Source organism: Micromonospora sp. NPDC002717 (assembly GCF_040295705.1).
Classification (GTDB): domain Bacteria; phylum Actinomycetota; class Actinomycetes; order Mycobacteriales; family Micromonosporaceae; genus Micromonospora.
In genome coordinates this window covers 1-57,671 of sequence record NZ_JBEOVW010000035.1, presented here as the reverse complement: position 1 = coordinate 57,671, position 57,671 = coordinate 1, and the positions used below count along the sequence as shown (strand labels likewise).

Sequence of the window (57,671 nt, the reverse complement as noted above, 5' to 3'; positions counted from 1 at the left end):
CAGGTGCTCAGCGCGATGTCCAGCTTGTAGCCGTTCCAGTGGCTGTAGGTGCCGCTGGTGTGCCCGACCTCGGTGCCGGCGGTGATCGTGACGGCGCAGCCGCTGGCGCGTTTGAAGGTGATGATTCCGTCGATGGTGGCCTGCCGGACGCCGTCGAACGAGGTGCAGGTGGAGACGTAGCGGTCGCTGCAGTTGCCGCTGGAGGTCCAGGAGATGCCGGCGGCGCTCAGCTGCGACGTGGCGCTGGAGTGGCTGATGGCGAAGGCCGGACTGGCCAGCCCGAGCGCGGCCCCGATCGTGGCCGCGACAGCGACCAGCAGGGTGAGCAGGCGGCGGCGCAGGGGGGAGCGGGTGGACGACATGGCTCTCTCCGTTCGCGTGGGGAATCTATGCGATGGGAAAGGCCGACCTTGAAAGTTTTCTACCAGACATCGATAGACATGACTAGTAGGAGCTGGTGCCGCCCTGCCGGCGCGCTATCCGGTGGGGGTCGCGGCGAGTTCGGTGCAGCCACGCAGGTCCGCGTACTCCCGGAGGACGCGTGCCGCGTCGTCGCCGCGCGCGAGCTGGGGCTGGCCGGTGCGGCGGGAGATCAGCGCCGGCACCAGCTCCGTCTTCACGATCTCCGCGCCGCGCAGGGTGACCCGCAGGATCCCCGTGTCGTTGCTGTACGCGTCGTCGCGCCACCACAGGAAGTTGCCCAGCCCGTACTGGACGAAGGTCCGGTCGATCCAGCCGTCACCGAGCAGCAGGTGCGCGTGGGTGCCGACGACGAGGGAGGCGCCCGCCTGGGCCATCTCACCCGCGAACGCGCGCGCGTCGGCGGGTGGGCAGCTGTCCCCCTCCGTGCCCCAGTGGACGTACACGACGACCACGTCGGCCTGCTGGCGCGCGGCGCGTACCGCGGCGACCGCCCGGGTCAGGTCCCTCGTCATCGCGATGCCGGCACGGTCGTCGGTGGCCCGCCACTGCGACCACAGTTCGTCGACCTGGCTGAAGGCGAGGAAGGCGATCCGCGTTCCGCCGATCCGGGTCGTCCACGGCGCGTACGCCGCCGCCGCGTCGGCGCCCGCCCCGACGGTCGGCATCCCGGCGGCCCTCGCCGCGTCCACGGTGTCGGACAGTCCGACCCGTCCGTAGTCCAGCGTGTGGTTGTTCGCGATCGACACGACGTCGACCCCGGCCGCCTTCACCGCGTCGTACGCGCCCGCCGGAGCCCGGAAGAGGAACTGCTTCGGCTCCGGGGTGCCGCGCGTGGTGACCGCGGTCTCCAGGTTCACCATCGTCAGGTCCGCGGCGGACAGCGCCGACGAGATCGACCCGAACGCGGTCGCCGGATCGTCCAGCAGAGCCGCCGTACGGCCGGCGAAGTGCACGTCGCCCGCGAAGGCCAACGTGACCTCGGCCGGCCCGGCCCGCGACGGGGACGCCGTCGCCGCCGCGGCGGAGCGGGCCGGCTCACCGGCCGGCGGTGCGGACCCGACCCGGCATGCGGTCAGCGCCACGGTCAGGGTCGTCGCCAGCGCGACGAGGGATCGTGCCCGTCTCACCCAGGCAGCGTACGGCGCAGCGCCTGCCCCGGCGCCGACTTGACGAAGTTGCTCAAGCGCCTTGGCTTGGGGGAGCCGCCAGAGAATCAAGCGGGACGCTCAGGGAAGCTGCAGCTCGGCCAGTGCACGCTCAGCTTCGACCCGTACCGCCACCTGGTGCTCGCTGTCGACGTCAACCGTGGCGGCGAGCACGTGACGCAGCGCCTCCCGGTACGCGATGTCCCACGCGTGTTCCGCATCGCACGACTGGTCCGGCTTCACGCCAGTGCCTTCCCAATTCGTGCCGGTCACGGGATTTATCGAGCGGGCGCACGGCACGCGGACGTCGACATGCGGACTCACCTGGTAGGTGTCCGACGGGTGCGCCCCGCCGCGAGTGGTCTCGCCGATCAGCGTCGCCCGACCCTGCGCCTGCAGGTTGTAGCAGATCTCCTCACCGGCGGAGAACGTCTGCGCGCTGGTCAGCACAAGGACCGGCCGGTCGAGGTAACGCGGAGCGGGAAGGTGAGGCAGCGTCCAGAACTGGCGAGTGCGCCGGGTCGTGCCGTCGTAGATGTCGTTGAGGTGCACCGGCTTGTCAGGCAGGAAGTAACTGCAGAACAGGGCCACCGAATCCGGCGTCCCGCCACTGTTGCGGCGCATATCCAAGATCAGCGCGTGCGTGTGCGCGACGAGCTGCATCGCCGCCGCGTACGCCGACGCGGTCCAGGCCGGATCGCCCACGCCGCGCATCTCGATCAGCCCGACGTTACCCGGGAGGCGCTCGACCCTGTGGATGCCCTCGGCGTTGAGTCGGTACCGCTCCCGTCGCGCTGCCACCTCACCGGCGTCGTCGTCAGCCCGATCCCAGGCGGGCCGGGCCCGCTCGTGCCAGATCAGACGCAGGTGACGGTCGGGGCAAACCGATTGCAGATCGTCGGTGAGCGTGGTGCACAACTGCGGACCCGGGAGCCCGTCGTACCGGCCATCGTCGAGACGCCGCCGCACGACCGTTGCCATCTCGGCGGCTCGTTCGGGGAAGACGTAGTGGGCAGTGATGCGGTCCAAGACCCCGGAAACCGTGTCCGCGTTGCTCATCGGCGGGCAAGCTACCGGCCAGCAGCGGGGAGCTGCAAAGGATTTCTGCAGTCGAGTCACGCGCCAAGAGGGTTCGAGATCCGTGTACCCATCGCCCCCGCGCCGGCTGACAGGATGGACTCATGTGGGGCAAGGGTTGGTTTGCTCAGGCGTCCGTCATCGTCGCGGTGGTCCTGTCCGCAACGGCATGCACGCCTGCCCGGGACGTGGGTCAGCGTGACGGTCCGCGGCCCGCATCGGCGTCTGCCACCTCGGCCAGCACCGGCGCCGGTGCGCCGCCCGCGACGTCCACAGACTCGGGTCAGGTGACGTGTGCGGATTCCATCGCCGTCTCGCCTCAGCCACCCGACGGGTACCGGATCGTCCTGGGGGATGCGGCGGTGCCGACCGGGAGAGTGCTCCAGGTGGCGGAATCGGGGGAGGCAGACCCCGCCGCACGGTGGTTCGCCAAGTGGGGATTGGTGGTGCGGGCAGGCACAGAAGTCGACCTCCTGGTCGCACCCGGCTGGGAGGACCGGGCCCGCATCGCTTGGGGTCCCTCAGCGGCGCCCGCCGCGACCGCGCACGTGAGCGCCTGCGCGCCTGCCGCCGGCAAGGGTCAGTGGCTGACCTTCGCCGGCGGGACCTGGGTCGCGCGGGCGGCCTGCGTTCCGCTGCTCGTCCGTTCAGGTGGGCGACAGGCCGAGGTACGTCTGGCGGTCGGCGCGCCCTGCGACGACGCCGACCGTCCTTAGCGCCACCCCCGACGGCACACGGAGGCCGGGCCGACTCCGCCCGGCCTCGGGTCCTGGTCGCGTACGCCACCGCGAGCAGATCACGGACCGCGAGCGATGTGGACGGCTCCCAGCCCACCGTGCGGTTAGATGTCCCGGTGGGCGGTGACTACGAGCGCGAGCGTGCCCGAAAGATACGGATGGCGAGCGGGAACCTCGGCCGCGCCATGCACCTGATGAGAAGCCGTGACCCGCAGGCGGCGGAGGACGGGTTCGCGCTGGTGCGGGACATGGCGGGCCAACACGTCGACGAACTCATCGACGCGTTCGACCGCGAGACCGACCACGGCGTGCGGTGTTGGCTGTTGGAACTGATCGGGGACGCGCGTTCAACCCGGGCGTTCGACCTGCTGGCTACGGAACTGCTGAGCGACGACGAGTCCATCAGCTCCTGGGCGGAACGGGGCCTGCGACTGCTGGACACCAGAGAGGCTCGACGGTTGCTGTGGCAGCGGAAAAGAGAACGCCGGGATGGTCCGGACCGCTGATGGACAGGAACCGCCGGCTGCCCGAGGGTGTGTCCATGACGACCGACAGAGCCCGGCTGGGCGCCGTGGCTCTCCTGGGGATCTCCGCCGTGGTCGGGGCCACTGCGGCGCTGTCCACCCTCGGGTTCGTGAGCGAGTACGGCACCAGGAGCGGGTCCTGGACCAGGGGAGCGGTGGACGGTCTCGAGTTCGCCGTCGTGCCGCTGCTGCTGACCGGCGCCCTGGCCGCAGCCGCCTTCGGGCTGGCCCGGCGCTCCGCGCTCCTACGGGTTCTGGCGGTGGCCGCGGCTCTCCTAACCGTTGGCGGTGTGCTGGTTGCCGGGGCACGAGGTGCCGTGGCCCGGTACGACCAACTGCCACGGCTGCCATCCTGTGACGGCGCGCAGACCGCCGGCTCGCCGGCGGAGCCGGTGGTCCACGCGGTGCAGGCGGCCTTCGCCGGCATCGCGCATCCCTGGCGCTTCTCGGGCGCCGAGAGCACCGGAATGCACGGGTGCGGCACGACTCTGCTGAACGTGTCGTTCGACGACGCGGCGGCGCACTACCGTGCCGAGCTACCCGCCGTCGGCTGGGTCGTCACTCACGACGACTCCTGGCTGACGGCCCACCGGGACGGGCTGATGTTCGTCCTCGCCGAGTCCCGGTGTGGAAACGTGGCGATCACGATCAAGCCTGCGGAGGCACTCATGTCTCCCGAGGTCTGCTGACCGGTGGAGGTTTCCTCCGCACCAGCATGGCGGAGTGGACGCAATGCGAAACCGACCGACGTGCCGCGCCGCCATGCCACGACGTTGTATGCTCCCTCGCGATGATGACCTCTCTCGGTAGATTGGGGGTCCCGTCCGCGCAAGGTGAGTGCTGATGCACTCCCGGGCCGCGAACGCGGATTCTCGCCTTTCATTCTGGCTGCGCGTGCGCGAGTTCGCCGTGCCGCCCTCCATGATCGATTCTGCGACTGCTCGTCGCCATGTCGGGGACTGGGCCGGGGCGTGCGCCGCCGCCAGCGTCGACGTCGACTTCGGTCTACGTTCCGTTGCTCGTACCCATGGCCGGGAACTCGCGGCCCGGGTCCGGGCCGACCTGCGCCATCTGGCTCCCGACCTGCTGCGCTGGCACCTGCCGCGGATCGCTCCCGACGGGCTGCTGCGTCCTGGCCTGACCGTCGCGCTGGCCCGGTACGACCCGGCGGACCACGACGGCGACCGCACCGTGCACCTCGTGGCCCGGACCGCACCCGCGTGGGCAGATGCCGGTCAGCGGCTCAGCCTGGCGCTGTGGGACGGATCCCGCTCCGGGGACCGATCCTGTCCTCACCCGCACCCCCGACCCGACCGCCGGTTCCGCCTAGACCTGCACCGCCACCTCTGGGACGCGCGCAGAGCCGACGAGCTGCGGGCCCGGTCGGGCGCGGATCGGCTGCCCGGCGACGGGCGTCCTGCGGTGGACCTTGAACCGTTCGGGGCGGCGCTGCGGGGGCGCGGATGCGCGGTGGACCGGTGGGCGGCCGAGGCGGCGCTCCTGCTCCGCGCCGAGGGGCGGACCAGCGGCCGCGTCGCTGTGCGGCTGGGTGCCCGGAACCGGCTGGTCCTCGACGTCACCACAGGCGGGGAAGGCCGGTGGCCCGAGGCGCGGATCGCGCCGTCGGCGACGGGCTCGGATGCCACGCTGCCGGTGCTGCCCGACGCGGCGACATGGGTGCTGCCCGACCTGGACCTGCTTCGCGCCGGGCTGATCGATGCCGATCGGCTGCATCCGCTGGTGGCGTCGGCACTGGTGCCCGACCGTCCGGCGGCGACAGCGCCGACGGCTCCGGACCAGCCGGGACAGCCGCGCATCGTGGAGTGTCGGGGAGCCCGGCACCGGATCGGCCTGGTCGACGGGGTGCTGGTGCCGCTCGACCACGACCCGGCCGAGATCCGCCGGGAGGAACTGCTGGCCGCGCTGACCGGTACCCCGCTCGCCTGCCTGCGCGCGATCGACGAGGCGCACCGCACCCCGGAGTGCCTCGCCGACGTCCGCGCACGCCTGGACCACGGCGACACCGCCGGTGCGCTCGCCGTGGTCGAGGCCCTGCTCGGGCCCGACGCCCTGCTGCGCAGCGGCGACCTGCGCGACGAACTGGAAACGGCCGCCCTGCGGCGGGTCACGTACGGACTGTTCAGGGCAGGACTCGTCGGTTCCGGACCGGGCCCCGCCCGCGCGGACTGTCGCCGTACCCGTGACCACCGCTCGCACCCGCGCCACGCGGCGCGCCGCTGACCACCGGGCCGGTCCCACCCGACGGCCCTCCACGTACCCGCCACCACTCCCACAGGTGATTGAAGATGTCTGCATTGACCTCGTACGTGTCCACCGATGCCCCTATCGAGCCGACCCACGCTCCTCAGCTCGATGTCGCCGCCGAACTGCTCGCGCTGCTCGGCGCCACCACCACCGAACCCCGCCCCGACACCCAGCTGGAGGCCCTGACGCTGGCCGTGGCCGCGGACCTGCCCGTGCTGCTGTGGGGCGAGCCGGGGATCGGCAAGACCGCCGCCCTGACGCAGCTCGCCGCGACGCTGGACCTGCCGCTGACAACCGTTGTCGCCAGCGTCCACGAACCGTCCGACTTCTCGGGACTGCCGATCGTCGGCGACGACCCGGCGGCGCAGGGCGTCCCGATGGCCCCGCCGGACTGGGCCGTGCGCCTGGTGCGGGCCGGCCGGGGGCTGCTGTTCCTGGACGAGCTGTCCACCGCGCCGCCGGCCGTCCAGGCGGCCCTGCTCCGCCTCGTGCTCGAGCGGCGCATCGGCACCCTGCGGCTGCCGCCCGGGGTCCGGATCGTGGCCGCCGCCAATCCGCGTTCCTCGGCGGCCGACGGCTGGGAGCTGAGCGCGCCCCTGGCCAACCGGTTCGTCCACCTCCAGTGGGCCCACGACAACGACGTCGTCGTACGCGGCCTCGGTGGGATCTGGCCCCGAGCGGCGCTGCCCCGGCTCGACCCGGCGCTGTTGTCGGAGGCCGTCACCTTCGCCCGCCGCGCCGTGTGCGGGTTCCTGACCGCCCGCCCGGGGCTGGTGCATCGGCTGCCGAGCAACGAAGGCCGCCGGGGTGGTCCCTGGCCGTCGCCCCGCAGCTGGGACATGACCCTGCGCCTGGTCGCCTTCGCCACCGCGGCGGGCGTCTCGCGGGACGTGCTGTCGTTGCTGGTCAGAGGCACCGTCGGGGACGGCCCGGGGCTGGAGCTACTGGCCAGCATGGATCGGATGGACCTGCCGGCCCCCGAGGCGCTGCTGGCCGACCCGGCGGCCGCCGTCCTGCCCGAGCGGGGAGACCTCCGCCAGGCCGTGCTGGACGGCGTGGTGGAGGCGGTCCGCCGGCGTCCGGAGAAGGCTCGCTGGGACGCGGCGTGGGCGCTGTTGGTGCGGGCGCTGGAAACCGGAGCCCCGGACCTGGTGGTGGTTCCCGCCACCACACTCGCCGCCCTGCGCCAGGAGGATTGGGACGTCCCGGCGTTGGTCGAGCGGCTCGCCGGGGTGGTGTCGGTGTCCCGGCGCGCAGACCAGGCGGCGGCCCGGGTCGTGGCGGCGGCGGGGAGCAGCCGATGACCCCCGAGCGCACGCTGGACCTCGGAAAGCTCTTCGCCGCGCGGCTGCACGCCGCCCGGGTCCGGCCCTATTTGGCGACGGCGTTGTTCGCCCTGCACGTGGTGGAGTCGCGGCGGGTGCCGACGATGGCGGTGGACCCGCACTGGCGGTGCTACGTCTCGCCCGTCTTCGTGGACCGTACCCCGGTGGAGGAACTCGCCGGGGTGTGGGTGCACGAGGTCTCGCACCTGCTGCGTGACCACCACGGGCGTGGTGACCGGGTGGCGCGGGAACGGGGGCTGGTCGGGCCGGGGGAGCGGCTGCGGATGAACATCGCCGCGGATTTCGAGATCAACGACGACGTGTTCGGTGAGGGGTTGGCCCGACCCGAAGGCGCCGTCGAGCCGGGGTTGTTGGGGCTGCCCGAGGGGGAGCTGATGGAGGACTACCTGCGGCAGTTCGGGCTCGGGCCGCGTACGCAGGGGCTGGTCTGGCTGGACTGCGGCAGCGGCGCCGACGGGCTGGATCGGGAGTGGGACCTGGGGCCGGACGGCGCGCACGGCCTCAGCACGCAGGAACGGGACCTGGTGCGGTTCCGGGTGGCGCAGGGCATCATGGGCCGGCCCGGGGACGTCCCGCAGGGCTGGCGGAGGTGGGCGGAGAAGGCGCTGCACCCGCCGCAACCGTGGCGGGAACTGCTGGGGGCGGCGGTCCGCTCGGCCGCCTCCGCCGCCGGTGCCGGCGAGGACTACACCTACGGCCGGCCGTCGCGGCGCTCCGCCGGGGTGCCCGGCGCGATCCTGCCGAGCCTGCGACGCAGGCCCCCTCGGGTGTGCGTGGTCATCGACACGTCCGGGTCGGTGAGCGACGCCGAACTGGGCAGCGCCCTGCTTGAGGTCACCGCGATCTCCCACGCCGTGGGCGGCCGGCGCGACCTGGTCAGCGTGCTTCCGTGCGACGCCGCGGCCCAGGTCGTGCATCCGCTGTGCCGCGCCGAGGACATTCCGCTGCTGGGCGGCGGAGGGACGGATCTGCGTACGGGCTTCGCCCGGGCGCTGCGCGCCCGGCCCCGACCGGACGTCGTCGTGGTCCTGACCGACGGGCAGACGCCCTGGCCGGCGAGGCGACCACCGTGTCGGACGGTGGTGGGACTGTTTCCCCGGCATGGGCCGGCCCGGTCGTGGCACGAGGACGACCCCGACTACGTGCCCGACTCGCCGCCCACTTGGGCGCGAGTGGTCGACATCGGCTCCGGCGCCCGGTGAGTCCACCGGGGTGACGGGGCCGACCTGCCGGCGACCCCGCCCCTGACCTACCGGCCTCTCATGGCACCGGTTGCGGCGGGGGAGGGCCCACGTAGCGCGAGTCCGGCCGGATGATCTTCGAGTCCTCGGCCTGCTCCAGCACGTTCGCGCACCACCCGATGACGCGGCTGGTGGCGAAGGTGGGCGTGAACATCTCCCGGGGCAGCCCGCACAGGTGCATGACGACGCCGGCGTAGTACTCCACGTTGGTGTGCAGTTCCCGGCCGGGCTTCAGCTCCGCCAGCAACGACAGGACCCGCTCCTCGACGGCCACGGCGAAGTCCACCAGCGGCCCGCCGAGGTCCTGGGCGATCCCCTTGAGCATGCGGGACCGCGGGTCCTCCGTGCGGTAGATCGGGTGCCCGAAGCCCATGATCCGCTCGCCACCGAGGATGCGTTCGCGCAGCCACGGGTCGGCTCGGTCGATCGTGCCGATGGCGTCGAGGGTGTCCAGGGCCCGGCTGGGGGCACCGCCGTGCAGGGGGCCGGAGAGCGCGCCGAGGGCGCCGCCGACGCAGGCGTAGAGGTCGGCGCCGGTGGAGGCGATGACGCGGGCGGTGAAGGTCGACGCGTTGAAGCCGTGGTCGACGGTGGCGATCAGGTAGCGCTCGATCGCCCGGGCGTGACGTTCGGACGGCTCCTCGCCGGTGATCATGTACAGGTAGTTCGCCGCGTGGGACAGGTCGTCGCGCGACCCGATCGGCTCCAGACCCGCTCGCAGGCGGTACAACGCCGCCAGCAGCCCGGGCGTCAGCGCGCAGAGTGCCATGGCCTGCGCCCGCCGTTCGGCGGGCGACGTGTCGTACAACGGGCGGGCTCCGGCGGCGAGGCCGGCGACGGCCAGCGCGGCGCGCAGGCCGCCCATCGGGTCCGGCGACGTCGACGCCGCGGCGATGTCGGGCAGCGCGGCGGCGACCGCGGGCGGGATGCGGCGCAACGGCACGATCTCCTCGTGCAGCGCCTTGGTCTCGACGGGCAGGGAGCCGTCGATGAGCAGCGCCCAGACGTCCTCCAGCGTCCGGCGCTCGGCGAGGTCGATGGCGGAGTACTGCCGGTAGTGGTAGAAGCCCTCGGTGCCGCGGACGTGGCCGACGGTGGTGTCGGTGACCACGACGCCGGCGAGCCCGCGGGGAGCGGTGATGGTGTCAGCCATGCGGGCAGCGTCATGCCGGCGGCCGGAGCCAGTCAACATTGATCCAGTCAACGTGAGACCATGGCCACATGGCCGAGGAGCAACTGCTGACGACCGCCGAGGTGGCCCATCGCCTGCGCATCAAGCCGGAGACGATCTACGCGTACGTCAGCCGGGGGCTGCTCGCCAGGGTCAGGGTTCCTGGCGAGCGGACCAGCCGCTTCCGGCTGGCCGACGTCGAGCGGCTGGCCGCCCGCACCCAGGCGACCCGGCCGGAACGCGATGCCGCGCCGGCGATGCGGACCGCCACCACGTTGATCGCGTACGGGCGGCTGCACTACCGGGGACTGGATGCCGCGAAGCTCGCGCCCGTGACGCCGTTCGAGGAGATCGCCCGGTGGCTCTGGACCGGCGAGCGGCGCCGGGAGCCCTTCGCGACGTCCGCCGAGACCGTCGAGACGGCGCGGCGGGCGAGCAGTCACCTGCCGGCCCAGGCCCGGCTCTTCGACCGGCTGCCGGTGATCGTCGCCGTGGCGGCCGCGATGGACCCGCTGCGCTTCGACCTGGCGCCCGCCACCGTGACGGCGCTCGCGCCCGCGCTGCTGTCCAGCATGGTCGACGCGCTGCCCCTCGCGGGCGAGGCGCCCGCCGACGACGCCCTCGCGACCCGCCTGTGGCCGCGGCTGACGGGCACGCCGGCCTCCACCGCGGGGCTCCGGGCGCTGAACGCCGCCCTCGTCCTGCTCGCCGACCACGACCTGGCCGCGTCGACCATCGCCGTACGCGTGGCGGCGTCGACCCGGGCGAACCCCTACGCGGCGGTGCTGGCGGGGCTCGGCGCGCTGGACGGGCCGATGCACGGGGCCGTCGGCAGCAGCGTCCACCGGATGATCGAGGTGGCGCTGCGGGACGGGGCACCGGCCGCGATCGCCGAGTGGCTGCGGACCGGCGCGCTGCCCGGGTTCGGGCACTCGCTGTACCCGGACGGCGACCCGCGCGGAGCCGCCCTGCTCGATCTCGTCGCGGAGCTGCCGACCGGGGGCGAACTGCGGCGGGCCGTCGACGACCTGATCGCCACGGCGGCGCGGCGGGGCGCCCTGCCCAACGTCGACCTCGCCGTCGCCGCGTTGGCGCACGCGACCGGCATGGGCCCGGGCGCGGCGGAGGTGATCTTCGCGGTCGCCCGGACGGCGGGCTGGATCGCGCACGTCGTCGAGGAGTACGCGCAGCCGAGCAACCGGTTCCGGTGGAGTAGCGGCTACACCGGGCCGTCACCGGAGTCGGCGTGAACTCCGACGTGCGGCAGCGTCCTGGCCCCCGCACGTCACGAAAGTCGAGTCCCCTCCGACGCCGACAGGGTGGCCGCCCGGTGGGGTGGCCACCCTGCGCGGGACCGATTCCCGCGGTCTCGGTCGCGGCCCGGGGCGATCCGGATGGTCGCTCAGACGGCCCTGCGAAGACCGGCGAACTGCAGGGCGGTGTAGCCGGCGACCACGACCGCCTGCACGATCACCAGCGCGGTACCCAGGCCGGTCAGCGGGAACCAACCGGCGACGAGCACCATCACGCTCGCCGCCACCCAGGCGACGTTGGCACCCATCACCACACCCACGGCGGCCCTGCTCACCACGGGCCGGGAGGCGAGAAACAACAGGGCGGCCGCGTAGGCCACCAGGAACGCCCCGGCCGGGTAGAGGAAGCCGGCGGGAAGGCCGAACATCTCCCCGAAGATCACGGCGGCGGCGACGTACACGACCCCGTTGCCGCCGGAGCCGATCGCGTCCTGCTTGAGGGCGAAACGGAGCAGCTTGGTGTCGGCGACGGTCTGGGCCGGACTGGTGACGGTGGTCATGTCGGAGTTCCGTTCGTAGTCGTGACGTGCGTGCGAGCACGACGCTACGGAGATCCACCCCGAGCCGAATCAGTCATCGTGACGGTAGGTTCCTGACCGTGCTGCACGGACGAGCCGGGGAACAGGCGGACATCGAACGGCTGCTGGCGGAGGCCAGAACCGGCAGGAGCGGGGTGCTGGTCATCCGCGGCCCGGCGGGAATCGGCAAGTCGGCGCTCCTGGACCATGCCGCCGAACGGGCGGAGGGCATGCGGGTGCTACGCGGCGTCGGTGTCCAGTCCGAGGCCACGTTGCCCTTCGCCGCACTCCACCTGCTCCTGCGTGCCGGGCTCGACCGGATCCCCGCACTGCCTGACGCACAGGCCGCCACGCTCCGCGGTGCCCTCGGGTTGGGTGACCCCGCCCCGGAGAACCGGTTCCTGGTCGGGTTGGCCACGCTGAGCCTCCTCGCCGACCTCGCCGGCGACGGCGCGCTGCTCTGCCTCGTCGACGACGCACAGTGGTTCGACCAGGCCTCCGCCGACGCGCTGCTGTTCGCCGCCCGCCGCCTCGAGGCCGAAGGCGTCGTCATGATCTTCGCCGCGCGCGCGGGATTTCCGGCCGCGGGGCTGCCCGAACTCCGGCTGGGCGGGCTGGACGACGCGGCCGCTGCCGCCCTGCTTCCCCCCGACCTTCCACCGCAGGTGCGGGAGCGCCTCATCGAGGAGTCCGGCGGCAACCCCCTGGCGCTCGTCGAACTGCCCGCCGCGCTCACCGCCGAACAGCGGGCGGGACGACTGCCGCCGGTGGGCGCGATGCCGGTCGTCGACCGGGTCCAGGAAGCCTTCCACGCACGGATAGCCGCGCTCGCCGAGCCTGCCCGGACCGCGCTGCTGATCGCGGCGGCGGACGGCTCGGGTGAGCTCGACACCCTGGTGGGTGCGGGCGCCTCCCTCCACGGCCTCGAGGAGGCCGAGCGGAGCCGGCTGATCGAGATCAGGGGCGCGACCGTGGGATTCCGCCATCCCCTGATCAGGGCCGCCGCCTACCAGAGCGCGCCGGTGACCCGGCGCCTCGCCGTACATCGAGCCCTCGCCGACGCCCTCACCCGCTCGGCCGCCGTCGACGCGGCCGACCGGCGGACGTGGCACCTGGCCGCCGCCACGCTCGGCCCTGACGAGGACGTCGCCCGGGAGCTGGAGAATACGGCGGAACGGGCACGTACGCGGGGCGGCCACGCCGCGATCGCGACCGCCTACGAGCGGGCCGCCGAACTCACCGCCGACCCGGTGCGACGATCCGAACGGCTGGCCGCCGCCGCGCTGGCCGCCAGTGACGCGGGTCTGACGGGTCGCGCTGCCGCGCTCGCCGACCGGGCGACGCCTGAGGTGGACGACCCGGACATGATCGCCGCGCTGGTCCAGGTACGCGCGCATCGGGAGTTCGAGTTGGGCACACCGCTCGCGGCGGGCCGGATCCTCCTGGACAACGTCCCCCGCGTGGCCGCCCGCTCCACCGAGCGGGCCACCTGGTTGCTGGTGGAGGCCATCCGCTGCGCCTGGTTCGCCGGTGACACCCGACTGGCGGAGGAGGCCGCGGCGAGTCTCCGCGCGCTTCCCGAGATCGGGTCACCGCTGGTCGGTGCGGCGCTCGGGCTCAGCCGCCTGTTGGGCGGTGACATCGGTGGCGGGATCACGCTCATGGGCGAGGCCGTCGACGCACACCCGGGTGCGGGGCTGGGGGTGCCGGGACTGACCTTCACCGCCGCTGTCTGCCTTCCGCTGGGCCGCACCGCCGTCTGCGAGGAGATCACCGGCCGCGTCGTGGCGGACTGCCAGCAGAACGGGATGATCGGCTGGCTCGCCTTCGCGCTCAACGACCACGGACTCGCGCAGGGGTGGCTCGGCCGGTACGGCGAGGCCATGACGTCCCTCAACGCGGGCCTGCGGCTGGCGGCGGATCTGGGCCACGAGCCTCGGGTCAGCCACCTCACGTGTTCGCTCGCCTGGGTGCTCGCGCAGCAGGGGAACGTCGACGAGTGCCGCGCGAAGGCCGAGGAGGGCATAGCGGGAGCCGGCGAGCAGGGACTGGTCCTCGCGGCGGACATCGGACGCTGGGCACTCGGCATGCTGGAACTCGGCCTGGGTCGTCCGGCCGCCGCCCTCCGGCAGTTGGCGGCCATCCCCTCGGCAGGGATCGCTCTCCTCAGCGCCGCGGATCAGGTGGAGGCAGCCGTCCGCAGCGGCGAGGCCGAGCGGGCGAAGGAGCCGCTCGCCCGGTGTCTGGCCTGGGCCCGGCACGTCCGCCAGCCGTCGTCGGACGCGATCGCACTGCGGTGCCGGGCCCTCGTCGAGGAGAACGAGGCACACTTCGCGCACGCCGTGCGGCTTCACCAGCAGGACGTTCAGCCGTACCAGCAGGCGAGGACGCAGCTCGCCTACGGCGAGTGGCTGCGGCGGGCACGGCGGCGGGCGGATGCCCGTACGCAACTGCGCGACGCGCTGGACACCTTCGACCGGCTCGGTGCGCGGCTGTGGGCCGAGCGGGCTCGCGCGGAGCTGCGCGCGACGGGGGACGTGCCGGCGGCGCCCCGCAAGGCCGACGATCCGCTCAGCGTGCTGACTCCCCAGGAACGCCAGGTCGTGCGGCTGGCAGCCACCGGCGCTTCCAACCGTGACATCGCCGCCCGGCTCTTCCTCAGCCCGCGGACCGTCGGCTACCACCTCTACAAGGCGTTTCCCAAGCTGGGTATCACCTCGCGGGCCCAACTGGCTTCCATCGCCGGGTCGTCGTCGGCGCGGAGTTGAGGGTCCCGGCAACAGGCTCCCGCCAGGATCGTCCAACGTACGCCGGCAATGACGCAATTCATGCCGATGGTCGGCCGACGGCCGCGAGCGTCGACTGGTCGCCGTACGCCGTCGTCAGCCCATCGGCGACGGTTCGGCGTAGCGACGGGATCCTGTTCTGCGCCGGTGCCGGCCGTCAGACCTGTGGTTCGTCGGCGCCTTCGGCGGCCGGGCCGCCCTGGTCGCCGCAGCCGTCGTCGAGGTGCTGTCCGAAGAAGCGCTGGCTCGCCGCGACGAGTTCCTCGTACTCGGTCTGGCTGTCGGCGTGCGGGAAGTGCCCAGCGGTCAGCACGTGCAGCTCGCGCGGCCCGGCCAGGCCGTTGTGCACGGCGAACTGGCCCGGCGGCGGCACGGCGGGGTCGAAGAGGGCGGGCGCGACCAGGGTCGGGATGCGCAGCCTCGTCGCGGCCGTGGCGGCGTCGAAGTATCGCAGGACCTGCGTCACGTCGGGGTGTTCACGGTGGTAGGCGCGGACGGACTCACCGCTGCCCACACAGGGGAGGGTGAGCCGCAGCGGGTGGTTGCCGAAGGTGGGCACGGTCAAGCGGGCTGCGGCGAAGCGGTCGTCCCAGGGGAGGGCCAGGGCGCCGAGGCCGCCGCCGAAGCTCTCGCCGAGATAGCCGAGGCGCGGGCCAGCGGGCAGGTCGAGGCTCGGCACCAGGTGCAACAGCGCCGACGCGGCGCACCACAGGTCGGCGACGCAGTCCCCGATGACGTACCGGTCACGCGAGTCGATGCCGTGCAGCACGTGCCCGTCGGCGTGGTCGGGTACGCCCGGCAGCAGGCTGCGCGCGCCCATGCCGCGTACGCAGGGAAGGATCGCCGCCGATCGGGGCAACGGCAGCGGCACCGAGGGGCCCGGCTCCTGACGGCCGCCGTACCCGTGGCCGATGACGAACCCGTGCTCGACGCCGCTGGCGGTCGGCCCCGCCGACTCGGCAGGCAGCACGAGCCAACCACCGATGCGGACGCCGCCCACGGAAGAGTAGGTCACTCCGAAGATTCGTACGCCGTCGCGTTCCTCTTCCAGGGGACCGATGGCGGGCTCCGTCGCGACCCGCCGCGCGGCGTCGTATCGGGAGCGCCAGAACTCGTCGAAGTCGGCGGGTGCGGCTGGCGCCGGGATGCGGAGCAACTGGTCGAGGCGGTGACCGTAGCTCGGGTCGAAGGGGAAGTCGTGCGCGAACCGAACGGCGGCACGTTGGCGGGCGTCGGTGTGCCGGACGCCGTCCGGTACGTGCGGTAGCGCCGGGTCGATGTCGATGTTCTGGCGTTCGTGCCGCAACAGGTCTCCGTCCAGATTGCAACCTCTGGTGAATTGGCCCGCCGCGATCCGGCGGGCCAATCCACCACACCGCCTACCGGGTCGCGTCCGGTCGGCGGGCCGGCCTACCTGCCCGGTTCGGACTACTTCTTGGGCAGCGGGAAGCGGGCCAGATCCATGCCGTGCATGCCCCAGGTCGCCTTGCCGTCCGGGGTGAAGTGGAACGAGGGGTTGTTGTACCAGCCGCGCGGCACGTTGTCGTACAGCGTGGTCACCGCGCCGCCCGGGACGGTCGGCAGCTCGCAGATGTCGAGGGTCCAGTGCACCCAGGAGAACACCCGGCCGTCGACCCCGTTGAACTGCCCGTACCCGCCGAGGTCGCCCTCCATCACGATGGTGCGGGTGTGCAGGTCGTAGGCGAACCAGGCGCCGCGCGGTCGCCGGCCCATGGCGTAGAGCAGGTTGCCCACCACGTGCAGGCTCTCGTACGACTGCCAGTCCGGCTTGATCTCCTCGCGCCACAGCAGCGTACGGGTGACGATGTCCACGGCCGCCACCTGCGCGACCTTGCGGATCGGGCCGGTGGCGCCCTCGCCGTAGGTGTCGCCGGCGATGTAGGCGGTGGTGCCCTGCACCACCACGTCCATGACGCTCTGCTCGGGCAGGAACTCGCGGTGCGAGTCGAAGGTGTTGGTGGCCAGGTCGACGAAGGTCAGCGCGCCGGTGTGCTTGGTGGTCTGCGGGCTGGACGCCACGACGAGCTGGTTGCGCGGCCGGTCCACGAAGATGCGCTTGGTGCGCAGCTGTTCGTTGCCGAGCAGGCCCAGCACCTTGATCTGGTAGTTGTCCGGGTCGACCGCCACGATCTGGGTGCTCGGGTACAGGCCCGCGTAGACCACGCCGGCCTGGCCCTCGGCCATCGCCTTGACCTCGCCGTTGATGTCGAACCGGTCGTTGGTGCCGGCCTCGGTGCGGTGCACCGTCATCGCGTAGTGGCCGCCGACCCAGATCGTGCCCCGGGTGTGCCGCATCATCGACTGGATGGTCTCCGGGTAGCCGAAGCCCCGGGTGGCGGTCTGCCACACGCTGGCCGTGCCGCCCGGCGTCGTCTTCCACACGTGCCCCAGCCCGCTGACGCCGAGCAGGGCGCCGCCGGGCAGCGGGGCGAGGAGCGCGTTCTCCACGTCGGCGAGGGGCTGGCCGACCTTCACCAGGCCGTCGGCGGTGACCTCGTACAGGTTGGTGGTGAGCCGGGTCAGCGCGTACACCTTGCCGTCGCTGCCGACGGTGACCTGGTCGACGTAGCGGTCCTCGGCGGGGATGTCCCGCGAGACCCGGTTGGAGCCGTCGCGGTGGAAGGAGATCAGCTGCCGGCCGCTGGCCACGTAGACGACACCGTCGGAGACCGTCATGTCGAGGATGCCGACCGGGGAGGAGCTGAGGTGCGGGGTCAGGTTGGTGGGCGCGCCGCCGGCCTTCGGCCAGGCCAGCAGCGTGCCGGGAGCGGCCGACCCGCCGTAGACGTACTCGTCGTCGACCGCCACGGCCGCCGCGTACTGCGAGGTGGAGATGCGGCCGTACGTCTCGACGGTCGCGTCGGCCAGGCGGATCCGCTTGACGGTGCAGTCCGGGTACGTGCCGATGTAGAGGTGCTCGCCGTGCACGACCATGTCGTAGTACCAGGTGGTGCTTCCTCCGGCGTGCGCCCAGGCCACCAGCTCCTTGGTCTGCGGGTCGAACCGGTAGACGTACGCGCTGCCGGCGGGGCCGATGTAGACGTACCGGCCGTCGGCGGCGAGCTTCTGCCCGCCGTTGCTCGGGATGGTGAGGTCGTCGATGCTGCGCGTCTCGCCGGTGTTGACGTCGAACTCGCCCAGCCGCATCTTCCCCTCGGGCGTGTTGAACCGGGAGGTGATGAAGACGCTGTCGCCGATGACGGCGGCCCCCCGGACGGCAGCGGTCAAAGAGGCAGGACCGAAACTCGTCGGCGTGAGCTCCTGGTCGCCCTGGGCCATGGCCGGGCCGGCCACCGCCCCGTGGCCGACTGCCAGTGCGGCGCCGGTGAGGGCGCTACTCGCGAGGAGCGAACGACGGCTGAGGGGCATGGTGGGCTCCGTTCGTCTATGTCATTACGGCCCGGACCCTAATCACGGTGCTGGGGGCCGTCAAGGATCTGTCCGCGCCGTCGGGCGGCAGGGCGCCGACCGGGGGCGACAACCCGGCACAACCGGCCCGAATCGCTGCGCTACCCGCCGACGCGCGACCGGTCCGCAGGTCGATGACCACGACGGCGCCGGGCGCGACCGAACGGCCGTCGCCGTCCTCGGCCACGGTGGGCGTCACCGCGCCACGGCCAGGATGGGCCGCAGGACCCGCTCGTAGGCATCGCAGTAACGGACCATCCCGAGGTCGCTGGGGTGCGATCCGTCCACCTCGCCCTCTCCGTCGTCGCCAACCAGGTTGTCGCCTTCGAGACGGAACAGATGCTTGACGCCGGAGGTGCGCAGGTTCATGTACGCGGCGTGCAGGGCGGCGCGGCTGCCGGCGTGCCGCTGCCGGGACGACTCGACGAAGGTGGCGTTCGCGTAGGTCCGATCCTCGACGAGCAGGATCGGGGTGTCAGGTCGTGCGTCGCGGAGCAGGCGAACGAGCGGCTCGGTACGCTCTGCAACCATGGCCGGAGTCATGTTGGGAAGACAGTCGATCACATAGACCGACGCGTCGATTTCAGTCATCAGTTCGCCGACTGGCAGATCCATCGTGCCGTTGCCGGAAAAGCCGAGATTGATCGTCGGGCAGTCGAGGCGCCGGCCGAGGATCGCGGTGATCGACATGCCGGGGCGCGACGAAACCCCGCCCTGCATGATGGAGGTTCCGTAGAAGACCACAGGCCGTTCGGTGCGCGGTTGCACTCCTTGGAAGGAGGCACCCGGATCCACGCCGATCTGGAGAAACTCGACGCCGTTGTAGAGCGGAAGGTAGGCAGTGTAGAGCCGGCGACCAGGGTCGACCCCGCTCACGAGACGCTGCTCCACAAGCTGCGTCGCCGGTTTCGTCCCAGCGAGCCAGCGGTCGACACCCGAGCTGGTTCGCCCGTAGACGTCCAAGCCGCTCATCCCGGTCGCGGGCATGTGGAACATGTCCAGTGCTGACGAGTCCAAGCGGTAACGGGCGTGGAAAACAGTCGAGTCGGTCTCGAATCGGGTCAACATCCCGGCGGAGTCACGGCTCAGATCCCACACCGCCGATCGGACCGTTGATCTCGCTCTGGCGGGAAGGCGGTCATAGAAGCGCTCCGTGTCCTGCCAGCCCTTGCCCTCCACGCCCCATTGGGCGACGTCGTACCAGGCGATTCCGTTCTCAATGGTGGGAGTTGCATCAATCGTGGTGAGTGTTGAATGGCTGGCGGCTGTTCGAGTCTGCGTGGCGGATGGTGGGGCAGCTTGACCATGGGCTGGCTGGTTGAGCACGGCGGGTGCGACCAGCGTCGCGCCCCCGACCCCGGCCAGATGGAAAAGCCGCCTGCGGCTGATCGATGGTTGCGCCATCTTGGCTCCTCTGCGGCTGTTGCGCCCGAAGGCACCGGTTACGGCACGCTAGGCCGGCACTCCCGGCGAGTGAAGGGCATGGATGCCATCGAGGCGATGAGCGGGCGGTGGCGGGCGGCAAGCGGCGCCTTGCCGAAGTCGAGTGGTAGGCGACGCGCGGCGAGCGACCACGCCCGGTGGGGCCGCCACCCACAACACGCCGTCATGGGCACGTCGTAGATCACTCCCGTGGTGGCACAAGCGGGGGCACCGGACGCCGGAACGGCCGCACGATCGTCGATCGGGCGGCCGTTCCGCTTCCACTGTTCGATTTCCGCACGTCGAACCTTCCGGCCGGCCGTAGGTGTCGGCTAGGGTCCCGCTCACGTGCGGTCGTCGTGCGGGCCACGGGACGAACTCGCGAGGACATCCAGGTCCGGTTTCTGATCATCCGCGGTGCGGTCAGCCGGCGGCGGGGCGCCCCGATCGACGGTTCGCCACCTGGTGACGGTCAGCAACAGGAACGCGCCGGCGGTGACGACTACCGTGCCATGGAACAGGGCGACCACCGGCATCGGGGAGGCCCGCTCCAGCACGAGCCCGCTGGCCAGCATGCCGACTGCGAAGCCGAGCGTCTCAGCCGTCGCGGAGATCCCGAACAGATGCCCACGTACCTGCGCGGGCGCGGCCTGCAGGCGGGTGGAGTACGCCAGTTCGGTGCACCCGTCCGCGAACCCGGCGACCAGCGCCACCAGGATCAGTAGCGGCACAGGCGGTCCAGTGAACGCCGCCACGAACGCCAGTGACATCACACAGGCAGCCACGGCGAACGTCCGCTCATCCAGTGACCGGCCGGTACGCTTCAGCCACAACGAGACCATCTGGTGCGTCAGCAGCGTGCCGAAGGCCCAGGCGGCCCAGAACTGGCTGAGCAGCGCCGCCGGGTTGCCCGGGTTCACGACATTCGCGAAGACCGGCAGGGCTACGTTGTGCGACGCGGATCCCCAGGCGTCCACACCGCGTAACGCCACCATGCCCGCGAGGACAGGCGACCCGGCGAGCAGCATCCGGACGGCGCCCAGCCCGGCCCGTTCGCGAACGGACTTCCGCGCCGTCGACGCGGCAACGGCATTGCGGAACGACAGCGGCAGACAGGCCAGGACGACCGCGGAGACGAGGAAGCTTCCGGCGTTGACCGCGAAGGCGGGAAGGAACCCGAACTCGCCGATGATCGGGCCGGCCGAGGCGAAGCCGAGCACCGTCGCCGCTGACCTTCCCGTCAGCAGATACCCGTTGCCCCGTAACCGCTCCGCGTCGCCCACCAGCTCTGGCACGCTCGTCCGCAGCGCCACGTTGAAGATCGTGTTGCCGCTGCCGAGGACCACGGCCACGGCGTAGAGGAGCTGCGGGTGCCCGGCTGCCGGCACGGCCAGCAGCGCGATCATCGCGAGGGCCTGTGCGACGTCGGTGACGATCATGACGGTTCTGGGGTCGAAGCGGGTGACCAGGCCGCCAGCCACCGGCGCTACGACGAAACCGGCGGCGAGCCGGGTCGCCATCAACAGCCCGGTCTGCAGCGCGCTACCCGTCAGGTGATACACGTACAGGTTGAGGGCGACGAGGTTGAGAAAGTTGCCGAACGTCGAGACCGAGTAGCCAACGACGAAGACGGTGAACAGCCGCATCGTCCGTCGTTCCGTCATCGGGGTCCGTGTCCGATCTCGCCCTGCGGGGCCGCCGCCACCCGATCGAGCACCGAGAGGAAGTTCGCCGCCCAGCCCTCGATCGTCGACTCGTCGAACAGGTCCGTGGAGTACTCGAACGCCGCCTCGACGCCGTGCTCTGTCGGCATGAGTACGACGTACAGCTCGGTCCGCGCCACGCCTGCCACGGCGAGGCTCTCCACGGCGGCCGAGACACCGGGAAGCGTGAGGTCCGGCGGTGGGGTCGTGACGACCGCGAACAGCACCTGCGGTGTCGGTATGTCGGCTCCGACGGCGTCCGCCACCTGGCCCAGCGCGAGCGCGTGGTGATCGAGCGCGACGAACGTCCGCTCGGTGACCGCATGGACGAGCTCGTCGAAACGCAGCCCGTCGGAGAGAGTCACCCTGACCAGCAGCGCCTCCCCGACCGGCCCGACCACGCCGGTGTGCTCCGGGCGGACGCGGCTCGCGCTGGACACCGGCACCACGATGTCCCGCTGCCCGCACAGTTCCGCCATCCACACCGCGAACGCCGCCGTGAGGACGGCAGCCGGGGTGGCGGCGATCTGCGTCGCGGCCGTCTGCAAGAGCCGGACGGTCCGCGCGGGGACCTCGAACCGGTGCAGCGCCCCTCGGCCGGAGAGCCTGCCGGGATGGCGCCGATCGTAGGGAAGCTCGAAGCGCAGCCGTGCTCCAGCCAGTTCCGTACGCCAGAACGAGACCAGCGCATCACGCTCCGCATCGAGCTGCGCCACCCGCCACCGTGCGTAGTCCGGATACCCGAGCACGGTCGGGATGCCGGTGGTAGTGCCGTTCACCTCGTCGGCGTAGAGCGTCGACAGGTCCCGCCAGATGACACCCATCGACCATCCGTCGCAGATCATGTGGTGCAGCACCAGCACCAGCACCCGTCGCTGCTCGCCGAGCCGGCCCAGCTGAGCCCGCCACAGCGGCGCCTCATCGGGCGCGATGACCGCGTTCGCCGCCGCTTCGCACCAGCGCTCCACGCCCTCCGGCTCAGCTGGCAGGTCGGTGACCGACAGCCGCACGGGCAGCTTGGCGAGGACCTCCTGGACCAGTCGGTCATCCCGGGGGACAAGACGGGTCCGTAGCGCGGCGTGCCGGCGTACGAGCGAATCGAGGGCGCGCTCCAGCGCGAGTTCGTCGAGGTCACCCTCCAGCCGAATCCGGTGCGCCACGTTGTAGACGGCCGGACGCGGGTTGGCGTGATGCATCCGCCACGCCCGCTGCTGGATGCTCGTCGTCGGGGCGGTGTCCGACACGGTGGCGGCGTGGATGCGCCTCGCCATGTCCCGGATGGTGGGTGCCTGGAACAGGTCAGCCACCCGCAACTCGACGTCGAGCGCGTCCCGTACCCGATTGACGAGTTCGACCGCCGTGAGCGAGTGCCCGCCGAGCGAGAAGAATGAGGCGTCGACCGGGACGCTCCCCAACCCCAGCTGCTCCGACCACAGCGCGTGCAGTCTCCGCTCCAGATCTGAGGCCGGTTCGGTGCCACGCCGGTGGCTCCAGTCCGGTTCGGGCAGCCGGCTGCGGTCGAGCTTGCCGCTGGCGTTGACCGGCAGTTCCTCGACCCGCACCCACTCGGTCGGAATCAGGTAGCTGGGCAGGCTGGCCGCCAACTGTTCGGCGACGCGGTCGATGTCGGCCGCGGCGTCGGCGAGCACGACGTACCCGACGAGACAGGTCTCCCCGCGGGAGTCCTGGCCGGCCAGCACCGCGGCGTCTCGCACCTCGTCCAGCGCGTAGAGCGCCCGCTCCGCTTCCTCCGGCTCCACCCGGTAGCCACGGATCTTCACCTGGTTGTCGAGGCGGCCGAGGTACTGCAGGGTGCCGTCGGGTAGCCATCGCGCCAGGTCGCGAGTCCGGTAGAGCCGCCTCGTGGGTTCAGCCGGATCGGGGACGAACGCCTTGGTGGTCTCCTCTGGTCGGCCCACGTACCCGCGGCCCAGGCAGGCGCCCCCCAGGTGGATTTCGCCCACGGCCCCGACCGGCACCGGCAACTGTCGCTCGTCGAGCAGCCGGACGACGACGTTGTCGATCGGGCGGCCGATGGGAGGCTTCTCGCCGGCGTCCGGGTCGACGCGGTGGGTGATGGTGATGATGGATGCCTCGGTGGGCCCGTACTCGTTGTAGAGCGCGCAGTCGGGATGCGAGGCGAGGAAGCGACGCAGAGCCGGCGTCAGGATCATCTCCTCGCCGGCCGACACGACCTCGCGCAGTGACGGCATCGCCGGTTCGGTGTCCATCAGGTACCTGAGCGGGGTGAACGGCATGAACAACCGCTCCACCCCGTGACGTCTGATCGCCGCGACCATCGCCTGGGGTTCGTAGCGCGCCTCGTCGGGGATCAACACGAGCGCGGCTCCGGATGCCAACGTCGTGAAGATCTCCTGGACGCTCACGTCGAAGCCCACCGAGGTCCACTGCAGGGTGCGTAACGTCGGCCGGTGCCGCAGGTACCAGCCGACCAGGTTTGCCGGGCCCCGGTGCGGCACGGCGACCCCTTTGGGGCGGCCGGTCGAACCCGACGTGTAGATGCAGTACGCCAGGCTGTCGGGGCCGCCGGCCCGTGGCGGAGCACTGTCCGCCCTCGGGTCCGCTCCGTGCGGGGCGAGCATCTCCATCCCGAGGCGAGCGGCGAGTTTCTCCTCGTCCGTCACGAGGAGAACGGCGCCGCTGTCGCGGGCCATGAAGGTCAGCCGGGACTCCGGGACGCCGCCGTCCAGTGGCAGGTAGGCGGCACCGGCCTTGTGCACCCCGAGCAGCGCGACGATGAGATCCACGCCGCGCGGCAGGCACACCGCGACGACGTCGTCCGGCCGTACGCCTCGGTCGCGCAGCCGCCACGCGATCGCGTTGGCGCGCCGATCCAGCTCGCGGTACGTCAGTCGGGTCTCCCCGGCAACGAGCGCGACCGCGTCCGGGGTTCGTGCGACCTGCCGCTCAACCAGCTCGTGCAGGCAGGCCGCCGGGTCGTCGTGGCGATCGCCGCCCCATCGGCCCATCGCAGTCCGATCCGATTCGACCGGTGCCGTCAACGCTGACAACGCCAGATCCTGCCCCGCAACCGCCCGCCTGAGCACTGCCTCGAGGTAGGCGAGAACCCGGCGTACCGACGTCTCGTCGAACAGGTCGGTGTTGTATTCGACGACGCACTGCACCCGGTCGGGATGATGCGTCAGGTAGAGGGTCATGTCGAGTGGTGCCCGGTCACTGGGCACGTCGAGCAGCGTGGCATCGACCCGCGGCGGGTCGAAGTCGACGGTGGCTGCGCTCTCGTACTCGACCAGGACCTGGAACACCGGGTTGCGGCTCGGATCCCGCTCCGGGTTGACCGCCCCGACCAGCTCGTCGAACCCGACTCCCGCATGGTCGAACGCCTCTGTGCTGGCGTCCCGGACTCGCTGCACGACGGCGCCGAGGGTCGGGTCACCGGACAGGTCGATGCGCAGCGGTACCGAGTCGATGAACAGACCGATCAGGTCCTCCGTGCCGGCGGGCCGGTTGGTGAGGACGGTGCCGAGCACGACGTCGTCCTGGCGGCTGAGTCTCCCGAGCACGGTGGCGATCCCGCCGAGCAGGGTCATGAACGGCGTGACCCGGTGCTCCTGACTGATCCGACGTACGGCCGCAGCGACGTCGGCGTCCAGGTCGTGCACGAGTGCGGCGCCCCGCGCCGTCATCACCGGCGGTCGGGGCCGGTCCGTGGGCAGGCGCAGCGGTGGCGCCCCGGCGAGAGCAGATCGCCAGTAGTCCAGGTGCCGCCGCTTCTCCTCGCCCGTGACGAGGCGTGCGCGTACGTGGTCCGGATAGCTGATCGGTAGTGGGGCGAGCGGCGGTGGCTGGGTCGGCCCCGACCGGTAGAACGCGGCGAGATCCCGGACGAACACCGCGGTGGAGAACGAATCGAAGACGAGATGGTGCGCGTAGAGCATCAGCACGTGCTCAGCCTCGCCCAGCCGGATCAACCTGATCCGCAGCAGCGGTCCCGTGGTCAGGTCGAACCCCTGGGCGCCGAACTCGACCACTGCGTCTCGGATCGCCTGGTCGTCTGGAACACCCGACCGGTCGACCAGCGGGCAGTCCATGTCGACTGAGGGCAGGACCACCTGCTGCGGCTCGCCATCGACCTCGCGGAACACCGTACGCAGCGGCGCGTGGCGCTCCACCACCTTGCGCAACGCCCACCGCAGTGCGGTGACGTCTAGCGCGCCGTCCAGCCGGATCGCCTTCGGCTCGTGGTAGCTCGTGCGCGCCGGGTACATCTGCTCCAGGAACCACATTCCCCGCTGCGCCGCTGCCAGCGGCGCATGCTGTGTGACCTGCCGCGGGTCGCGTCCCGGGTCCTGCTGCCGCACGCGTGCCTGGTCGACGAGCCGCAGGCTTCGCAGCATCTGCTTCGTTGACACACCGAAGTCGACGAAACACGCGATCTCGTCGACGCCCATCTCGGCGAGACGGTCGATGATCGGGGCGCAACTGTCGGGTGTTCCGATCAACGCCCGGTCCTCGCAGTACCGTCCGTAGGCCTGCTCGAGCAGGAAGTCGACGTCACTGTCGGGAGTGGTGTCGTCGATGGTGATGCCAAGGCTGTTGGTGACGCCGCCGAGGAGCGACAGCGACGAGCGCAGGTAGTCGCAGAACGGCGGGAACGCCTCGGCGCGGGTGCGTTCGAGGTCGTCACCCAGGTACGTGTGAACCAGGACGACCACCCGGCCAGCATCCGGATCGAGCCCGTGCTCGCTTCTGGTGCGGCGATAGAGCGAGATGTTCTCGGCCAACTGGTCGATGGACTGAGTCATCAGATTCGTCACCACGCCGAGATCGGCGGCGGCGGCCGACCGGTACGAGTCCGGGTTGGCCACGACGGCGACGAAGAACGGCGGCATCGTCTGCAGCGGTCGTGGGAAGATCCGGACGTCGATCCGTTCACCGTTGCCGGATGTGGCGGGCAGCGGTTCACCCGACCACAGCGTGCGGACGGTCGTCAGGTGCTCGTACATGAGCTGTCGATGGCTGCCGAACGCGTCCGGGCTGAGCGCGAAATCGTTCGGGTGCCAACCGCTGGCCACGCACAACCCGACGCGGCCGCCGGAGAGGTTGTCGACCACCGACCATTCCTCGGCCACCCGGATCGGGTTGTGCAGCGGCAGCACCACGGAGCCCGCGTTGATCCTGATCCGGGACGTCTCGCGGGCCACCGCGGCGGCCAGCACGACCGGGTTGGGGAACAGCCCGCCGAACGAGTGGAAGTGCCGCTCCGGAAACCACACACCGTGGAAGCCGTGCTGATCGCCGAACCGCACGGCTTCCATGATCGCGGCGTACTTGTCCTGCTGGTCCTGGTCCGGGTAGTCACCGAAGAAGTACAGGCTGAAATCGCACGCGCTGGTCCGCGCCGGCCGCGCCGGCGGCGCGGGTCGAGGCCGCGGCGGTGGCGGCGTGGGCACGGGTCCGGTGACCTGCGTCGTCCTGCCCGGCGTACCTGCGGCGGCCGAGGCGACGGCGACGGCTGCGGCAGGCGGGGTGGGCACCTGGGGTCCGGGTTGAACCGGCGGCACCGGCGAGCCGACCGGTGATCCGGGCGTTCCACCCAACACGGCCAGCTGCTCGCGCATCACGGAGGTGACCTGCTCGACGAGCTGTTCGGTGAGTCGGAGCTGCTGGGCGATGACGTCGGCGACCTCCGCAGACGGCGCGGCGCTCGCCTCGGGCGGCGCGTCGGCCCCGGATGCGGTCGGTGCGGGCCCTTCGTCAGCCGCCACCGGATCGGTCGGCGTCTCCGTCGGGTCATCCTCGGCGCCCATTCGGTCGGCGATCAACGCGGACAGGCGCTCGGGGTTGTCCGCGATCGTGAACAACTCCCGGGCAGCGAGTTCGATCCCGAACGACTGCCGCACCTCCTGCACGACGCGCAGCATGGACAGCGAGTCGGCACCGAGTTCGAGGAACGCCCGCTCCGGCCGGACCTCGGCCAAGGCGGCGCCCAGTTGCCGGGCAGTCAGGTCACGGACGGTCGCCAGCACCTCTGCGCGCCGCGCTGCCGCAGCGGCCGGCACGGCAGCCGGTGCGCAGGCCCGCGCTTCGCCACCCGCGGTAACCGGTTCGTGGGAACTGGTGGGGCCGTCGGCGCCGATCCAGTAGCGCTTGCGCCGGAACGGGTAGCCGGGCAGGGGTATCCGCCTTCCACCCCTGGCTACCTCCGCCCAGTCCACCGGATCGCCGTGGCGGTACAGCTCTGCGACGGCGTGCTCGACCGCCAGGACCGGGTGTGTGCCTCGCCGTTGCGTCGCCACCCAGGCAGTGGTGGGGTTGGCGCGTCGCCCCACCCCGCTCAGCACCGCGTCCGGGCCGATCTCGAGGAACCGGTGACAACCCTGCGCCACGAGGGTGCTCACCGCGTCGGCGAACAGCACCGGCCGGCGGATCTGCCGGGCGAGGTAGTCGGTCGGCATCACCGTGCCCGACGTCAGCAACCTCCCGGTCAGGGTGCTGGCCATCGGCGTGCTCAGCGGTGACATCCGCACGGTCGCCGCCCGCGCCGCGAAGGCGTCGACGATCGGATCCAGAAGCCTGCTGTGGAAGGCCCGGTCGACCGGCATCCTCTGCCACCCGATGGCGTGTCGGTCGAGCCACGCGGTCGCCTGCTCGACGGCGGCTTCCGGCCCGGCCAGGACGTACTCCTCGGAGCCGTTGACGGCGGCCACCTCGACGTGGATGTCGGCGAGCATCGGGGCGATGGCGGCGCGGCCGGCCAGCACTGCGATCATCGAGCCCGGGGGAGTGCCCTGCTGCATCAGCCTGCCGCGCGACGCCGTCAGCCGGATCCCGTCGGCGAGCGACATGCCCCCCGCGACGCAGAGCGCCGCGTACTCGCCGACGCTGTGCCCCACCACGAGGTCCGGCTCCAACCCGAAGGCGCGCCAGAGCTCGACCAGGGCGACCTGGAACGCGAAGAGTGCGGGCTGCGCCGTGTCGGTGGGCCAGAGTCGCTGATCGTGGCGTCCGCACAGCAGCGCGAGCAGGCTGGCGTCGTTCTCCGCGGTGTACAGCCGCTCGCACTCGTCGAGCACCCGCCGGAAGGCCGGGAATGCCTGGTAGAGCTCGTCGGCCATGCCGGGGCTCGCGGCGCCCTGGCCGGTGAAGGCGAATGCCAACGGGCCGGGCCCGCCGGCAGGGACCTCGCCGGCCAACGCCTCGTCGAGCGCATCGGCCAGTTCGGTGGCGCTGCCGCCGACGACAGCTAGCCGATACCGGCGGTGGGCTCGGCCGAGCGCGGCGGTGGAGACCACGTCGGCGCCCGGCAGGGCCGGATGATCGCGCAGATGATCGCGCATCCGGCTGGTCAGCTCGGTGAGCGCCTCCGGGTCGGCCGCGGAGAGCGGCAGGACGCGGAGTGTGCCCGGCGCCGTGTCCCGCTCGAATGCCGGTGGCGGCTCTTCCAGAATGACGTGCGCGTTGGTGCCGCCGACGCCGAGCGCGCTGACCCCGGCGCGGCGGGGCGCCCCATCGGTCGACCAGGGCCGCAGTTCGGTGCCGAGCACGAATGGACTGCCGTCGAGGTCGAGTTCCGGGTTCGGTCTCCGCAGGTTCACCAGCGGTGGGAGCGTGCGGTGTGACAGCATCAGGACCGTCTTGATCAGGCCCGCCATGCCCGCGCAGCTGTCCAGATGACCGATGTTGGGCTTGACGGAGCCGACGGTGCAGAAACCGACCTTGTCCGTCCGGTCGCGTAACGCCCTGGCCGCCGCGCGAAGCTCCACCGGATCACCGAGCGGCGTCCCCGTGCCGTGGGCCTCCAGATAGGAGACGGTCTCGGCCGGGATGTTCGCCTGGTCGAGCGCCCGCTTGATCACGTCCACCTGCCCCGCCACGCTGGGCGCCGTGAAGCCGACCTTGCCCGTCCCGTCGTTGTTCACCGCCGAGCCGAGGATCACCGCGTGGATCGTGTCGCCGTCCTCCACGGCCCGGTCCAGCCGTTTGAGCAGTACGGCGGCCACCCCGTTGCCACCCACCGTGCCGTCGGCGTCGGCGTCGAACGCGCGACACTGTCCGGTCGGGGAGAGGATCGATCCGGGGTAATGGCGGTATCCGTTGGCTTGCGGGACGTGGACTGCGGCGGCACCGGCCAGGACGAGATCGGCATCACCGCTGCGCAGCGCCTGGCAGGCCAGGTGCACGGCGACCAGCGAGGTGGAACATGCGGTCTGCACACCGATGGCGGGGCCGGTCAGGCCCAGTCGGTAGGCGACCCGGGTCGCCAGGAAATCCGGTTGGGTGCCGATGGCCTTCCGCATCGTGGTTATCGGGTCGTCCTGACCGGCCATCAGGTTGTTGAGCAGGTAGTTCTGGTGCGTGTAGAGGTTCATGCCGCTACCGGCGAAGACTCCGATGCGTTGGCCGGCTGTCGCGCCGGCGTACCCGCCGTGCTCCAGGGCGTGGTAGCAGCACTCGAGGAACAGCCGGTGCGCGGGATCGGTCAGCTCGGACTCCGCCGCGCTCATGCCGAAGAAATCGGCGTCGAAGGCGTCGATGTCGGCGAGCGCGCCGGTGACGGGAACGAAGTCGGCGTGGGCACGGTCGGCGGCGGGCACACCCGCCGCCGTCAGCTCCTCCGCGCCGAACCGCCGGACACTCACCACGCCCCCTGTCAGGTTCGTCCAGAAGTCGTCCAGAGTGTCGGCGCCGGGAAACCGCGCGGCCATACCGATGATGGCGATCCGCTGGTCGGGGGCAGTCACGGCGCGCGGTTGCCGTTCGGGTGGCGGGGCGAGCGAGCTGAGGTGGCTGGTGAGCGCGGCGATGGACGGGTGCTCGAACATCGCCAGCTTGCTGAACTCCATGCCGAGTTCGTTCTGCAACCGGGCGTGCAGCCGAACCATCGTCACGGAGTCGATGCCCACCTCGTAGAAGCGCGCGTTGTCGTCGACGTCGGTCTTGAGCACGGCGTGGAACACAGCCCGCACCGCGCCGCGTAGTCCGGCGGGCGTGGCGACAGCACCGGCGGTGGTGGGGCGAGCGTCGAACTCACCGTCGAGAAGCCGCCGACGCAGTGCCGCGCGCTGGACCTTGCCGCTGGCCGTTTTCGGGAACGCGGCGCGTGGCACCGGCACCACCCGCGCGGTCAACCGCAGCCGGACGAAGAGCGTCTGCTGGATGGCCCGGACCGTGCCGGCCGGCTCGGCGCGGTCGGTGCCGAAGAACACCACCAGTGTCTCGGAGCCACTCGTCGGATGCGGCACGCCGCAGGCCGCGACAAGCCCTGGGACGACGTCAGGTGCTTCAGCGGCCACGCTCTCTATGTCGTGGGCGTAACACGTTTGTCCGTTGAGGATGATCCGGTCGCCTTCACGACCGGTGACGACGACCTGGCCGTCCTTGCCGAACGCCAGGTCCCCGGTGTTCAGCCAGACCTCGTGCTCGGATTCGCCCGTGACGAACGCGGCCCGGTCGGCGTCGGAGTTGCCGAAGTATCCCGCCGTGACCCGGGCCGAGCTGACCTGCAGTCGCCCGATGCGTCCCTCCGGTAGCACGACGTTGTGGTCGTCGACCACGCGAAGCGTCGCTCCCGGTGCCGGCGACCCGACCGCCACGAACGTGACGTGGCCGTCCACCTCGGCCGCCTCGTCCATCCACGTCAGTTCCCCGGCGAGGCTCGACGTGTGGATCCGGTGCACGTTAGCGTCCAGGCCTCCGTGCGCGAAGCTGATGCCGGTGACCGTCTCGGTCATTCCCCATGCGGGAACGAAGACCTCCGGCCGGATGCCGAAGGGCGCGGTGGCGCGGAGAAACTCCGCCATGACCGGGACAGTGATCTGCTCGCCGCCACTTACCAGGGTGACGATCGAGGACAGGTCCCGGTGTCCGTCCGTACGTCCCGAGAGAGCCTCGTTGACCAGTTGGTACCCGAAGTTCGGCGACCAGGCGTGGTTGACCTTGTGTTCGACGATCAGGTCCAGCCAGCGCACCGGGTCGGCGAGGACCAGGTCGGTGGGCGCGTGCACGTTGGTGCACCCCACGAAGACCTCGAGCAGGTGATAAAGGAGGAACGACGCGCTGTGGTCAAGTGGGAGCCAGTTCAGCGTGACGTCCCCGGGGCGGATCGGCAGCAGCGCCGGGGTCCCCGCAGCGAACTCCACCAGGCCTCGCTGCGTGAGCTGGATGAGTTTGGCGCTCCCGGTGCTCCCGGAGGACATCATCAGCATCGCGACATCGTCCGGATCCGGTTGATGCACGTCCACGGCGGGCGGATGCTCGACGTACGCCCCGACATCGAGGAGCCGAAGCCCGTCGGGCAGGCCGTCGCGGTCATCTGCGGTGCAGAGGACGAGCGGCTCACCGAGCAGCCGCGCCGCGCGGCACAACCGGTCAACTCCCTCGGCGACCGCGGCAGGATCGGATGGGCGAGCGATCAGGAGCGGACGGATCCCGCCGAGTGCACAGGCCCAGAAGGTACTGACGAAGTCCAGCGGCTGCCCGCTGTACAGGACGACGTGGTCACCGGCTCGCAACCCCTGGTCGCGCAGCGCGCTGAGGATTCGACGGGCCCGGTGCAACAGCGCCGGGTATAGGAAGGACTCAGACCGTCCTGGCCCGGAGACGACGACGACACCGGCGTCAGGGAAGTGCTCCGCGGCGCGCAGAAGCGCCTCAGGCAGACACCGTGGATAGTCATCCGCCAGCTCCAACGGTGGGCCGCTGTAGAAGGCCGGTCGGTCCACGCTCTCCCCAATCGCGTCGTGTTCGCTGCTTGCCTGGCTGCGCCAGCAGAGCCCGCCGCCGCCCCGTGGAGCGTACGCACGCTGAGCAACCTCGATGGCAGGTAGCGCGCACGCCGATTCACGGACGAGCACGACCCGCGCCGTACGGCAACTTGATCACGGCGCCCGTCATCGGCGGGTCGCGGCCGAGTCGGTGGGGCGACCGGCGCGGTCGCCGTCGCCGGCAGTGCGCTGGTCGACCCGGGTGGGATCGCTGGCCCGACCCACCGCGGGGCTGCTGCTCAACCATGCGTCGTGCGCCCCGGCTCGCCGAGCCGACAGACAGGCTGACGTACGGCGCGAGGTTCCGATCGGCCCGGTGGTGGTAGTTGGTCATGCCTTGACTATATACAACCGATCGGTTGTATATTTGACCCGTGGCCAAGGAGAGCGACGACCGCGCGGACGCCATGTTCCACGCGCTCGCAGACCGCACCCGGCGCGACATCCTGCGCCGCGTGCTGGCCGGGGAACACTCGGTCTCCGCGCTCGCGGCGAAGTACGACATGAGCTTCGCCGCGGTGCAGAAGCACGTCGCCGTGCTGGAGAAGGCTGGTCTGCTGACCAAGCGACGCAGTGGTCGCGAGCAACTGGCCAGCGGTGACGTGGAGGCGGTGCGGTCGGTGGCGTCCATGCTCACCGAGCTCGAACAGGTTTGGCGTGGCCGCATCGCCCGCATCGACGTACTCATCGCATCGGACCGTGATCAGGAGGACTGAACCATGCCCGTGACCGACGTCCAGCACGACCTTGACAACCTGACCCTGACCATCACCGCGGAATTCGCCGCGCCGGTGGAGCGGATCTGGCAGGTCTACGCCGACCCCCGCCAACTGGAGAAGGTGTGGGGACCGCCGACCTACCCGGCGACGGTGGTCGACCACGACCTCACGCCTGGCGGTCGCGTGACCTACTACATGACCGGCCCGGAGGGCGACAAGCACGCCGGATACTGGCTGGTCACCGCCGTGGACGAGCCGAGGGCCTTCTCCTTCGACGACGGCTTCGCCGACCTGGACTTCAACCCGAGGCCGGAACTGCCGGTCTCCAAGAACGCCTACACCTTCACCGAGCACAACGGCGGCACCCGCGCGACCTACGTGGGCAGGTACGCCTCCGCCGAGGCACTGCAGCAGGTGCTGGACATGGGCATCGTGGAGGGTGCCAGTTCGGCGATCAACCAGATCGACGACCTGGTCACCTCCTGATCGTCGTGGGACCGGGGCCGCCATGGCCCCGGTCCCACGACGACGCGCGATCGCGCCGAGCAGGACCTCGACAGCATCGCCGACACGGTGAGCAGTACTCGTTGCGGAGTAGGGCGAGGTTTGCCCGGCGACCGCCGGGGCCGACCGGTGTGGTGCCGTGCGCGGCGGCCTACAGGCGGTGCCGGACCCAGACGTTGGGCTCGACGTAGACGGCGTGGTCGTGCGCCACGTCGCAGTGCACGGGCACGAGGGCCCCCGGCACGTGGACCGGTCCGCTGGTGTCGAACGGCAGGCCCGTCCAGCGGCGCCAGTCGGCGAGCGTCCCGGTGATCGTCATCGACCGGGGAGCGACGCGTTCGATGCGCCCACCCGCGCGGACGTGCACCCGCAGCCACGGGTCGACCGGCAGGCCGTCCTCGCGGACCTGCGCCGCGTACTCCGTCATCGGCAGGTCGGGCCGGGTGTGCTTGCCGCTCGGGCGGACCGGCGCGACCAGCGTGTCGTAGCCCCGCTTCGCGACGGTCTCCCGCATGGCGGCGAGCATCAGGGCCGACAGGCCGGTGCCCCGCCGGTCCGGCCGGATGCAGATCTCCAACGCCGAGACGATGTTCGGGGTGGCGCCGGTGAGGCGGTTGATGGTGGCACGCTGGATCACCCGGTCCCAGCCGCCGTCGGGCAGCTCCGCCTCCGTCCAGCGCAGCGGCACGGCGTACGCCCGGGCGACGGCGCGTCCGGGCTCGGCGGAGTCGACGGCGGCGAACACGAACTCGGGGTACAGGTCGTGGGCGACACCGTAGTACACCGCGCCCATCGGGTCCCAGAGCATGAACTGCGGCCACGCCCCGTCGAAGTCGTCGTCGAGCAGCGGTGCCAGGTCCGGACGGTCCGCCAGGGTCACGATCTCCAAAGCCACGGCGGAACCCTAGAGGGTCGGGGCCGCGCGGCGCACCTCGGATTCGGCCGGGGGCGGTTGTGAGTCGCGGAACATCGCTTCGCCCTTGACGAGCCACGCGGCACCGAAGGCGAGCACCGCCACCGCCTCGCACCAGAACAGCGGCTTGAGCGTGTCGCGGACGGAGAAGGGCAGCGCGTTGCTCGCCACTGCGAGCGCGATGGCGCCGATGATGATGCCGCCGCAGGCGTAGAAGATGCCGTTGCGGGCCCGCGTCCGCCCTGTCGCGGGGACCGTCGAGCCGGTCTGGGGGAACAGGAAGATGCAGAAGACGGCCAGCAGCACGAACAGGGCAGCGGCCGAGACCTGGTGCAGCCGCCCGATCGTGACGTCGGTGGGCGTGAGCGTTCCCCTCGGCGCACCCGTCGCGGCGGGGAACAGCGCCACCGCGATCGCCAGCACGCCGGCGATCGAGCTGAGGACGTCGTCCACCTTCCGGTAGCGGTAGCAGACGAGGAAGACGCCCATGGCGCACATTCCGCCGACGAAGACGTCTCGCATGCCGGTGTGGTAGGAGGCGCTGATCGAGTCGAGCAGAACCAACCTGCCGGTGAGCAGCGCGTTGCCGACCGTCAGCACGATCGGCAGCGCGATGCCGACCGTGCCGATCCCGAGACGGAGACGGCGGAGGGTCACGGCGTCCTGCGGCGGCTTGACGGGCGTGGACATGACGCCTCCCCACTGTTGCAACGGTCGGTCAGGTGAGCCGGGCCGGCGGTGCTGTTGCAAGCAGTGGAATCCGTACGACGCTCCGTGTCAATGAGCCTGTCCCCGGCAGGGGCGTCAGTGGTCGCGGTAGAGCGCCTCGATGTCGGCGGCGTAGCGCTCCTGCACCACCGCTCGCCGTACCTTCAACGTGGGGGTGAGTTCACCGTCGGCCTCGGTGAGGTCGCGGGGAAGGACGCTGAACTTCTTGATCTGCTCGGCCCGGGACACCGCGCGGTTGGCCCGGTCGACCGCGTGCTGGACCGCCTCCCGCAGCGCCGGGGAATCCCGCAGGTCCGACACCGAGGCGTCCGCGCGACCGTGCGCGGCCCGCCACCCCGGCCACGCCTGCGGGTCGATCGTGACCAGCGCGACGAGGTACGGCCGGCCGTCGCCGATCACCACGCACTGGCTGACCAGCGGATCCGCGCGAACCTGATCCTCGAACGGGGCGGGGGCGATGTTCTTGCCGGACGCCGTGACGATGATGTCCTTCTTCCGCCCGGTGACCCGCACGTAGCCGTCCTCGTCGAGTGCCCCGAGGTCGCCGGTACGCAGCCAACCGTCGGTGAACGTCTCGCGGGTGGCCTCCGCGTTGTTCCAGTATCCGGGGAAGACCACCCCTCCCCGGGCCAGGATCTCCCCGTCCTCGGCGATCGCGATCTCGACTCCGGGCAGCGGACGGCCCACCGTGCCGATCCGCATTGCCGCCGGCGTGTTGGCCGTCAGGGCGGGCGAGGTCTCGGTCAGCCCGTACCCTTCGAGCACCGTGAGGCCGGCGCCGCGGAGGAAGTGCGCGAGCCGCGGCGCCAGCGGTGCCCCGCCGACGATCGCCACCCGGCAGCGTCCACCCAGCGCCGCCCGCAGCTTGCGATAGACCAGCACGTCGCACACCAGATGCGCCAGCCGCAGCACGGTCCCCGGTCCGCCACGGGTGTCCCGCGCGCGGCTGTACCGCACCGCCACCCGGTCGGCGACCGCGAACAGCCAGCCCCGGTGCTCGTCGGCCGCCTTCCGTCTCGCCCGGTCGTAGATCTTCTCGAACACCCGCGGCACGGCCAGGACGAACGTCGGACGGTACCGGCGGAGCTGGTCCAGCACGCCGCCGATGTCCGCGCTGTGCACCATGGTGGCGCGCGTGTGTACGACGCCGACCTGGATCATCCGGGCGAAGGCGTGGGCCAGGGGCAGGAACAGCACCGTCGACGCGGCGGGACGGAACACCTCCGGCAGGATCGCGGTCGCGTTGCCGACGTCCAGGGCGATGTTGCCGTGCGTCAGGACGCAACCCTTCGGCCGTCCGGTCGTGCCGCTGGTGTACACGATCGTGGCGATGTCGCCCGCCGACACGCGCCGACGGCGGGCCGCCACCTGCCCGACGTCGACGGCGCGGCCGGCCCCGGCCAGTCGGATCAGGTCGCCCGCGTCGATCTGCCACGCGTGCGCCAACGCCGGCAGGGAGTCGCGCAGGCCGTCCAGCATCGCGGCGTGCCCGGCCGTCTCCACCACGCAGGCGACCGCGCCCGAATCGGAGAGGATCCAGGCCAACTGGTCCGCGCTCGACGTGTCGTACACGGGAACCGTCACCGCGCCGACGGACCACAGCGCGTAGTCCACCAGGGTCCACTCGTACCGGGTGCGGCTCATCAGCGCCACCCGGTCGCCCGGCTGGACACCCGTGGCCACCAGACCTCGGGCGACCGCCTGCACGTCGTCACGGAACTGTCGGCAGGTCACGGTCGTCGCGCCACGCCACCCGCGAGCCGGCCAGGACCGGGGGTCGGCGTCCGGCCGTACGAACTGCGTCTGGTCCGGATCGCGTTCGGCGTTGTGCCACACCACCTCGGCCAGGCCGAGCTCGACGTCGGTGACGACCGGCGCAACCGCCATCTCCCGCACGCTCGTCCACCTACCCTCAGTCAGGTCGCTGAGAGTTCGATGATGAGGCGTGCACCGGCGTCCGGTCGCGCGAACGGCGAAACCGGGCCTGCTGTTTCCGCGGCGTGGTAGCCGAGCGTCCCGGCGGCTGAGGGCGCCCGCCATCCCGCCCGCCGAAGGTCCCCGCGGCCCGGCTTTGTGGCCGCCGCCGCAGGTGGTGGCCGATCCGCGGGCAGCCGGTCTATGGTGACGCCGTGATCCTCTGCGGCCTGTCCGGGCAGCCCCGCTCGTCGGGGCCGCGGGCCGCTGCTGCGCACTCACGCCCGGTCCCCGCGGCAGCGGCGCCGTCGACGAACGCGCGGGCGCGCCTCGTCACCGACACGACCATGCGTCACCTCGTGGTGTCGGTGGTCGCCCGCGTCCGCCGGGGCACGGTCGCGCCGATCGTCGCGCCGCCGACCCGGCGGGCGCCCGGCCAGCGCCGCCCGCCGCCACCCGGCCGACATCCACATGTCCGGCACCGGCGGGCGGAGCGCATCAGCGCTCCGCCCTTTCTTTTCGTCCCGAGCAGGAAGGAACCCCGAGCGTGTACGTCGTGAGCAGGCAGGACGAGTTGGGCGTGCTGCGGATCGTCCTGGAGGAGCAGTACGAGCGGCACAGCACCCAGCTGGCGCTGCTGGACCGGCAGGCCCGCCGGATGCGCGCCGACGGCGCCGACGTCGAGGCCGCCTCCGCGTTGACCGCCGCCACCCGGCGGGCCCTGGGCGACATCGCCCGGGCACTGCACTACCTGGAACAGGGCCACTACGGCACCTGCGATGGGTGCCACGGCGACATCCCCATCGAGCACTTGGCTCACCTGCCGTCCGCCCGGTACTGCACCACCTGCCAGCCTGAACCCCACCAGCAGGCCACCCACGGCACACACACCGCCGCCCCCGCCGGCGTACCTCTCGAAGACAAGTGGCCGAAGGCCGGAGCGCCGTCCTGGCGCCGGCTCCACGGCCGGTAGACCACACGATCAGACGGCGCGGGACCTACGCGGCCTCCGCCGCGATCTCCATGAACCGGGCGACCTGCAGCAGCTCCCGCGCACGGAAGTAGGCCGCCCGGTCGCGCCACACCTCGGGGCGGATGCGCTCGTCGAGCGCGTCGACGGCGGTGGCCAGGAGCTGCCGCTGAGCCGGCGTCAGGGTCCCCCCCCCCGCCGCCAGGCATGCGCGGACGCAGGAGTCCAAACACACCTCGATCCGGTCGAGTGACGGCAGCAGGGCGGGGCGGCGTTCGCGTTGCCAGAACCGGAGCGCGTGCAGCGCCGCCCACCCGGGCGCGCCGTACCAGTAACCGCGCCGATGGTGCGGATTCGGGTCGTCCGGGCGCGGGCTGCGCCGGCCACGGCGCTTGGCGGCGCTGCGCGCGGCGGCATAGCGGCGACGCTCGGCCCGCCTGGCGAGCCTGCTCGCGACGAGGGCGTCGAGCGCCCGGAGCAGAGCGGCCTCGTCCCGCTGGAACGACCCAGCCTGCTCCTCGAGGAAGCTGAGCGTGGCGTGGAAGCCGATCGGCCGGTACGGCTGCACGCAGGACCGCAGCGCCGACACCCGGCGCCGGTGCGGCAGGGCCGGATCGCGGACCTGGCGGGCGTAGGCGCTGAAGCTCACGACGGCGAGGCTAACCGGACGCGGCGCGGCCCGCCGACCGTGGTTCCTGGTCGGCGGGCCGCGCCGCTTTGCCGGGGTGAGTCGGGCCGAGCCGGCCGGCCCTGGGCGGTGCCGGTCAGCGCAGCGGGTCGAAGGGGCGCAGCTCCACGGGCTGCCCACCGCCGGTGATCTGCTCGGCGAGCAGTTCGCCGGTGAGCGGGCCGAGGGTGATGCCCCACATGCCGTGGCCGCCGGCGGCGAAGACGCGCGGCGAGCGGGTCCGGCCGATCAGGGGCAGGCCGTCGGGGGTGCAGGGCCGCGCGCCCACCCACTCGTCGGCGCGGGCGTCGAGGTCGGCGCCCCGCAGCAGCGGCCGCGCGGCCTCGGCGATGGCGGAGATGCGGCGACGGTCGAGCGGCGCCTCGGCCCTGCGGAACTCCATCATCCCGGCGACGCGCAGCCGGTCCCCGAGGGGCGTGCAGGCGACGCGCTGCGCGGGGAAGTAGACCGGACCGGCCGGCATGTGCTCGATCGCGACGCTGAAGCTGTACCCGCGGCCGGCCTGCACGACGGTCCGGACGCCGAAGCGCCGACCCAGCTCACCGAGCCAGGTGCCGGTCGCCAGCACCACCGCGTCGTAGCGCTCGTCCGTGCCGGTGGTGGTGACCACCCGGACGCCGGTGCCCTCGTCGCGGATGTCGGTGACGTCGACGCCGGCGACGATCGACGCGCCGCGGGCGCGGACGGAGTCGGCGAGCGCGTGCACGTACTGCCCGGGGTTGATGTACCGCTGGTCGTGCAGGCGGATGGCGGCGCCGACGTTGTCCGACAGCGACGGCTCCACCTCGCGCGCCTCGGCCCCGGTCAGGACGTCGAACTCGATCGCCTGGCCGGCGGAGTGGATGTGCGCCAGCTCGTCCAGCAGGACCGACCGCTCGGCCTCGGTCCGGTACGCGGCCATGAACGACTTCGCCTCGTGCGTCATCGCCCCGACCCCGCCGGCCGCCAGCGCGTCGAACGACTCCAACGCGCGCCGGTTCATCGGGATGAACGCCTGCATCGCGGTGCGCCACTTCGACGGGGTGCTGTGCCGGGCGAAGCCGGTCAGGAACCGCAGGAGCCGGGCGTCGGCGCGCGGCGGCACGTAGACCGGCGACGACGGGCTCAGGACGGCCCGCAGCCCGTAACGCAGCACCGCCGGCTCCGGCAGGGGAGTGGTGATGCCGGGGGTGAGCCAGCCGGCGTTGCCCCACGACGCGCCCGCCGCCACGCCGGTACGGTCGAGCACGGTGACCTGGACGCCCCGTTCCTGCAGGAACCAGGCGGTGGCCAGCCCGACCATCCCCGCGCCGACGACGGCGACGCGCTGGGGGGCGGGGGCGGACTCGATGGGGGGCATCCGTTTCTCTCCTTCAGGGCAACCGGTCTCTCCTTCGGGGCGACCGGGATCGCGCCCATCCTGTCCCCGACCCGCCGGTACGTCATTGTTCCGGCAGGCCAAGGCTTGTCCCGACGATTGGCCGAAGCGAACAAGGACGAGGCACAATCTGGTCGTGATCACCGTGGCTGGCGTGGTGGACGCGGTCGGCGCCGCGTTGCTCAAGGTCGTCGTACCCGCCGACGAGGCCGAGGTCCGCGACGTGACCCTCGCCGAGGTCGACGAGGCCACGAGCGGCCAGAGCGGCGACCTCGTGCTCGGTGCGGGCATCGGAACCCCGGACCAGGCGCTCGCCGTCGTCGCGCGCTACGCCGAGGCGGGGGCAGCCGGCCTCGTGCTCAAGCCTCCGCTGGCCGGGCACCCCGCCGTGACGGCGGCCGCCGCCGAGCGGCGGCTGACCCTGGTCGAGCTGCAGAGCCACGGTTCGTGGGCCCAGCTCGTCTGGCTGCTGCGCGGGGTGATCGACCGGGCCGTCGCGCCCGGCCCGGCCGACACCGGGGAGACCGGCGTGTACGACGAACTGTTCGCCCTCGCCGACGCGACCGCCGCCGTGGTCGACGCGCCGGTGACGATCGAGGACGCCCAGTCCCGGGTGCTGGCGTACTCGTCACGTCAGGACCGCACCGACCCGGCACGCGTCTCGACGATCGTCGGGCGGCGCGCCCCCGGCAACGTGGTCGCGCACTTCCGGTCCCGTGGGGTCTTCCGCAAACTGGCGACCGGCAGCGAGCTGATCTTCGTGCCGCAGGGGCCCGACGGGACGCTGCCCCGGCTCATCATCCCGATCCGGGCCGGGGGCGAGCTGCTCGGCTCGATCTGGGCCGTCGTCGAGGGCCCGGTCCCCGCCGCGCGGCTGCGCGACCTCCAGGGCACGGCGTCCGTGCTGGCGCTGCACCTGCTCCGCCTGCGGGTGCAGGCCGACGTCGCGCGCCGGGTCTCGGCCGACCGGCTGCGGGCCGCCCTGCGGGCGCCCGGCCGGATGGGCCGGGAGGAGTTGGCGCTTCCCGAGGGCCCGTGGCGGGTCGTCGGGCTCGGCGCGCACGGCGGCACGGGGGAGATGGTGGACAACCTGGCCATGTGGGAGTCGATCACCCGCCGCCACGGGTGGCGCCAACCGCTGATCGCGGACGTCGGCGACGTCCTGTTCGCCGTCCTGGTCGACGGCGGCGAGTCGCCCGGTTCCCGGCGCTGGATGGAGCGGCTGATCCGCGACATCGCCGTGCACGACCCGGGGCTGTACGCCGCGTCCGGCGGCGTCGCCAGGAACCTGACGGACCTGCCGCGCTCCCGGGCCGAGGCGGCGGAACTGCTCGCGCTGCACGGCCCGGCCCGGCAGCGGGGACCGGTGCTGCGGTTCGAGGACCAGTGGGCGGAGGTGGTCGTGCACCGCGTGGTCCGCGCCGTGCCGAGCGCCGACCTGCTGGTCGGCGGCCCGCTGCCGGACCTCGTCGCCCACGACCGGCAGCACGGCACCGACTACGTCGCCACCATCGCGGCCTGGCTGGAGCAGCAGGGCGACCCGAAGCGGGCCGCCCGGCAGTTGCACGTGCACCCCAACACGCTCCGGTACCGCCTGCGCCGCCTCGCCGAGGTCGTCGCCGTCGATCTCGAGTCGCCGCGTACGCGGTTGGCGTTGCAGATCCAACTCGCGGCGCTGGGTCCCGCGCCGACCGCGCCCCGCCCGACGGCATAGGGGGACCGCTTTCAACGTTCCGGAGTGGGCCTTTCGGCGCGACTTGTGCGGAGTGACGTCGGCCTCGACAGCCGGAAATCCGGAAGCCGAATGTCACTGCCGGTCGTTAGTCTGCCCGCGGACATCGCTGCGCACGTGACAGCGCGCGCCGGCCGTACCGATCGGCGCCTGGCCAGCTCCCGCTGGCCCAACGGGGATCAGGAGACTTTGTGACACAGCAATCCATCGCGACCTCAGACAAACTCGACGCCGCAGTCCTCAAGGTGGCAGGGGTCGTCGTCCTCGGCGCGATCATGTCGATCCTCGACGTGACGGTCGTCAGCGTCGCCCTGCCGACCTTCCAACGCGAGTTCGACGCGTCCTACGCCCAGGTCGCCTGGACGATGACCGCCTACACGCTCGCGCTGGCCACCGTGATCCCGCTCAGCGGCTGGGCCGCCGACCGGTTCGGCACCAAGCGGCTCTACATGATCGCGCTGGCCCTGTTCACGATCGGGTCCGTGCTGTGCGCCACCGCCGACACGATCGGGCAGTTGATCGGCTACCGCGTGCTGCAGGGCCTCGGCGGCGGCATGCTCATGCCCATCGGGATGACGATCATGACCCGGGCGGCCGGACCCCACCGGATCGGCCGGCTGATGGCTGTCCTCGGCATCCCGATGCTGCTCGGGCCCATCGGTGGTCCGATCCTCGGCGGCTGGTTGATCGACACGGCGAGCTGGCACTGGATCTTCCTGATCAACCTGCCGATCGGCGCCGTCGCGCTCGTCTACGCCGCGCTGGCGCTGCCGAAGGACGCCCCCGAGCCTTCCGAGTCGTTCGACTTCGTCGGCATGCTGATGCTCTCGCCGGGGCTCGCGCTCTTCCTCTACGGCGTCTCCACGCTGCCTGAGGCAGGCACCTTCGCCGACCCCGAGGTGTGGGCGCCCATGCTGGTCGGCGGAGTGCTCGTCGTCGCGTTCGTCCTCTACTCCTTCAAGCCCCGGCACCCCCTGCTCGACCTGCGGCTGTTCGCCAACCGCAACCTGACCATCGCGTCGGTGACCATGTTCGTGTTCATCATCGCGTTCATGGGCGCCGGCATTCTGTTCCCGAGCTACTTCCTGCTGGTCCGCGGCGAGTCGACGCTGGCCGCCGGCCTGCTGATAGCGCCGCAGGGCATCGGCGCGATGATGACGATGCCGGTGGCCGGAATGCTGGCCGACCGGGTGCCCGTCGGTCGCACGGTGCCGTTCGCGCTGGTGCTCATCGCCGCCGGGTTCTTCACCTTCACCCAGCTCGGCCCGGACACGTCGTACTGGCTGCTCTGCGGGTCGCTGTTCGTCATGGGCCTCGGCATGGGCGGCACCATGATGCCGATCATGACCTCGGCGCTGAAGACTCTCAGCGCCCACGAGGTCGCCCGCGGCTCCACGCTGGTCAACATCCTCCAGCAGATCGGCGGGTCCGTCGGCGCCGCGGTGATGTCGGTGATCCTCACCAGCGAGCTGAACGGCTCGCGGCCGATCCCCGGCGTGACCGACCCGAGCGGCGAGCCGGTGACCGAAGCCGGCCTCGCCACCGCCGTCCAGCAGCAGCCGGAGCTGGCCCAGCAGTTCCCGGTCGACCCGTCGCTCATCGACCGTGGCCTCGACTTTGCCGCCGGTGCGTTCGCGAACACGTTCTGGGTCGGGTTCGCGCTGGTGCTGGCCACGTTCATCCCGGCCGTGTTCCTGCCCCGTCGGCGCGAGCCGTCGCACCTGCTCGACGGTCAGCAGGCGGAGCAGGAGAAGGTTCCCGTCCTCCTGCACTGACCCGCGCCGGGCGGGGCCGTCGGGCACACCCCGGCGGCCCCGCCCGGTCCGTGGACCGCTCCGTGATTGGATGGCTTGATGCAGTTCACCGTGACAGACGCGCCGGAGCGGGAGCGGTTCGAGGCGCGGGACGAGACCGGAGCGCTGGCCGGTGTCGTCACCTACCAACTGACCGGCACCATCATCGCCTACACCCACACCAAGGTCGACGCGGAGTTCGAGGGCCGGGGAGTGGCATCGACCCTGGCCCGAGCGGTGATGGACGACGCCCGCGCCAGAGGCCGGACCGTGGTGCCCATCTGCCCGTACCTCAGCGGATGGCTGGAGAAGCACCCCGAGTACGACGCCATCGTGACCCGGTCGACGCGCAAGGTGAAGTAGCGGGCCCGGGTCACGTCGCCGACAGCCGAGCGAGACCGCCCGCGGGCTGGGGTCCGTCCCGGCGCGTCGCCTGACGGCCGCACATCCGGCGTCTCTGTGGCGGGCGTCGCGGTGACGGTCCCGAGACGGCGGGACGAGGAGAGTGGTGTCGCGCTCGCCTGTCCCTGGCGGGCGACGCCGGCATCAACTGGCGTGTGTCGAAGACCCCGGGGTACGCCATGAGAAGACGCAGCGTTGTCGCCGGTATCGCCCTCGTCGTCTGCGTCAGCGTCGCCGGGCCGCCCGCCACGGCGACCGCTCACGCGCCCAGCGGCGAGCGCGGATTCGGCTGGCGCGGGTTCGACTTCACCCGGCCGGAGACCGTCGCCACCGGCCTCGAAGCGCCGTGGGGGCTGGACTTCCTGCCCGACGGCAGTGCGCTCGTCACCGAGCGGAACAGCGGGCGGGTCCTGCGGGTACGCCGCGGGTCGGCCCCGCAGCAGGTCGCGCAGATCTCGGGGGTCGTCGCGACGGGAGAGGCCGGGCTGCTCGGGCTGACCGTCTCGCCCCGCTACCGCACCGACGGATTCGTGTACGTGTACTTCACCTCCAGCGTCGACAACCGGATCGTCCGCTTCCGGCTCACCGCGCCGCAGGTCCAGCAGCCGGTTCTCACCGGGCTCGCCCGGTCCGGCGCGCACAACGGCGGGCGCATCGCGTTCGGCCCCGACGGGATGCTCTACGCGGGCGTCGGCGACGCCGGGCAGCCGGCCACCGCCCAGGACCCGTCGCACCGCAACGGCAAGATCCTGCGGATGCGGCCGGACGGCACCGTGCCGTGGAGCAACCCGACCGCCGGGTCCCTGGTCTACAGCCTCGGCCACCGCAACGTGCAGGGCCTGGCCTGGGACTGGCGGGGTCGGCTCTACGCGACCGAGTTCGGTTCGAGCCGCTTTGACGAGGTCAATCGCATCGTGCCGGGCGGCAACTACGGCTGGCCGGTGGTGGAGGGAGTGGCCGGCGACCCGCGCTTCCGCGACCCGATCGTGACGTGGACGCCCGCCGAGGCGTCGCCCAGCGGCGCGGTGATCGTGGGCAGGACGCTCTACGTCGCGGCCCTGCGCGGCGCCCGGCTGTGGGTCGTACCGCTCGACGGGGCCGGCACGCCCACCGCGCAACTCGTCGGCACCTACGGCCGGCTGCGTGCCGTCGCGTACGCACCGGACGGCTCCCTCTGGGTGACGACCAGCAACCGTGACGGCCGGGGCGTTCCCGCGGCAGGCGACGACCGGATCCTGCGGTTCCCGCCGCGCTCCTGGTGGCGGTGACGCCCGCGCCCCGACCCGGGCACGCGTCGTCGGTCGCGCAGGCGCACCGAGGACCGGTTGGTGGGCGACCTGCCGGGGCGGCGCCCGCTGCCTGTGCGACGATCGACGAGCGTCATGTCGGCCGGTCCGCCCCGTGGGGCCGCGTACGCGCAGCCCGCTCGGCAGGCGCGTGCGCGGCACCTCTCGTACCCCCATGGAGAGCACGATGCCCCTCTCCCCGACGAAGGTCTTCGCCGCGTTGAACGCCGTGCGACCAGCCGCCCGGCAGTCTCCGGTCATGGGCAGGGCCGTCGTGGTCGGCGGCAGTGTCGCCGGCCTGCTGGCCGCCCGGGTGTTGTCCGACCACGCGGAGAGCGTCGTTGTCGTCGACCGGGACGACCTGCATCTGACCGGCGGTCGGCGGGGCGTGCCACAGGGGACGCAGTTGCACGCGCTGCTGCCCGGTGGCTTCCTCCAGCTCGAACGCCTGTTTCCCGGCTTCCGCGAACAGGCGCTGGCCCAGGGAGCGGTCGAGGCTCCCCCCGGGACCAGACGCGCCTACCTCGACGGCCGGCTGAAGGTTGTCGTGCCCGACGACGCCGACAGCCTGGCGGGCACCCGACCGCTGCTGGAGGGCCTGATCCGTCAGCAGGTGCTTCGACTGCCCAACGTGAAGACGGTCGTCGCCCGCGCCACGGGTCTCGTGCTCGACGGTGGCGCGGCCACCGGCGTCCGCTGCGACGTCGGCGGGGTGCCCGGCGTCGAGAGCGGCGACTTCGTGGTGGACGCCATGGGGCGTTCGAGCAGGCTGTCCGAGTGGCTGGAGCATGCCGGCTGGGACCGCCCCGTCACGCGGCGGATGACCGTGAACCTGAACTACGCCACGGCCCTGTTCCGACGCCCGGAGACGGATCCCGACCTCACGGTCGTCATGGCGCTGCACAGTCCGGGGACGTCGCCGGACGTGGCCGGAGCCGCGGTCTTCGCCGTCGAGGACGGCCGGTGGATGGCGATGATGGCCGGGTACGGCGACAACCGCCCGGGAAGCACCGCCGAGGATTTCGTGCGGCGGCTGCGGGACCAGTTCCCACCGGAGTTCGGTGACGTCGCCGGGAACGAGATGCTCGGCGACGTCCGGACCTACCGCCATGCCGACAGCCGGCGGCGGGACTTCCACGCGCTCAAGCGGTTCCCGGCCCGGCTGGTGAGCGTCGGCGACGCGGTCGCGTCGTTCAACCCGGTGTACGGGCAGGGAATGACGGCGGCGGCCCTGCACGCGGCCTGCCTGTCGGTGTACCTGCGGTCACGGCCGGATCCGGGCCTGCCCGCGCGCCGGTTCTTCGACTGGCAGAGGGTCGTGGTCGACGCCGCGTGGTCGACGTCCACCTCCGCCGACCTGGCCCTGCCGCACGTCGACGGGCCCTACCCGCGCGGCCACCGCTTCTCGAGTTGGGTCAGCCGGCAGATCGTCACGGCGACCGTCACGGACGTGGCGGTCGCGCGGCGGTTCAACGAGGTCGTCTCCATGCGTGCGCATCCGAGGTCGCTGGCCACACCGGGCGTGGTGCTGGCCGCCCTGCGCGCCAACCGTAGGCACCCTGACCGCGCCACCTTCCGGTAGTTCCGGCGTCACGCCTTCTCCGGGTGCGGGCGGGTCCTACGGTGGGGCCTTCGCCGCCGATCGAGGGAGAGACCGTTGTCACCGTCGTACCGCCTGCCCCGATGGAGCCTTGCCGGAGCGGCCCTGAGCCTGGTCCTCGGGCTCGCCGCGTGCGCCGGGCCTCGGGCGGAGCCGCCGGAGCAGCCTGCGCCGCAGGTCGAGGCGAGCCAGGAGACCCTACGGGGCCGGGGCAGCCGGCCGGGGCAGGAGGGCCCCGACCCGGTCTGGTCGGTGTCGGTCAACCGGCTCGTCGATCAGCTGGCGCAGATCGGCCAGCTGATCGTCGTGCCCGACGAGCGGGAACTCCGGGCGGTGGACCGGTCCACCGGGCAGGAACGGTGGCGCCATCCGTTCCCGACGAGCTATCAGTACGCGGTCACCGACGGTCTGATCGTCGCGAGCGCCAGCGACGGAGGACCGCTGGAGGTGCTCGACGCGGTCACCGGCGCCACCCGCTGGCGGGCCGAGGACACCCAGGACGTCATCGTCCAGCAACAGGTCGTCTACAACAAGGAGTGCGTGGGCACAGGGCAGTCGGCGAAGTGCGTGGTCATTGCCCGGGACATCCGGGACGGCCGTCAGCTCTGGAAACTGGCCGCCGACCGGTTCGCCCGGGTGACCGACGTCGCGCTCGGTGCGCGTATTCCGTATGCCCCGCCCACCGGGCGGTACGTGGCGGTGCGGCTGAGCGCGTCCGCCCCTACCTACACGGCAGTTGCGACCACCACCGGCAAGGCCGGGGCCGGGCGGTTGCCGAGCCGGGCCTGGTACGGCTTCGTCGCAGGCGACCTGCTCGTGACCACCGACAACGATCCACCCCGGGGTGATCGGCAGTGCACCGTCAGCATCGACACCGTCAACGCGGCGACCGGTGCCAGAGGCTGGTCCGGTGAGGTCTTCAGCGGGCGAAGCGAGGATGGTGAGTGCGTCAAGCGGTTGACGAACCATCAGAGCGGGCTGGTCCTGATCGGGGCCGGCACCCGGCTCGTCGCGGTCAGCGCGGCCGGCCGGCCACAGTTGGTGGACCTGCGCAACGGCAAGGCGGAGTGGGAGGCCGCCACCGCCGGCGTACCGATCGACGGGGACGACCGGTCCGTGCTGGTGCGGCGCAGCGCCGACGAGGGTGAGCTGGAGCTGCTCGACATGACCACCGGCGCGTCGCGGTGGACCGCGCCGGATCCGGGGCTCTCCGGTGGGTCGGCGAGTTGGCGGTCGACCGTGACCGGACGGCTCGTGGCGGTCAGCGGCGCGACGGGCCACCGGCCGTTCGTGATCGTTTACGACGTGCCGACCGGCCGCCAGCTCGGCCGTTACCCCGGTTGGCTCGCTGGCGCCGGAGACGACTGGGTCGCGGTGAGCCATTCCGGGGGATCGGACGGGATCATCCTGGACCTGCACACGTTCTGAACCGGTCCGTCCGGCTGGCCGCGTTCGTTCATCTGGTAGGCGACGTCCGGTCTCTGCTGGTTGGCCGCCGAGCAGAGAGGCCGCTGTGTGATCTTCGTTGCGTCCTGGTCCGCCGGGGAATGAGATCACCCGGATCGGGATTTGGAGCCAGTTATGACTTCTGCACAGTCCCCGCGGCTGCGGGTCGACCGGTCGGAAACGATCCGATGACCGCTACCGTCGATACTCCCGCTGGTCCCGCTGCCTCGGGGACGCCGGGTGACCTGATGAGCGCAGGGCAACGCCTGCGGCTCGTCCTCGTGCTCGGGTCGCTGATCGCGGTGGGTCCGCTGACCATCGACATGTACCTGCCCGCGCTGCCCGCGATCGTCGCGGATTTCCAGACCACGTCGGCGGCGGTCCAACTCACCCTCACCGGCACGCTGGCGGGCCTCGCCGTCGGCCAGTTGCTGATCGGCCCGCTGTCCGACGCCGTCGGGCGGCGCGTGCCGCTGATCGCCGGTATCGCGCTGCACGTCGTGGCGTCGGTGCTCTGCGTCCTCGCACCGAACATCGCGGTACTCGGTGTGTTGCGGGTGGTGCAGGGCCTCGGCGTGGCGGCGGCCTCGGTGGTCGCGATGGCCGTGGTCCGCGACCTGTTCAGCGGCGCGGCCTTCGCCACGCTGCTCTCCCGGCTGCTGCTGGTCATGGGGGCGGCGCCGATCCTCGCCCCGACCCTCGGCGGCGGGTTGCTGCGCTGGACGGACTGGCGCGGCGTGTTCGTGGCCCTGGCGGTCCTCGGGGCGCTGCTCGTCGTGGTCGCCGCGCTCGGGCTGCGCGAGACGCTGCCGACGGACCGGCGCCAGCGCGGCGGGGTGGTCGCGACGGTTGTCGTGTACGGCTCGCTGCTGCGGGACCGCACGTTCGTGGGCCTCGTCCTGGTCGCCGGGCTCGCCATGGCGGCGTTGTTCGCGTACGTGGCCGGGTCGTCGTTCGTCCTGCAGGAGCAGTACGGGCTGGACGAGCAGCAGTTCGGGCTGGCCTTCGGCGCGGGCGCGGTGGGGCTGATCGCGGCGACGCAGTTCAACGTACGGCTGCTGCGCCGCTATTCGCCGCAGCGGATCCTCGTCGTCGCCCTGGCTGTGGGAACGGGCGCCGGTGTGGCGCTGCTCGCCTTCGCCGCGACGGGGCTCGGCGGTCTGCCGAGCCTGCTGGCGTCGTTGTGGGTGGTGCTCGCCGCGGCGGGGCTTGCGATGCCGAACGCGCCGGCCCTGGCCCTGTCCCGGCACGGGGAAGCGGCCGGTACGGCATCGGCCCTGCTCGGCGCGGTGCAGTTCGGCGTCGGCGCGCTGGCCGCGCCCCTGGTGGGTGTGCTGGGCACGGGCGCGGTCGCCATGGCCCTCGTGGTCGCGGGCGGCATGGTGGCGGCGATGGTGGTCCTGCTCGTGGTCGTGCGGCCGTCCCGGCTCGCCGAACTGGAACCGGCGGCGGTGGTCGTGGCAGCGCACTGAGGAGCTGCCGTGTTTCGTGGCCGGGCGGCGGTCGTGGCGCCGCCCGGCGCTGTCACGGGCCCTTCAGGCCGCCGTCTCGCAGCACCGCGTCGGTCCGGTCGAGCAGCGACGTGAGGGCGTCGCTGGCCTTGTTGATGCTGTCGTCTGAGGCCGTGAAGAGGGCGGCATCCTCCTGGTCCAGCGATTGTTGGCACTCCTGACTGCCCTTTGCCGCTTGTTCGATGAACCTGCGCCAGAGCACCTGGCCCTGAGGGTCGGGCACCCGGAAGTAGCGGTCGGCGTCCCGCGCGACCTGACCGATGTCGGCACAGATCGGCCGGAACGTGGCGGGATCGATCTCGGCGCGTGCGCTGTTCGCGGCGTCTGCGGCGTCCGCGGCCTGGATCTGCGCCGTACCGAGGCGTTCGAGGGCATCGGCGTAGCGCCTCACCAGGTCCCCTGCGCCGAGGTTCTTCCACGCGAGCACCTGCATGGCTCTTGTCTCGGCGGACACCGCCGGCGGCTCACCAACGGGCACCATGAGCTGCACGTTGGCCGCGGCCTCACGTTTCGAGGAGCGCTCCATGTCCAGCAGGCTCGCTTCCCCCAGCACGGTGACCCCCACCGCGGCGGCGCACAACACACCGACGCACAGCCGTCGGGCGACCAGCCCGCCCCGTCCTTCCCGCGCCGGACGCGCTTCGGCGGCGTGGTGCCCTCCAGACGTCCACACCCGGCGGATCGCGGAAACGGTTGCGGCCGCGATGACGGCCGTGACCGCGGCGACCACGAGAACCTGGCCCGCGAGAAGCTGGACCAGCGGCCAGGCCGCGGCCGGACGCCACTGGCAGGACGACGCCAGGGTGTTCAGCAGCGGAACGCACCCGTCGACGGACAGGAGGACGAACCACCCGCCGAGGCCGATCAACGCCGCGAGCTCGGCGGTGATGATCGCGATGAGCAGCCGGTGGCGACTCGCGACCACGCTCGCGGCGACGGCGGCTGCCGTGGCCGCCGTCACCAGGGCCACCAACACCCACCCCTCGTAGATCCAGAGGTACAGGCCGCCCCGCTGCCCACGCGGTGGTTGCCAGGAATGCATGTACGCCGCCGCGCCCGCGACGGCCACCCAGCCCGACACCCCGCCCAGCGCCGCGACTCCGAGCATCCCTCGCAGCGGCGGCAGCTCCACAGGTGGCTCCGCCGCAGCCGGCTCCCGCAGCGCACCGGGCACCCAGCGGAGCGTGGCCGTAGCCCGTCGGCTCGTCCAGGCCAGCAGCGGCACGGCCCACAGGGCCGCGACCATCGGTAGGACGAGGGGCTGGTCCAGGCTGTGCAACAGCGGGTGGACGATGCCGATCACGCTGGCCGCGGCAGGATGGTCGGCCACCTCGCCGGGGTAGTCACGCGCCAGCAGCGCACGCGTGTCGAACGGCGGCCCGTTCAGGTACTGAGAGCCCCACTCGCGCCACCACGTGAACCATGCCGACAACACAAGGCACGCGGATGCCAACCCCGCCAGCATCACCGGTCGGATCGACCGGCCCGGCCATGCCCTGAGCCACAGGTGGGCGCACTGCGCGACCCACCAGGTGAACGCCGCCCCGGCGAAGACCACCAGCACCAGGATCGCGGGGCGTTGGGGCAGCCACTCGGTGAGCACGATGTCGTTCAGCACCAGCTCGCCGGCCATCATCCCCGTTCCCAGCCACAGCCCTGCCCGCAGGCCGGAGGGCACACGCCGTCCGGTGAGCACGGCGTGGGCCACGGCCCGCCACAGGGCGACCCCCACCAGCCCGGTGACCAGCCCCGCCGCGGCGACAGCCGTCACCTGGCCGAGCCACGGGCGGGTCAGATCGGACATGCTCAGGTACAACCGCACCTGGGAGTTGATCAGAGTCGCGGCGGCCCCGGTCAGGAACATCGGCAGCGACCGCAGACCGAACAGCACCGCCGGATCGTCCAGCGCCTCCCGGCGCAGATCCCATCGCGGATGGGTGCGCCACAGCTCGACGAACGAGGCGCCCAGCCGCCTCAGTCTCCCCTCGGGCGGGCCCGGGGTCGCCACCGCCCAGGGGCGGGGGTCGGCACCCCACCGCGCCGCGGCCAGATCGGCGTAGATCTCCCGGCTGCGCAACACGTCCGACCGCGCGAGATAGATCAGCGCCACCAGGAAGGCCGCCAGCACGAGGCTACGTGTCGCCAACGGCACCGCACCGGGCCACTCCGGCGACCACGGCCCACCCGGGAACGCGATGATCCACCACACGACGTAGGGGAGGAGCACCACTGCCAGGAACACCCGCCACACCGCGACGGTGGCGTAGGCGAGGGTGACGTCACCGTTGCGGATGTGGGCGAACTCGTGCAGCAGCACCGCCCGGAACGCCTCCGGATCGGTGGCCCTGCGGGCGAGCAGCCCACCGTGCAGGCGCACCGTCGGCCGGCGGTTGCGGCCGAACACCACCGCCCCGGCCGAGGCCGCCGCCGGATCCACGACGACATTCGGCGTACGGGCCAGACCAGCCGACGCCGCCAGACTCTCCACGGTGCGCAGGATCTCGCCGTCACGGTCGATCGCCGTCAGCGGGACGACCCGGCCACGCCGCGCCTTCCAGAGATGCAGGCACCAGAACAGCACGCTGGCCGACACCACCAGCAGAGCCGGCCACGCCAGGCGGATCCACCACGGCAGCGGTCGCTCATGGCGGGCGATGCACGCCTCGTAGGCATCCACGTTGGCCATGAAGCTGGCCTCGCCGGCCGCGCTGTAGGCATCGTTGGGATCCATCCCGGTGGCGAGCAGACAGGCGAAGCCCTCCACGCCGTCGGTGTCGGAGAGCCACGCGGTGACGTTGGCCGTCATGGTCGCGCTGCTGACCAGCAGCAAGACCACCAGCAGCACGAACCGCACGGTCGTACCGGCACCCATCGCCCGCTCGTCGACCCGCGACCGGGCAGGCTCGGCGACCATCACGCCCTGTCCCCGGGCCCGGGCCTGTCCGGGCTCACGGGCTCCGGCACGGGTGTCACCGGCGCGGTCAGCGCCAGCCGGGTCACCAGCGCGTCGGCGATCGCCGTGGCCCGCTCGTCGTCCAGGCCCCGCTGCACGGCGACCTCCAACACCCGCTGCCGTACCTCGCCGAGTTGCTCGCGGGTCAACGCAGGGACCTCCACGGGCGCGGCCCGCCGGCGGAAGACCTTGCGCAGCATGGCTCTCGTCCCCTTGGCCGCGCCATCCACGGCCGACGCGGCAGCCCGGTCGGCGAGCTGCTGCACGACCAGCCACACCACCGGGGTCGCCAACGCCACGACCTCGCCCCACCCGAATCCCAACGGCTCACGCCGCCCGCCCCGGGCGCCCAGGCGCCGCACCACCGTGGCGTCGTCGAACGCGAACAGCCCGTCCACCAGAGGCAACTCCTCCTGGGCGACCGAAGCCACCACGTCCCGGACCACCTCGCGCACCGTGACCCCGCCGGCCGCGCCCTGCTCCTCAGTCGTGGTCACCGCACCTCCCCGCACCGCCCGGAAGTCGGGCGCCAACAAACATGGGCACATGTGCATGTATATCTGCACGGTGCCACTCGCCGGCAGGTCCCGGGAGCGGGTGGGAGCTCCTGGCGGAATGATGATGCGGATGTGCGGACCGTTCTGGTTCTACGTCTGCCGATCGGCGGCGGGGCGGCCGGTGGGCACCGCGGCGGCGCGTTGGTCCAGGGCACGCAGGAGGTTGGCGCCGAGGACGTCGTCCCGTTCGGCGACGGAGATTTCGTCGAGACCGACCGGGTGCAGGGTCTGTGCGAACGACACGTGGTCGAGGCTGGGCGGGAAGTCCGAACCCCAGTACAGGCGCCGGGTGCCGAAGTGCGTCAGGAGCAGCTCGACGAACGGTCGTGCTGCCTCGTGCGGGTAGCCGTGGGAGGGCTCGCTGACGGCGTACAGCCCGGAGATCTTGACTCCGACGTGGGGTAGCCGCGCCAGGTGGGTGAGGGGCGTGAGGATCTCCCGCGCCTCGTCGCCGGTGGGCACCACGGGCTGCGTGCCGGGCAGCCCGAGGTGGCTGAACAGGATCGTGCACCCGTCCAGGGCGGCGAGGGCCGGGCCGAGCCGGTCGGTCGCGGCGGGTGTGGCGTTCAGGCTGAGCAGCGCGGCGGTGCTGTTCAGCGCCGCCGCGCTGCCTGCCAGCCAGCCGCCGAAGCGGTCCGCCGAGGCCGGGTCGGCCAGGTAGGCGGCGATGCCCACGAAGCCCGCCGACCACCAGCGGTTGAGCGAGTCTCCGTCGGTTGGTCCATCTGGTGGGACGTAGGCGACCGGGGCGATCCAGTCGTGCGCGGCGGCGAGGGAGGCCAGATGGCGGTTGTTCCCGGCGAAGCCGGCCTCGCCTTCGTAGCCGATCACCAGCGACCGGACGATGCCGTGTTCGCGGCGTAGGCCTTGGTAGACGGCCAGTTCGTCGCCGCCGGCGGGGGAGCGGCCGTAGCGGCCGGGGTAGCCGGCGGCGAACAGGTGCAGGTGGGCGTCGGCGCGTCGCATGGTTCGGACCCTAACTCAAATTTCGCCTGGCCATTGACGCGGAGACACCCCTGACTTAGGTTCTTGTCTCAATTAGGTCCGGATTACGTTGGCGCGAGCGAGGAGTGAGCCGGGTGACGCTGCCAGGCGACGAGGTTGATGAGCTGGTACGGCTGCGGCGTCAGCTTCACCGGCACCCCGAGCTGCGGTTCACGGAGCGGCAGACCGCAGCTACCCTGGAGCGCCTGCTCGGGCCACTCGGCCGGATTCGCACCGGAATTGCCGACACCGGCGTCGTCCTGGAGATCGACGGTGGTGCCCCGGGGCCGACGGTCCTTCTTCGGGCCGATATGGACGCCTATCCCGTGCAGGACAGCAAGCAGGAGCCGTACGCCTCCCGCAATCCGGGCGTGTGCCACGCCTGCGGGCACGACGTGCACATGACCGTCGCCTACGGGGTCGCCGCCCGGCTCGCCGCGGACCCACCCGCCCGGGGCGCGGTGACCGTGCTGTTCCAGCCGGCCGAGGAGATCCCGTTCGGCGCCGACTCGGGAGCCGCCGCGGTCCTGGCCGACGAGGCGTTCCGCGCCCGCCGGTTCGACGCCGTGCTCGGGCTGCACTGCTGGCCCGACCTGCCCGCGGGAGCGGTGGGGATCGACCGGGCGACCGCGATGGCGGCCAAGGACGCGTTCCGCGTCGAGGTGCTCGGGCGGGCCGCGCACGCCGCCACCCCGGCGCTGGGCCGGGACGCCATCCTCGGCCTGACCGCCATGGTGTCCACGTTGCACGCCGCCGTCTCCCGGTCCCGCAACCCCGACGAACTGGTCGCCTTCAACATCGGCACGATCGCCGGGGGAGCGAGCCAGAGTCAGGTCGCCGAGCGGGCCGAGGCCACCGGGACGCTGCGTACCCACGACCCCGTCGTGCGGGAGCGGCTGAAGGAGGTCATCGAACGCGTCGCCCGCCAGCAGGCCGCCGCGCTCGACCTCGGCGTACGGTTCACCTGGGCCAACGAGATGCCGGCGGTGCGCAACGCCCCGGAGGTGGTGGCTCTCGCGCACGCCGAGCTGTCGGGGCACGTCGACGTCGTCGACCTGCCGGTACCGCCCCTGACCACCGACGACTTCGCCCTGCTGGGCGCGCTCGGCCCGAGCCTGTACGTCAAGCTCGGGGTCACCGGCGAACGCGGCGGCGCGCCGCTGCACTCCGGCGCGTTCGACGTCGACGAGCGGTGCCTCGCGACGGGGGTCGACGCCCTGGAGCGCCTCACCCGGGCGGTCCTCGACGGTCGGCTCGCGGAGGAGGCACCGGCCCCGGCCGCCGGCGCGGGCACCGCGGCGACGCCGGCCGAGGCGGTGGCCCGGTGAGCGCCGGGCCGCGGGTGGCCGTGGTCGGGGCGGGCGCGTTCGGCGCCCGGCACGTCGCCGCGTACCAGTCGCTCGGTGTCCGGGTGGACGCGCTGGTCGACCCGGACACCGCCACCCGGGAGCGGGTCGCCGTCCAGCACGGCATCCCGCGTACGTTCGATTCCGTCGCGGCCCTGCTCGCGCAGGCGGCGCCGGATGTCGCCTCCGTGTGCGTGCCCGGGCCGGCGCACCGCGCCGTCGCGGTCGCACTGATCGCCGCCGGGATTCCCGTGCTGGTCGAGAAGCCGCTGGCCGCGACGGTCGCCGACGCCACGGCGATCGTCGAGGCCGCCGAGGCGCACGGGGTGCTCTGCCAGCCGGGGCACATCCTGCGGCACAGCCCCGCCCACCGGGCGCTGCACGACGCGGTCCGCGAGGGCCGCCTGGGCCGGGTGCTGGCCGTCTCCTCGCGCCGGGACCGTCCCCGCTTCCTGACCCGGCTCTTTCCGAACGACCATCCCGCACTGCTGACCGCGGTGCACGACATCGACCTGGCGCTCTGGTACGCGGCAGCGCCGGTGGTCGAGGTGCGCGCGGCGGCCCGGACCCTACCGGGATCGGCGACGCCGGTCCTGGTCTGGGCGGAGCTCCGACACGCCAACGACGTCGTGTCGTCGATCCGCAACAGCTACCTCCTGCCCGAACACACCCCCAACCACACCTCCGACCTGGTCGAGGTGTACGGCACCGACGGGGTCGGTCACGTCGACCTCGGACATCCCACGGTGCTGGTGCAGGCCGAGCAGACCGAGGCGCCGGACTGGCTGCTCTCCCCGGTCGACGGCGGCGGCGCGCTCGCCGCCGAGCTCCGGCACTTCCTCCGCCAGGCCGACGGCAGCGACGCGTCCCCGGTCGTTCCCCTGGCCGACGGACTGCACGTGGTCCAGATCGCCGCCGCCGTGGTCGACAGCGCCGCCGCCGACGGCGCCGTCCGCCGCATCCCTCATCCCCCTCGCTGACAGGAGCTTCTGCCGATGAATCGACGTAGATTGGCCGGTCTCGTCGCCGCGGGCGTGGCCGCCGCCGCGCTGCTGACCGGCTGCGGTGGCGACGACGCCGCGGGCGGCCCGGTCACCCTGAAGGTGCTGACCTGGGAGCCGGGTGGCACCGAGTACTGGAAGCAGGTCAAGACCAGCTTCGAGGCCAGCCACCCGGACATCAAGCTCGAGATGCAGTCGGTGCCGTTCGACAAGTACCCCGAGGTGCAGGGCCCGTACATCACCTCGCAGTCGGGGCCGGACGTGATGGCCAACAACGCCGGCCTGGAGCTGTTCGACCGGCGCGGTGCGTACGTGCCGCTGGGCGACAAGGCCGCCGAGATCAACAAGGACCTCGTCACCTACAGCGGAGCCTGCGAGGGCTTCGACACCAGCAAGCCCTGCTACGGCGTGCCCTTCTCGTACCAGGGCAACGTCCTCTACTACAACAAGGACGTGCTGAAGGCCGCCGGGCTGGACCCGGAGCGGCCCCCGGCGACCTGGGACGAGTTCGGCGCGGCCTGCGACGCGGTCGCCAAGACGGGGAAGACCTGCCTCGCCCTGGGCCTGTCCGGCACGTTCCCGGCCTACTGGGACTTCCCGGAGATCGCCCGCAGCTACCTGAGCGAGGACGACATCCGCGGGTTGCTCGCGGGCAGCCTGTCCTGGAAGGACCCGAAGCTGGTCTCGGTGCTGGAGAAGCTGGCCGAGATCACCACCAAGGGCTGGGCGAACAAGAACGCGCCGTCGATCACGATGCTTCCCGACGGGGCGGACATCTTCCAGCGCGGCGGCGCCGCCTTCGCCGGGACGATCATCTCGGACGCGGTGAACTGGGAGGCGTTCGGCAAGGCCCTCGGCGACGACAAGCTCGGCGTGACCCGCTGGCCGGCGGCCAACCCGACGGCGCCGCTGGCACAGAAGTTCTCCGGCATCGAGGGCGCCGTCTACGGGGTGACCCAGTGGAGCAAGAAGAAGGACGCCGGCCTGGCGTTCATCACCTGGCTCGCCGGCAAGGAGAACGGCGAGCTGTGGGTCAAGCACGCCAAGGGCCAGCCGCTGAACAAGAACGTCGACAAGGCCCTGCTGCCCTCCTCGCCGGCCTTCCAGAAGATCCAGGAACTGGTGGCGGAGCCGACCCTGCACGCCGGGGTGATGCTCTCCGGCCCGGAGGCCGACGCGCTGGCCCGCGGCTGGCAGCAGGTCACCCTCGGCCAGCTCACCGTCGACAAGTGGGCCGAGCAGATGCAGCAGGCCCTGGAGCGCAGCCCGACGAAGAAGCAGAACAAGTAGTCGCCCCGGGCGGGGCGGCTCCGGCCGCCCCCCCCCCCCCCCCCCCCCCGAGAGAAAACCCCCCACGAGCAAACCCCCCCCCCCCGGGGCTGCCGGCCGGGGGGCTCGGCCCCCCCACCCCCACCCCA

38 protein-coding genes (1 of these 38 running past the window's edge) are annotated in these 57,671 nt (G+C 72.1%); 20 read left to right on the top strand and 18 right to left on the bottom strand.

The features are described 5' to 3' along the window. The 3 genes from ABT006_RS30815 to ABT006_RS30805 form a co-directional block, all read right to left on the bottom strand. Positions 1–362, bottom strand: the 5' portion of a protein-coding gene (locus tag ABT006_RS30815) for a hypothetical protein (RefSeq protein ID WP_350711986.1). The gene continues 142 nt to the left of window position 1, outside the view; only the first 362 of its 504 coding nucleotides appear in the window; its start codon is at positions 360–362; the stop codon falls past the left edge of the window. Between the two features lie 114 nt (positions 363–476). Continuing rightward, the gene (locus ABT006_RS30810) at positions 477–1,550 is read right to left on the bottom strand and encodes a CapA family protein (protein ID WP_350711985.1); all 1,074 of its coding nucleotides are present in this window, start codon (positions 1,548–1,550) and stop codon (positions 477–479) included. 99 nt (positions 1,551–1,649) lie between these two features. Further along, the gene (locus tag ABT006_RS30805) at positions 1,650–2,627 is read right to left on the bottom strand and encodes a S41 family peptidase (RefSeq protein WP_350711984.1); all 978 of its coding nucleotides are present in this window, start codon (positions 2,625–2,627) and stop codon (positions 1,650–1,652) included. Between the two features lie 871 nt (positions 2,628–3,498). On the opposite strand from ABT006_RS30805, the gene ABT006_RS30800 reads away from it, so the two are divergent. From ABT006_RS30800 to ABT006_RS30780, 5 genes are all read left to right on the top strand, one after another. Further along, on the top strand, positions 3,499–3,888 hold the full coding sequence (locus ABT006_RS30800; RefSeq protein WP_350711983.1) for a HEAT repeat domain-containing protein: 390 nt from the start codon (positions 3,499–3,501) through the stop codon (positions 3,886–3,888). Positions 3,889–3,923: 35 nt separating this feature from the next. After that, positions 3,924–4,595: a hypothetical protein gene (locus tag ABT006_RS30795; RefSeq protein WP_350711982.1), complete on the top strand. Its 672-nt coding sequence runs from the start codon at positions 3,924–3,926 to the stop codon at positions 4,593–4,595. A 154-nt stretch (positions 4,596–4,749) separates the two neighbouring features. Then, positions 4,750–6,147, top strand: coding sequence for a hypothetical protein (locus ABT006_RS30790; protein ID WP_350711981.1), 1,398 nt, complete (start codon positions 4,750–4,752; stop codon positions 6,145–6,147). Positions 6,148–6,212: 65 nt separating this feature from the next. Then, on the top strand, positions 6,213–7,475 hold the full coding sequence (locus ABT006_RS30785) for an AAA family ATPase (protein WP_350711980.1): 1,263 nt from the start codon (positions 6,213–6,215) through the stop codon (positions 7,473–7,475). Then, positions 7,472–8,719, top strand: coding sequence for a vWA domain-containing protein (locus ABT006_RS30780; protein ID WP_350711979.1), 1,248 nt, complete (start codon positions 7,472–7,474; stop codon positions 8,717–8,719). Before ABT006_RS30785 ends, ABT006_RS30780 begins: the two co-directional genes overlap by 4 nt. 58 nt (positions 8,720–8,777) lie before the next feature. Here ABT006_RS30780 and ABT006_RS30775 read toward each other — a convergent pair whose 3' ends face one another. Continuing rightward, positions 8,778–9,911, bottom strand: a complete 1,134-nt coding sequence (locus tag ABT006_RS30775; RefSeq protein ID WP_350711978.1) for a citrate synthase — start codon at positions 9,909–9,911, stop codon at positions 8,778–8,780. Between the two features lie 68 nt (positions 9,912–9,979). Between ABT006_RS30775 and ABT006_RS30770 the strand changes: the two genes are divergently transcribed. Next, a complete protein-coding gene (locus ABT006_RS30770) occupies positions 9,980–11,179 on the top strand; it encodes a citrate/2-methylcitrate synthase (protein ID WP_350711977.1) in 1,200 nt (399 codons plus the stop codon). Between the two features lie 152 nt (positions 11,180–11,331). On the opposite strand, the gene ABT006_RS30765 is transcribed toward ABT006_RS30770, so the two are convergent. Next, entirely contained in the window at positions 11,332–11,742 is a 411-nt protein-coding gene (locus ABT006_RS30765) for a hypothetical protein (RefSeq protein ID WP_350711976.1), read from the bottom strand. 98 nt (positions 11,743–11,840) lie between these two features. Here ABT006_RS30765 and ABT006_RS30760 point away from each other — a divergent pair, with 98 nt between their 5' ends. After that, positions 11,841–14,528: an AAA family ATPase gene (locus ABT006_RS30760; RefSeq protein ID WP_350711975.1), complete on the top strand. Its 2,688-nt coding sequence runs from the start codon at positions 11,841–11,843 to the stop codon at positions 14,526–14,528. A 175-nt stretch (positions 14,529–14,703) separates the two neighbouring features. Here ABT006_RS30760 and ABT006_RS30755 read toward each other — a convergent pair whose 3' ends face one another. From ABT006_RS30755 to ABT006_RS30735, 5 genes are all read right to left on the bottom strand, one after another. After that, positions 14,704–15,852, bottom strand: coding sequence for an acetylxylan esterase (locus ABT006_RS30755; protein WP_350711974.1), 1,149 nt, complete (start codon positions 15,850–15,852; stop codon positions 14,704–14,706). A gap of 122 nt (positions 15,853–15,974) precedes the next feature. After that, positions 15,975–17,936: a YncE family protein gene (locus ABT006_RS30750; RefSeq protein WP_350711973.1), complete on the bottom strand. Its 1,962-nt coding sequence runs from the start codon at positions 17,934–17,936 to the stop codon at positions 15,975–15,977. 234 nt (positions 17,937–18,170) lie between these two features. Beyond that, entirely contained in the window at positions 18,171–19,379 is a 1,209-nt protein-coding gene (locus tag ABT006_RS30745) for an SGNH/GDSL hydrolase family protein (RefSeq protein WP_350711972.1), read from the bottom strand. A 362-nt stretch (positions 19,380–19,741) separates the two neighbouring features. Continuing rightward, positions 19,742–21,043 carry an MFS transporter gene (locus ABT006_RS30740; RefSeq protein WP_350711971.1) on the bottom strand — a complete coding sequence of 434 codons (1,302 nt, stop codon included), beginning with the start codon at positions 21,041–21,043 and terminating at the stop codon, positions 19,742–19,744. A gap of 14 nt (positions 21,044–21,057) precedes the next feature. After that, positions 21,058–31,806, bottom strand: a complete 10,749-nt coding sequence (locus tag ABT006_RS30735) for a non-ribosomal peptide synthetase/type I polyketide synthase (RefSeq protein ID WP_350711970.1) — start codon at positions 31,804–31,806, stop codon at positions 21,058–21,060. Between the two features lie 416 nt (positions 31,807–32,222). On the opposite strand from ABT006_RS30735, the gene ABT006_RS30730 reads away from it, so the two are divergent. Both ABT006_RS30730 and ABT006_RS30725 read left to right on the top strand, forming a co-directional pair. Continuing rightward, positions 32,223–32,564 carry an ArsR/SmtB family transcription factor gene (locus ABT006_RS30730; RefSeq protein WP_350711969.1) on the top strand — a complete coding sequence of 114 codons (342 nt, stop codon included), beginning with the start codon at positions 32,223–32,225 and terminating at the stop codon, positions 32,562–32,564. Between the two features lie 3 nt (positions 32,565–32,567). Next, on the top strand, positions 32,568–33,053 hold the full coding sequence (locus ABT006_RS30725; protein ID WP_350711968.1) for an SRPBCC family protein: 486 nt from the start codon (positions 32,568–32,570) through the stop codon (positions 33,051–33,053). 169 nt (positions 33,054–33,222) lie between these two features. On the opposite strand, the gene ABT006_RS30720 is transcribed toward ABT006_RS30725, so the two are convergent. The 3 genes from ABT006_RS30720 to ABT006_RS30710 all read right to left on the bottom strand — a co-directional run bounded on the left by ABT006_RS30720 (position 33,223) and on the right by ABT006_RS30710 (position 36,609). Then, positions 33,223–33,966, bottom strand: coding sequence for an N-acetyltransferase (locus ABT006_RS30720; RefSeq protein ID WP_350711967.1), 744 nt, complete (start codon positions 33,964–33,966; stop codon positions 33,223–33,225). A gap of 9 nt (positions 33,967–33,975) precedes the next feature. After that, on the bottom strand, positions 33,976–34,674 hold the full coding sequence (locus tag ABT006_RS30715; RefSeq protein ID WP_350711966.1) for a DUF998 domain-containing protein: 699 nt from the start codon (positions 34,672–34,674) through the stop codon (positions 33,976–33,978). Positions 34,675–34,788: 114 nt separating this feature from the next. Beyond that, a complete protein-coding gene (locus tag ABT006_RS30710) occupies positions 34,789–36,609 on the bottom strand; it encodes an AMP-dependent synthetase/ligase (RefSeq protein WP_350711965.1) in 1,821 nt (606 codons plus the stop codon). Positions 36,610–37,183: 574 nt separating this feature from the next. On the opposite strand from ABT006_RS30710, the gene ABT006_RS30705 reads away from it, so the two are divergent. After that, complete coding sequence (locus tag ABT006_RS30705) at positions 37,184–37,600, top strand: TraR/DksA family transcriptional regulator (RefSeq protein WP_350711964.1); 417 nt, start codon at positions 37,184–37,186, stop codon at positions 37,598–37,600. 25 nt (positions 37,601–37,625) lie between these two features. Here the strand turns inward: ABT006_RS30705 and ABT006_RS30700 are convergent, their stop codons facing one another. Together ABT006_RS30700 and ABT006_RS30695 are read right to left on the bottom strand one after the other, a co-directional pair. After that, a complete protein-coding gene (locus tag ABT006_RS30700; protein ID WP_350711963.1) occupies positions 37,626–38,246 on the bottom strand; it encodes a hypothetical protein in 621 nt (206 codons plus the stop codon). 115 nt (positions 38,247–38,361) lie between these two features. Beyond that, positions 38,362–39,624 carry an NAD(P)/FAD-dependent oxidoreductase gene (locus tag ABT006_RS30695; RefSeq protein WP_350711962.1) on the bottom strand — a complete coding sequence of 421 codons (1,263 nt, stop codon included), beginning with the start codon at positions 39,622–39,624 and terminating at the stop codon, positions 38,362–38,364. Between the two features lie 154 nt (positions 39,625–39,778). On the opposite strand from ABT006_RS30695, the gene ABT006_RS30690 reads away from it, so the two are divergent. From ABT006_RS30690 to ABT006_RS30660, 7 genes are all read left to right on the top strand, one after another. After that, positions 39,779–41,356 (top strand): helix-turn-helix domain-containing protein, encoded by a 1,578-nt coding sequence (locus tag ABT006_RS30690; protein WP_350711961.1) that lies wholly within the window; start codon positions 39,779–39,781, stop codon positions 41,354–41,356. A 209-nt stretch (positions 41,357–41,565) separates the two neighbouring features. Continuing rightward, positions 41,566–43,149 (top strand): DHA2 family efflux MFS transporter permease subunit, encoded by a 1,584-nt coding sequence (locus tag ABT006_RS30685; RefSeq protein ID WP_350711960.1) that lies wholly within the window; start codon positions 41,566–41,568, stop codon positions 43,147–43,149. A gap of 78 nt (positions 43,150–43,227) precedes the next feature. Continuing rightward, the gene (locus ABT006_RS30680; RefSeq protein WP_350711959.1) at positions 43,228–43,530 is read left to right on the top strand and encodes a GNAT family N-acetyltransferase; all 303 of its coding nucleotides are present in this window, start codon (positions 43,228–43,230) and stop codon (positions 43,528–43,530) included. 218 nt (positions 43,531–43,748) lie between these two features. Next, positions 43,749–44,837 (top strand): PQQ-dependent sugar dehydrogenase, encoded by a 1,089-nt coding sequence (locus ABT006_RS30675; RefSeq protein WP_350711958.1) that lies wholly within the window; start codon positions 43,749–43,751, stop codon positions 44,835–44,837. Positions 44,838–45,030: 193 nt separating this feature from the next. Then, a complete protein-coding gene (locus ABT006_RS30670) occupies positions 45,031–46,437 on the top strand; it encodes an FAD-dependent oxidoreductase (protein ID WP_350711957.1) in 1,407 nt (468 codons plus the stop codon). Positions 46,438–46,512: 75 nt separating this feature from the next. Then, positions 46,513–47,883 carry an outer membrane protein assembly factor BamB family protein gene (locus ABT006_RS30665; protein WP_350711956.1) on the top strand — a complete coding sequence of 457 codons (1,371 nt, stop codon included), beginning with the start codon at positions 46,513–46,515 and terminating at the stop codon, positions 47,881–47,883. Between the two features lie 266 nt (positions 47,884–48,149). Continuing rightward, positions 48,150–49,373 carry a multidrug effflux MFS transporter gene (locus tag ABT006_RS30660; RefSeq protein WP_350711955.1) on the top strand — a complete coding sequence of 408 codons (1,224 nt, stop codon included), beginning with the start codon at positions 48,150–48,152 and terminating at the stop codon, positions 49,371–49,373. Positions 49,374–49,425: 52 nt separating this feature from the next. Here ABT006_RS30660 and ABT006_RS30655 read toward each other — a convergent pair whose 3' ends face one another. The 3 genes from ABT006_RS30655 to ABT006_RS30645 all read right to left on the bottom strand — a co-directional run bounded on the left by ABT006_RS30655 (position 49,426) and on the right by ABT006_RS30645 (position 53,888). Then, complete coding sequence (locus ABT006_RS30655) at positions 49,426–52,326, bottom strand: M48 family metalloprotease (RefSeq protein WP_350711954.1); 2,901 nt, start codon at positions 52,324–52,326, stop codon at positions 49,426–49,428. Beyond that, positions 52,326–52,862, bottom strand: a complete 537-nt coding sequence (locus tag ABT006_RS30650) for a hypothetical protein (protein WP_350711953.1) — start codon at positions 52,860–52,862, stop codon at positions 52,326–52,328. The genes ABT006_RS30655 and ABT006_RS30650 overlap by 1 nt, the downstream gene beginning before the upstream one ends. Before the next feature lie 150 nt (positions 52,863–53,012). Further along, entirely contained in the window at positions 53,013–53,888 is an 876-nt protein-coding gene (locus ABT006_RS30645; protein WP_350711952.1) for an amidohydrolase family protein, read from the bottom strand. Between the two features lie 113 nt (positions 53,889–54,001). Here ABT006_RS30645 and ABT006_RS30640 point away from each other — a divergent pair, with 113 nt between their 5' ends. The 3 genes from ABT006_RS30640 to ABT006_RS30630 are packed head-to-tail and all read left to right on the top strand — an operon-like array spanning position 54,002 to position 57,543. Then, positions 54,002–55,234: a M20 metallopeptidase family protein gene (locus tag ABT006_RS30640; protein ID WP_350711951.1), complete on the top strand. Its 1,233-nt coding sequence runs from the start codon at positions 54,002–54,004 to the stop codon at positions 55,232–55,234. After that, the gene (locus ABT006_RS30635) at positions 55,231–56,232 is read left to right on the top strand and encodes a Gfo/Idh/MocA family protein (RefSeq protein WP_350711950.1); all 1,002 of its coding nucleotides are present in this window, start codon (positions 55,231–55,233) and stop codon (positions 56,230–56,232) included. Before ABT006_RS30640 ends, ABT006_RS30635 begins: the two co-directional genes overlap by 4 nt. Positions 56,233–56,247: 15 nt before the next feature. Next, positions 56,248–57,543 (top strand): ABC transporter substrate-binding protein, encoded by a 1,296-nt coding sequence (locus ABT006_RS30630; protein WP_350711949.1) that lies wholly within the window; start codon positions 56,248–56,250, stop codon positions 57,541–57,543. Positions 57,544–57,671 lie beyond the last annotated feature (128 nt).

What these genes read in the sequence shown, in the direction of transcription:
- ABT006_RS30630 (WP_350711949.1), top strand. Translation starts at nt 56,248, where the DNA reads ATGAATCGACGTAGATTGGCCGGTCTCGTCGCCGCGGGCGTGGCCGCC.
- ABT006_RS30680 (WP_350711959.1), top strand. Translation starts at nt 43,228, where the DNA reads ATGCAGTTCACCGTGACAGACGCGCCGGAGCGGGAGCGGTTCGAGGCG.
- ABT006_RS30790 (WP_350711981.1), top strand. Translation starts at nt 4,750, where the DNA reads ATGCACTCCCGGGCCGCGAACGCGGATTCTCGCCTTTCATTCTGGCTG.
- ABT006_RS30670 (WP_350711957.1), top strand. Translation starts at nt 45,031, where the DNA reads ATGGAGAGCACGATGCCCCTCTCCCCGACGAAGGTCTTCGCCGCGTTG.
- ABT006_RS30715 (WP_350711966.1), bottom strand. Translation starts at nt 34,674, where the DNA reads ATGTCCACGCCCGTCAAGCCGCCGCAGGACGCCGTGACCCTCCGCCGT.
- ABT006_RS30780 (WP_350711979.1), top strand. Translation starts at nt 7,472, where the DNA reads ATGACCCCCGAGCGCACGCTGGACCTCGGAAAGCTCTTCGCCGCGCGG.
- ABT006_RS30675 (WP_350711958.1), top strand. Translation starts at nt 43,749, where the DNA reads ATGAGAAGACGCAGCGTTGTCGCCGGTATCGCCCTCGTCGTCTGCGTC.
- ABT006_RS30695 (WP_350711962.1), bottom strand. Translation starts at nt 39,624, where the DNA reads ATGCCCCCCATCGAGTCCGCCCCCGCCCCCCAGCGCGTCGCCGTCGTC.
- ABT006_RS30770 (WP_350711977.1), top strand. Translation starts at nt 9,980, where the DNA reads ATGGCCGAGGAGCAACTGCTGACGACCGCCGAGGTGGCCCATCGCCTG.
- ABT006_RS30775 (WP_350711978.1), bottom strand. Translation starts at nt 9,911, where the DNA reads ATGGCTGACACCATCACCGCTCCCCGCGGGCTCGCCGGCGTCGTGGTC.
- ABT006_RS30660 (WP_350711955.1), top strand. Translation starts at nt 48,150, where the DNA reads ATGAGCGCAGGGCAACGCCTGCGGCTCGTCCTCGTGCTCGGGTCGCTG.
- ABT006_RS30795 (WP_350711982.1), top strand. Translation starts at nt 3,924, where the DNA reads ATGACGACCGACAGAGCCCGGCTGGGCGCCGTGGCTCTCCTGGGGATC.
- ABT006_RS30750 (WP_350711973.1), bottom strand. Translation starts at nt 17,936, where the DNA reads ATGCCCCTCAGCCGTCGTTCGCTCCTCGCGAGTAGCGCCCTCACCGGC.
- ABT006_RS30740 (WP_350711971.1), bottom strand. Translation starts at nt 21,043, where the DNA reads ATGCGGCTGTTCACCGTCTTCGTCGTTGGCTACTCGGTCTCGACGTTC.
- ABT006_RS30655 (WP_350711954.1), bottom strand. Translation starts at nt 52,326, where the DNA reads ATGGTCGCCGAGCCTGCCCGGTCGCGGGTCGACGAGCGGGCGATGGGT.
- ABT006_RS30785 (WP_350711980.1), top strand. Translation starts at nt 6,213, where the DNA reads ATGTCTGCATTGACCTCGTACGTGTCCACCGATGCCCCTATCGAGCCG.
- ABT006_RS30745 (WP_350711972.1), bottom strand. Translation starts at nt 19,379, where the DNA reads ATGGCGCAACCATCGATCAGCCGCAGGCGGCTTTTCCATCTGGCCGGG.
- ABT006_RS30805 (WP_350711984.1), bottom strand. Translation starts at nt 2,627, where the DNA reads ATGAGCAACGCGGACACGGTTTCCGGGGTCTTGGACCGCATCACTGCC.
- ABT006_RS30725 (WP_350711968.1), top strand. Translation starts at nt 32,568, where the DNA reads ATGCCCGTGACCGACGTCCAGCACGACCTTGACAACCTGACCCTGACC.
- ABT006_RS30765 (WP_350711976.1), bottom strand. Translation starts at nt 11,742, where the DNA reads ATGACCACCGTCACCAGTCCGGCCCAGACCGTCGCCGACACCAAGCTG.
- ABT006_RS30645 (WP_350711952.1), bottom strand. Translation starts at nt 53,888, where the DNA reads ATGCGACGCGCCGACGCCCACCTGCACCTGTTCGCCGCCGGCTACCCC.